General features: G+C 45.9%; 46 protein-coding genes and 2 tRNA genes (1 of these 48 cut by a window edge). 24 read left to right on the top strand and 24 right to left on the bottom strand.

Going from position 1 to position 57,671, the window contains the following annotated elements; all coding sequences use genetic code 11:
- On the top strand, nt 1-183 hold the 3' portion of the coding sequence (locus tag QUA07_RS13180) for an alpha/beta hydrolase (RefSeq protein WP_333325777.1). It extends 639 nt beyond the left edge of the window; the window shows 183 of its 822 coding nt (coding positions 640-822); the start codon falls outside the window, past its left edge; it ends in the stop codon at nt 181-183.
- A gap of 173 nt (nt 184-356) precedes the next feature.
- Here QUA07_RS13180 and QUA07_RS13175 read toward each other — a convergent pair whose 3' ends face one another.
- The 9 genes from QUA07_RS13175 to nadA all read right to left on the bottom strand — a co-directional run bounded on the left by QUA07_RS13175 (nt 357) and on the right by nadA (nt 8,172).
- Nucleotides 357-1,064: a DUF2996 domain-containing protein gene (locus QUA07_RS13175; protein ID WP_333325774.1), complete on the bottom strand. Its 708-nt coding sequence runs from the start codon at nt 1,062-1,064 to the stop codon at nt 357-359.
- Nucleotides 1,065-1,247: 183 nt separating this feature from the next.
- Nucleotides 1,248-2,135, bottom strand: coding sequence for a hypothetical protein (locus QUA07_RS13170; protein WP_333325772.1), 888 nt, complete (start codon nt 2,133-2,135; stop codon nt 1,248-1,250).
- A 138-nt stretch (nt 2,136-2,273) separates the two neighbouring features.
- Entirely contained in the window at nt 2,274-2,828 is a 555-nt protein-coding gene (locus QUA07_RS13165; protein WP_333325769.1) for a hypothetical protein, read from the bottom strand.
- Nucleotides 2,829-3,165: 337 nt separating this feature from the next.
- A complete protein-coding gene (locus tag QUA07_RS13160) occupies nt 3,166-3,282 on the bottom strand; it encodes a photosystem I reaction center subunit VIII (protein ID WP_333042098.1) in 117 nt (38 codons plus the stop codon).
- A gap of 57 nt (nt 3,283-3,339) precedes the next feature.
- The gene (locus QUA07_RS13155; protein WP_333081456.1) at nt 3,340-3,849 is read right to left on the bottom strand and encodes a photosystem I reaction center protein subunit XI; all 510 of its coding nucleotides are present in this window, start codon (nt 3,847-3,849) and stop codon (nt 3,340-3,342) included.
- Nucleotides 3,850-3,962: 113 nt separating this feature from the next.
- Nucleotides 3,963-4,679 carry a TIGR04283 family arsenosugar biosynthesis glycosyltransferase gene (locus QUA07_RS13150; protein WP_333325767.1) on the bottom strand — a complete coding sequence of 239 codons (717 nt, stop codon included), beginning with the start codon at nt 4,677-4,679 and terminating at the stop codon, nt 3,963-3,965.
- Nucleotides 4,680-4,828: 149 nt separating this feature from the next.
- Nucleotides 4,829-6,034: a transposase gene (locus tag QUA07_RS13145; protein ID WP_333325764.1), complete on the bottom strand. Its 1,206-nt coding sequence runs from the start codon at nt 6,032-6,034 to the stop codon at nt 4,829-4,831.
- A gap of 392 nt (nt 6,035-6,426) precedes the next feature.
- A complete protein-coding gene (locus QUA07_RS13140; protein ID WP_333325761.1) occupies nt 6,427-7,047 on the bottom strand; it encodes a TIGR04282 family arsenosugar biosynthesis glycosyltransferase in 621 nt (206 codons plus the stop codon).
- Between the two features lie 156 nt (nt 7,048-7,203).
- Nucleotides 7,204-8,172: a quinolinate synthase NadA gene (gene nadA / locus QUA07_RS13135; RefSeq protein ID WP_333325758.1), complete on the bottom strand. Its 969-nt coding sequence runs from the start codon at nt 8,170-8,172 to the stop codon at nt 7,204-7,206.
- 204 nt (nt 8,173-8,376) lie between these two features.
- On the opposite strand from nadA, the gene QUA07_RS13130 reads away from it, so the two are divergent.
- Together QUA07_RS13130 and QUA07_RS13125 are read left to right on the top strand one after the other, a co-directional pair.
- On the top strand, nt 8,377-9,294 hold the full coding sequence (locus QUA07_RS13130) for a TIGR04168 family protein (RefSeq protein ID WP_333325756.1): 918 nt from the start codon (nt 8,377-8,379) through the stop codon (nt 9,292-9,294).
- 34 nt (nt 9,295-9,328) lie between these two features.
- Nucleotides 9,329-9,415 (top strand) — tRNA-Ser (locus tag QUA07_RS13125).
- A 108-nt stretch (nt 9,416-9,523) separates the two neighbouring features.
- Here the strand turns inward: QUA07_RS13125 and QUA07_RS13120 are convergent.
- The 6 genes from QUA07_RS13120 to QUA07_RS13095 form a co-directional block, all read right to left on the bottom strand.
- The gene (locus QUA07_RS13120; RefSeq protein WP_333325753.1) at nt 9,524-10,927 is read right to left on the bottom strand and encodes a transposase; all 1,404 of its coding nucleotides are present in this window, start codon (nt 10,925-10,927) and stop codon (nt 9,524-9,526) included.
- Nucleotides 10,928-10,947: 20 nt separating this feature from the next.
- Entirely contained in the window at nt 10,948-11,778 is an 831-nt protein-coding gene (locus QUA07_RS13115) for a KilA-N domain-containing protein (protein ID WP_333325750.1), read from the bottom strand.
- Nucleotides 11,779-11,982: 204 nt separating this feature from the next.
- A tRNA-Arg gene (locus QUA07_RS13110) sits at nt 11,983-12,068 on the bottom strand.
- A gap of 118 nt (nt 12,069-12,186) precedes the next feature.
- Entirely contained in the window at nt 12,187-12,783 is a 597-nt protein-coding gene (locus QUA07_RS13105; RefSeq protein WP_333325748.1) for a hypothetical protein, read from the bottom strand.
- Nucleotides 12,784-12,970: 187 nt separating this feature from the next.
- The gene (locus tag QUA07_RS13100) at nt 12,971-13,411 is read right to left on the bottom strand and encodes a translation initiation factor (protein WP_333325745.1); all 441 of its coding nucleotides are present in this window, start codon (nt 13,409-13,411) and stop codon (nt 12,971-12,973) included.
- A 108-nt stretch (nt 13,412-13,519) separates the two neighbouring features.
- Nucleotides 13,520-14,023: a hypothetical protein gene (locus QUA07_RS13095; RefSeq protein WP_333325742.1), complete on the bottom strand. Its 504-nt coding sequence runs from the start codon at nt 14,021-14,023 to the stop codon at nt 13,520-13,522.
- A gap of 286 nt (nt 14,024-14,309) precedes the next feature.
- On the opposite strand from QUA07_RS13095, the gene QUA07_RS13090 reads away from it, so the two are divergent.
- Entirely contained in the window at nt 14,310-14,543 is a 234-nt protein-coding gene (locus tag QUA07_RS13090) for a hypothetical protein (protein WP_333325740.1), read from the top strand.
- 146 nt (nt 14,544-14,689) lie between these two features.
- Nucleotides 14,690-15,058, top strand: coding sequence for a pentapeptide repeat-containing protein (locus QUA07_RS13085; protein WP_445305888.1), 369 nt, complete (start codon nt 14,690-14,692; stop codon nt 15,056-15,058).
- Between the two features lie 171 nt (nt 15,059-15,229).
- Here QUA07_RS13085 and QUA07_RS13080 read toward each other — a convergent pair whose 3' ends face one another.
- Nucleotides 15,230-15,352 (bottom strand): hypothetical protein, encoded by a 123-nt coding sequence (locus QUA07_RS13080; RefSeq protein WP_006633228.1) that lies wholly within the window; start codon nt 15,350-15,352, stop codon nt 15,230-15,232.
- Between the two features lie 20 nt (nt 15,353-15,372).
- On the opposite strand from QUA07_RS13080, the gene QUA07_RS13075 reads away from it, so the two are divergent.
- Nucleotides 15,373-15,984 carry a DNA-3-methyladenine glycosylase gene (locus tag QUA07_RS13075; protein WP_333325737.1) on the top strand — a complete coding sequence of 204 codons (612 nt, stop codon included), beginning with the start codon at nt 15,373-15,375 and terminating at the stop codon, nt 15,982-15,984.
- A 49-nt stretch (nt 15,985-16,033) separates the two neighbouring features.
- Nucleotides 16,034-16,333 (top strand): hypothetical protein, encoded by a 300-nt coding sequence (locus QUA07_RS13070; protein ID WP_333081447.1) that lies wholly within the window; start codon nt 16,034-16,036, stop codon nt 16,331-16,333.
- 143 nt (nt 16,334-16,476) lie between these two features.
- Here QUA07_RS13070 and QUA07_RS13065 read toward each other — a convergent pair whose 3' ends face one another.
- Complete coding sequence (locus QUA07_RS13065; RefSeq protein ID WP_333325735.1) at nt 16,477-17,973, bottom strand: glycosyl hydrolase family 57; 1,497 nt, start codon at nt 17,971-17,973, stop codon at nt 16,477-16,479.
- Nucleotides 17,974-18,153: 180 nt separating this feature from the next.
- Between QUA07_RS13065 and QUA07_RS13060 the strand changes: the two genes are divergently transcribed.
- Nucleotides 18,154-18,882, top strand: a complete 729-nt coding sequence (locus QUA07_RS13060) for an AIM24 family protein (RefSeq protein ID WP_333081445.1) — start codon at nt 18,154-18,156, stop codon at nt 18,880-18,882.
- 274 nt (nt 18,883-19,156) lie between these two features.
- Nucleotides 19,157-19,456, top strand: a complete 300-nt coding sequence (locus tag QUA07_RS13055; protein ID WP_333325732.1) for a hypothetical protein — start codon at nt 19,157-19,159, stop codon at nt 19,454-19,456.
- A 1-nt stretch (nt 19,457) separates the two neighbouring features.
- Here QUA07_RS13055 and QUA07_RS13050 read toward each other — a convergent pair whose 3' ends face one another.
- Entirely contained in the window at nt 19,458-19,607 is a 150-nt protein-coding gene (locus tag QUA07_RS13050) for a hypothetical protein (RefSeq protein ID WP_333325730.1), read from the bottom strand.
- Nucleotides 19,608-19,788: 181 nt separating this feature from the next.
- Here QUA07_RS13050 and QUA07_RS13045 point away from each other — a divergent pair, with 181 nt between their 5' ends.
- The 3 genes from QUA07_RS13045 to QUA07_RS13035 all read left to right on the top strand — a co-directional run bounded on the left by QUA07_RS13045 (nt 19,789) and on the right by QUA07_RS13035 (nt 24,429).
- Nucleotides 19,789-21,033, top strand: a complete 1,245-nt coding sequence (locus QUA07_RS13045; protein WP_333325728.1) for a transposase — start codon at nt 19,789-19,791, stop codon at nt 21,031-21,033.
- Between the two features lie 103 nt (nt 21,034-21,136).
- Nucleotides 21,137-22,612, top strand: coding sequence for a glycogen synthase GlgA (gene glgA / locus QUA07_RS13040; RefSeq protein ID WP_333325723.1), 1,476 nt, complete (start codon nt 21,137-21,139; stop codon nt 22,610-22,612).
- Nucleotides 22,613-23,379: 767 nt separating this feature from the next.
- On the top strand, nt 23,380-24,429 hold the full coding sequence (locus tag QUA07_RS13035) for a Fe(3+) ABC transporter substrate-binding protein (protein ID WP_333325721.1): 1,050 nt from the start codon (nt 23,380-23,382) through the stop codon (nt 24,427-24,429).
- Nucleotides 24,430-24,494: 65 nt separating this feature from the next.
- Here the strand turns inward: QUA07_RS13035 and QUA07_RS13030 are convergent, their stop codons facing one another.
- Both QUA07_RS13030 and QUA07_RS13025 read right to left on the bottom strand, forming a co-directional pair.
- On the bottom strand, nt 24,495-25,016 hold the full coding sequence (locus QUA07_RS13030) for a pentapeptide repeat-containing protein (protein WP_333325719.1): 522 nt from the start codon (nt 25,014-25,016) through the stop codon (nt 24,495-24,497).
- 231 nt (nt 25,017-25,247) lie between these two features.
- Nucleotides 25,248-26,954 carry an iron ABC transporter permease gene (locus QUA07_RS13025; protein WP_333325716.1) on the bottom strand — a complete coding sequence of 569 codons (1,707 nt, stop codon included), beginning with the start codon at nt 26,952-26,954 and terminating at the stop codon, nt 25,248-25,250.
- A 126-nt stretch (nt 26,955-27,080) separates the two neighbouring features.
- On the opposite strand from QUA07_RS13025, the gene QUA07_RS13020 reads away from it, so the two are divergent.
- The gene (locus QUA07_RS13020) at nt 27,081-28,169 is read left to right on the top strand and encodes an ABC transporter ATP-binding protein (protein WP_333325713.1); all 1,089 of its coding nucleotides are present in this window, start codon (nt 27,081-27,083) and stop codon (nt 28,167-28,169) included.
- A gap of 82 nt (nt 28,170-28,251) precedes the next feature.
- On the opposite strand, the gene QUA07_RS13015 is transcribed toward QUA07_RS13020, so the two are convergent.
- The gene (locus tag QUA07_RS13015) at nt 28,252-28,587 is read right to left on the bottom strand and encodes an element excision factor XisI family protein (RefSeq protein WP_333325711.1); all 336 of its coding nucleotides are present in this window, start codon (nt 28,585-28,587) and stop codon (nt 28,252-28,254) included.
- 412 nt (nt 28,588-28,999) lie between these two features.
- Here QUA07_RS13015 and QUA07_RS13010 point away from each other — a divergent pair, with 412 nt between their 5' ends.
- Nucleotides 29,000-30,115, top strand: a complete 1,116-nt coding sequence (locus QUA07_RS13010; protein WP_333325709.1) for a DUF4238 domain-containing protein — start codon at nt 29,000-29,002, stop codon at nt 30,113-30,115.
- Nucleotides 30,116-30,161: 46 nt separating this feature from the next.
- On the opposite strand, the gene QUA07_RS30035 is transcribed toward QUA07_RS13010, so the two are convergent.
- Nucleotides 30,162-30,344 carry a hypothetical protein gene (locus tag QUA07_RS30035; protein WP_445305887.1) on the bottom strand — a complete coding sequence of 61 codons (183 nt, stop codon included), beginning with the start codon at nt 30,342-30,344 and terminating at the stop codon, nt 30,162-30,164.
- 156 nt (nt 30,345-30,500) lie between these two features.
- Nucleotides 30,501-31,271, bottom strand: a complete 771-nt coding sequence (locus QUA07_RS13000; RefSeq protein ID WP_333325706.1) for a TerC family protein — start codon at nt 31,269-31,271, stop codon at nt 30,501-30,503.
- 338 nt (nt 31,272-31,609) lie between these two features.
- Between QUA07_RS13000 and psaM the strand changes: the two genes are divergently transcribed.
- A complete protein-coding gene (gene psaM, locus QUA07_RS12995; RefSeq protein ID WP_015174804.1) occupies nt 31,610-31,705 on the top strand; it encodes a photosystem I reaction center subunit XII in 96 nt (31 codons plus the stop codon).
- Between the two features lie 285 nt (nt 31,706-31,990).
- Complete coding sequence (locus QUA07_RS12990; RefSeq protein ID WP_333081435.1) at nt 31,991-32,407, top strand: slr1601 family putative cell division protein; 417 nt, start codon at nt 31,991-31,993, stop codon at nt 32,405-32,407.
- Nucleotides 32,408-32,630: 223 nt separating this feature from the next.
- On the opposite strand, the gene ctpA is transcribed toward QUA07_RS12990, so the two are convergent.
- Nucleotides 32,631-33,869 carry a carboxyl-terminal processing protease CtpA gene (gene ctpA / locus QUA07_RS12985; RefSeq protein ID WP_333325704.1) on the bottom strand — a complete coding sequence of 413 codons (1,239 nt, stop codon included), beginning with the start codon at nt 33,867-33,869 and terminating at the stop codon, nt 32,631-32,633.
- A gap of 605 nt (nt 33,870-34,474) precedes the next feature.
- On the opposite strand from ctpA, the gene QUA07_RS12980 reads away from it, so the two are divergent.
- The 8 genes from QUA07_RS12980 to QUA07_RS12945 form a co-directional block, all read left to right on the top strand.
- On the top strand, nt 34,475-41,686 hold the full coding sequence (locus QUA07_RS12980) for a S8 family serine peptidase (RefSeq protein ID WP_333325701.1): 7,212 nt from the start codon (nt 34,475-34,477) through the stop codon (nt 41,684-41,686).
- A gap of 234 nt (nt 41,687-41,920) precedes the next feature.
- The gene (locus QUA07_RS12975; RefSeq protein WP_333325699.1) at nt 41,921-42,982 is read left to right on the top strand and encodes a calcium-binding protein; all 1,062 of its coding nucleotides are present in this window, start codon (nt 41,921-41,923) and stop codon (nt 42,980-42,982) included.
- 599 nt (nt 42,983-43,581) lie between these two features.
- A complete protein-coding gene (petB, locus tag QUA07_RS12970; protein WP_333136441.1) occupies nt 43,582-44,250 on the top strand; it encodes a cytochrome b6 in 669 nt (222 codons plus the stop codon).
- Nucleotides 44,251-44,434: 184 nt separating this feature from the next.
- Nucleotides 44,435-44,917, top strand: coding sequence for a cytochrome b6-f complex subunit IV (gene petD / locus QUA07_RS12965; RefSeq protein ID WP_333082815.1), 483 nt, complete (start codon nt 44,435-44,437; stop codon nt 44,915-44,917).
- Between the two features lie 448 nt (nt 44,918-45,365).
- The gene (locus QUA07_RS12960) at nt 45,366-46,262 is read left to right on the top strand and encodes an AraC family transcriptional regulator (protein WP_333325696.1); all 897 of its coding nucleotides are present in this window, start codon (nt 45,366-45,368) and stop codon (nt 46,260-46,262) included.
- 364 nt (nt 46,263-46,626) lie between these two features.
- Nucleotides 46,627-54,354, top strand: a complete 7,728-nt coding sequence (locus tag QUA07_RS12955; RefSeq protein ID WP_333325694.1) for a DUF7948 domain-containing protein — start codon at nt 46,627-46,629, stop codon at nt 54,352-54,354.
- Between the two features lie 154 nt (nt 54,355-54,508).
- The gene (locus QUA07_RS12950; RefSeq protein ID WP_333325690.1) at nt 54,509-55,003 is read left to right on the top strand and encodes a hypothetical protein; all 495 of its coding nucleotides are present in this window, start codon (nt 54,509-54,511) and stop codon (nt 55,001-55,003) included.
- Between the two features lie 71 nt (nt 55,004-55,074).
- Nucleotides 55,075-57,671 (top strand): FG-GAP-like repeat-containing protein (locus QUA07_RS12945; RefSeq protein ID WP_333325687.1); only part of this gene is annotated, 2,597 nt, incomplete at its 3' end.

Raw genomic sequence — 57,671 nt, 5'->3', positions numbered from 1 at the left:
CTGCCTTCCCTAGTAGAAGCGAAGCTTTTAGTCAAGGTAATTCCCAAAGCTGAAATGGTGGTGCTGGCTAACAGCGGTCACGCTTGTTTGTTAGAAACAGATGTTAACCTTTACGGGATTATGCAAGCTCGCAATTTTTTGACCAAATCCGAAGAAAATCTGTCATTAGTCATTAGTCATTAGTCAATAGTCAATAGTCATTAGCTATGAGTTCTCACTTCTGAGTCAGTCGGGGCAAAATTAGAGATAGGGCGAGGGGTAAAGTTTATATTCAAATTTACCCGCCCTGACACTCATTAGTAAGTGCCGGAAGACCATCGACTAAGGACTAATAACTAATGACTAATGACTACTGACTAATTAAGATTTAGCCATTTTTGAGCGTTAAGCCGCTGGACGACGCCAAACACCATGAGGTCTAGTGTTACCTTGCGCTCATCTATCAAAAAAGGCTCTAAAGTGCTGGTTTTGGTCTTATTTTCCGCGCAGGAAAATGCTCTTTGACTTTGAATATTTTCTTGAGGAAAATACAGGTTAAATTGGCGCTCTCCTTCTTGGAATTTACCAATTACCTGCCAGCAATCCCCGGCAGAACTCATGCCAAAAACGGGGAATTTTTGCTTGGTAAAACTCACCTCTAAATCCTTAACGCCCTGCTTAGTCAAAGCAGTTTGCAAAGCGGGCAAATAATCTTGTTGAATAAATTCCGCAAAGGGCTTGTCTTCAACAGCAGGTGCTTTTTCCTTTTTAGCTTTAGCTGGGGGCTTGTCGCCTTCGGCCTTGGCTGCGGGCTTTTTAGCAGCCGCTGGAGGCTTGTCAGTGCTGGGGAAGTCGCTTGTCTCGGCAGTGTCGGAACTCGGGGCGTTCTCGATCGACGCACTGGGAGTTTCCGATTCGCCAGCGGTAGGATTTTTCGGTTCTTTGGGCTTTTTAGCAGCCGGCTGAGGCTGGTCAGTGCTGGGAAAGTCGGTTGTCTCGGCAGTGTCGGAACTCGGGGCGTTCTCGATCGACGCATTGGGAGTTTCCGATTCGCCAGCGGTAGGATTTTTCGGTTCTTCTGACATTAACGCTTCCTGTTAAAAGTGATTCGGTAAGGAGTTGGGAGTTGAGCAAGCGGGCGATCGACTTTCTTGAGGGCACACATTTTATCGCAAACCAACCTGAGAGAATGGCTAGTCAAAAAAATTTGAACTGAAAACACTCTCACAGGGCGATCGACCGCCAATATCACAACTCCTTTGGTTATTCTAAATCTCAGCGACAGCTCGTTCAATCAAACGGCGGGCTAGAGTTTGAACACCGGTGTGTTCGTAGTAGTTGGTAGTCATGTCGAGGAATGCGCCCACGTAGTCCACCTTGTCAGCAGAAATTTCCACAAAACTCTGCAAGTGGCCAAGTACGTTTTGGGGAGTCAAACCTCGATCGCTCACAAAAGAGCTCATCCAGCCAGAAACCGAGTTAAAGCTTTCGCCGATAAAGCCGAGTTGGCCTGCGGGAGAGCCCCCTGGAATCATGCTGCCGATCGACTTAAAGGCCGAATTATCTTGCAAATCGCTGGGGGAGAGTCTCTGAATCCAAGACTGAGTTGCCATGATAAAGTCTGGGCCCAGGGGAATCAAACCATCGAAACAAACCAAAGCAGCCATCCGCATCAGGGATTCGCCGCCGTAGTCGCCCAAGGAAGCAGCAAAATCGCCAATGCTGTCGCCGGGAAGGCCGTTAATTTGGCAAAAAGCTAGCAACTCTGTGACTAACTTCAAAGAAAGGTCGATCGTTTGAGCTTTTTCCGGCTTGGGAGTGAGATTGCCCAGCAGGGACAAAAACGGCACATTTTGGGAGACTTTGTTAGCGAGGGCTGCGGTACCGAGGGCGCTAGAGGCACTGTCAATAGTTTGGTAGAGCCAGAGAGCACGCTGGTAGCCCTCAGATTTATCGTTGTAGAGGTAGATGGCGCGCTCGCCAATTTGCTGAATCAGTTCTTCGTCTGTTTCGCCAGTAACGGTGCGAATGGTATTTTCAAAGCCAACTAAATTGTTCCACTCACCGGGAACCACAAAGTCAAGCGCTCGCAGGGCTTTGACAGTCATGTTGTCTTGAGGCAGTTGATCGACTAATTCAAAGACTGTTTTGCTCACAAAAAACTCCTTTTGCTGGAACTGGAATCAAAGGTATTACTTTTGGCAGATGCCAAGAACTTCACAGTCTCATTCTGGCAGACTTAGTGGTGATAGCGCCAGACTTGAGTCGGGCGCGGAGTTTGACAAAAGACGTTGCTACTTGAGGCGCGCGAGGCCGCCCAGGTTAAATTTTGACAGCCAAGCTTCCCTATCGCTAGCGGTAAAAGAGGGATTGCGGGATTGAACTTTCACCTGATAGCGATTTGCCACTAAAACAGCAGTGATATTAGCACCCTGATTAACGGCGGGATAGCCGCTGATTTGCTTGGTACTTTGCTTAAATTTTGCACCTGCGCTGGGGTTGCCGGCGATGTCATTAATCGACAGCACCGCGACATTTTTACCGCCTTTGTTCAACTTAGCTTCCGCAAAACCGGATTTTTCTTGAGCGAAGACGCGATCGAATCCACCGCCAGAAGCCGGGAAGTATTTATTTAACTTACCGCCTGCCACTGCCTTCTTGGGCAGGTTTTGATTACTCGCACTTGATTTATCAGCAGTTGTCTGCTGTGCTTTACCAGGTTTTTGGGTGCTTTCCTGCTGGGCTTTGTCCCAGCGGGAGGGGGCTTGGGTTTGACCGCAGGCGGTCACTAACAGCAGTACCGAGATCAGGAATGGAGCTAAGATGCGGCGTGCGGGGGAAAATTGCATCGCTGTCTCCTCATTAGTAGGTTTCCATAACAATTGTGGCTCAGAATTTAGCAATTTGTGTGCTCTGAGCGGATGATTTGTCTTCTTTGCAAAAAAATCCTCTGCCTGCAGGCAGAGGATTTTTTTGCAATTACGAGTTCTGAAGGAAGAAAACTCAAAGATTGCTCTACAGATAAATTCTGGAGATGGGGGTAAAGAAACTAAGTTTTATGATCGCCAGCAATCTCAAAACAATTTTTGCTGATTTTCCCTAGATTTATCTAGAAATGTCAGAGCAATTGTTCCTCAATGGTCTTACTTCGGCTTTCCAACTTAGGTCTTACTTTAGGGGTAAGGCTCAGGCGTCGCTTTCAATGTAGATAAACAACAAACCCATTACCACAACCGGCATCACCCAGGTAATTAGGGGAATCAAAATCCAAGGCAAGAAAGAGGCAGCGTAGGAACCTGTCATATCAAATTCTCCAAACTAAAGTTAGTGTGTTCCAACAGGGATATTTGGGAGTCGAGTCTAATTGTTGACTAAGCCCCGGAAAATGGCATCAACGCCGTTAAAGTTTTCGAGTAAGAAGTAGGCAACAAAGACACCACCCATTCCACCAATGAAGAAACCACCGGTAAACTGGCTCCAGCCTTCAGCATTTCTGAGGGCATCAGGGGTCATGGGATTAGCGCTAGGGTAGCTGGTGTTGTCTTGTTTGAAAGAGACTAAACCATAAGCAGACATACCTAGTGTGCCAAGCAGAACTAAGACGAGGGCTGTATATAATCCTCCGAGATTAGCTGCTTCTGGATAATCCCGCAGGGGGCCGAAGACGATTTCGGGGCCGACGAGGAAATAACCGTGTGCCAAACCAATTTCTAGGCCTCGAATTAGGGGCGAGAGTCCTTTGCGGTAGACGGGCAAATTCCCAATGAATGCTTTTGTGAAATCAGAAGCACTGATGGGAGTTGCTAGATGACCCGTGAAGGGGTCGCCGTTAAAGGGTTTAATAAGCTCTGCATCTCTGGGATCGGCCATATTCTGTTTGTCCTCGCAGTTTAAAAAGTTGAGGCGTTCAAGTCATATTTTACGCAGGGACGTGTTTCCTATTTACATAATTAACGGCGAGCTTTAGAAAAGTTCACTATTCTTTAGTTTTTGGAAGAATTTTTCTTTTGCCTCTTATACCAGAAAGCGAGTCGATCGGGCGACACTCCCAGGAAATAAGCGATGATTACTATTTGATTAATGGCGGTGGTTTTGATGACCCCAAGCTGCTGCCAGCGACGGGCGGATGTCAGGACTGGCTGGGGTACTATTTCAATGCGGCCTTGTTTTTTCAATCGGCGCACGAATTCAAAGTCTTCCATCAGTGGCAAGTCGGGAAAACCGCCAATTTTGTCAAAGGTAACTGCGTGGAGGAAAATAGCTTGGTCGCCGTAGGGCATTTGCAGAAAGTTCGATCGCCAGTTTACCCCTGTTTCTACCAACCGGAGGCTGAGACTGCGGGCGTCAATCTTGAGTTCAAAGGCCCCCGCTACCGTACAGGGATTAGCTAGTACCCGACGCGCGCTATCGTCGTACCCGCTAGGCAAAAGAGTGTCGGCGTGGAGAAACAGCAATATCTCTCCAGTAGCGGCGGCGGCACCTACATTCATTTGGGCTGCACGGCCTGGGGCGGTGGAGATAACTCGGACGCCCAAAGATTTTGCTATATCTGTAGTACCGTCACTGCTGCCGCCGTCAGCGACAATTATTTCGACATTTTGGGCCTCAAGCGCGGTGGAGATGACTGGGGCAATTGTAGATGCTTCGTTTAAGACTGGAATGATAATGGAAATTTTGAGATTGGGATTTTCTGGCGACATACAGAATTAAGCAGCCCGTGAGAGAGAGCGGGTTTTGTACAAAGCTGATTTTGCCCATTTTTGACACCGGGCTCGCCCCTACATTTGGCCTTAACGTGGGAGAGTTTGTTGACATCCTCACCGGGCTAAAGCCACGGTGATTCTAAACATCACTGTTTAGACTTCCTCTTTCTACGACCCGACTTATTTGAAGGAGTTTCCTCACTCAAACAGAGGTCGATGTCTCCAGAGACGTTTGAGGTTCCCGTGTGCCCCACGGTACGCAATCCTAGTTCTAATATATTGCGAGCGGCGTTCCAATCTCGCTCTAAGACAAATCCACAATGTGGACCAATATGTGTTCTTTGACTTAACGATTTCTTCGCGACTTTCCCGCAACTAGAACAATTTTGACTTGTATAGTGTGGCGGCACTGCAACAGTCGCCACCCCAAATACTTTGCCAAAATATTCAACCCAATTTCTAAAAGCTGTCCAAGCTGCATCGGATATAGACTTAGACAACTTTCTGTTTTTAACCATGTTACGCACCGACAAGTCTTCGTAGGCTACCAAGTCGTTGGACTGGATTACGCACCTTGCTAATTTCACGGCAAAGTCTTTACGTCGCCTACTTACCTTGAGGTGTTTTCTGCTTAAACGATTCCGAGCCTTAACTCTATTTTTAGAGCCTTTCTGAGTTTTAGAGAGTCTCCGATTAAGCTTTTTAAGTGATTTTTCAGACTTTCTCAGATGGCGTGGATTCTCTACGGTATTTCCGTCAGAGTCTGTAGAGAAATGCGTTAGCCCTACGTCTAAACCAATGGTTCGTCCAGTAGGTTCGCGCTTCTCATTTCGTTCAGCATCAATACAGAATTGCACGTAGTATCCATCACCTCGGCGAACTACGCGCACCCGCTTGATTTGATTTAACTGATAGAAGTGTAGGTCACGAGTTCCCCATAATTTAAAACTTCCTGCTTTAAATCCATCGGTGAAGGTTATATTTCGCCTGTCTTCAGAAAGTTTCCATCCACAAGTTTTGTATTCAACAGAACCATGTGTTTCATGCTTTTTAAATCGCGGGAAACCTTTTTTACCGGGTCTTGCTTTCTTGCAGTTGTCGAAAAACCGCGCCATCGCTGACCAAGCTCTTTCCGCAGAAGCTTGCCTTGCCATTGAGTTGAGCTTGGCTGCCCAAGGAAACTCCTTCGCTAAGACTACGCAATAAGTGCTTAAGTCGTAGCGACCTACATCTTTTGTGTCCATCCAGTACCTGATGCAGCTATTCCGAATAAAACGAGCAGTACGAATGGCTTCGTCTAGCCGTTCGTACTGCTCGTTTTTTCCTTCTAGCTTGGCTCCAAATACTAACATTTACGTCGCTGTGATGGATATAAAGACTAATTCACAGTTTTGGCTAAATTAAAGCCGTCCTATAAGGACGGGGCTTTAGACCCAGTTTTGCGGTAAAAAACCCAGCTATTAGTTGCTCATTTTTTACGCCGGGCCCGCGCCTACATTGGGCTTTCCTGTGGCATGGCGGGTTTTGTACAAAGCTGATCTGTTAGTTGCTAATTTAATTGCTAATTTTTGGCTTGTTCTCGCGCCTGGGACTATTGTCCCAAGCGCTGTCTAACTGCTACTGAAATTCAGCATTTGGTTAGACAAATACAATTACTATATTATGACGTTCCGGTTTTACAAGCAAGCATTTTTATTAAAAAGCATATGATTCTTTCTAATAGTTGAGAAGCCTTAAATAGAGTTTAGTTATTCAACATATTAATATCTAAACCAAGGAGGTCTTCTGGTCGATCAATATCTGTAAGAGTGGGAAGATAAGCAATATTGAGCTCGAGCTTTTGGGCTATCGCCCGCGTACAAGTAAATACTTCACTGGTTCCCCAGGGAATGCCACCGAACAATTCCGGTATCGATCGCCGCAACCCGATCAGATAATAACCTCCGTCTATTGCGGGGCCCAAAACTACATCGTGCTGGCTCAGTTCCTCAAAAGCTTGTGCCATGATTTCGGCTTTCAAATCAGGACAATCAGTGCCGATAATTGCTGTTTTCTCAACTCCTGAATTAAAAGACTTTTGAAACGCTGCTGTCATTCTTGCGCCCAAATCACCGTCTATTTGATTTTGACAAGAAATATCACTTCCCAACCACTCTTGCATCAGTTGTTGGCTGCCGCCGGCTCGGTGAATTTCTACGGATAATCGGCGGGATGTTTGGAGAGAGAGCGCGCAGGCGATCGTTCGTTGGGCCATCAAGCGGTGAAGGTTGGCAGCGCCTGTTTTTCCCAGCACCGGAATTAGTCGAGTTTTGGTTGTTCCCGGTTCGGGATAGCGGGTGAAAACAATCAGTTTTTCTGGTATCATTTATTGTTGATGAGTTTTAAAGGAATGAACCGTAGAGTAAGAGAAAGAGTTAACCACTGCTTCACGAAGTGCCGAGTGGGTGGGTTAGGCAATGACTTAATTTAATCGCCGTGCCCAACCCAGCATACAATGTATTTACTGAAAAATAGCCACCAGTTAGCTCATTTCTAGCATTCGTTGGATGGGCTGCAAAGCTGCTAGTTGAATATCTAGGGGCATGGTAATTTCAGGCGTTTGATTTTTCATAGCTAGATACAATTTTTCCAAGGTATTTAATCTCATGTGCGGGCATTCGTTGCAAACACAACTATTATTGTTGGGAGGCGCGGGAATAAAGCGTTTGTGCGGAGCTTGCTTTTGCATTTGGTGAATGATTCCCGGTTCAGTCGCGACAATAAAAGCTTGGCTGGAACTAGCTTGAGAATATTTGAGCAAAGCAGTGGTGGAGCCTATGTAATTAGCGTGGCGCAGCACGGGAGGTTCGCATTCTGGGTGGGCAATTATTTCGGCTTCGGGATTTTCGATTTTGAGTTGAACTATCTTTTTTTCTGAGAAGTTTTCGTGGACGATGCAGGCTCCTTGCCAAATCTCCATGTTTCTACCGGTTTGTTCCATGACGTAGCGGCCTAGATTGCGATCTGGTCCAAAAATTATCGGCTGATTTTCGGGAATTTGGTTGACAATTTTAACCGCGTTAGAACTGGTGCAAATTATATCGCTCATTGCCTTAATTGCGGCGGTACAATTAATGTATGAAATTACCAAATGTCCTGGCCGAGCCGCTTTGAAAGCTGCAAAGGCTTCGGGGGGGCAACTGTCGGCGAGGGAACATCCAGCATTTAAGTCTGGCAACAATACTAATTTGTCGGGATTGAGAATTTTTGCGGTTTCAGCCATGAAATGAACTCCGGCAAAAACTATGACATCGGCGCTGGTGTTGGCGGCTTTGCGGGCAAGTTCTAGGGAGTCGCCAATGAAGTCTGCGATGTCTTGAATCTCGGAGTCTTGGTAATAGTGGGCGAGAATGACGGCGTTTAACTCTTGTTTGAGGGCGTTAATGGCTGCAAACAAGTCGTGGGGCAGTCGGGTTTGAGTAAAGTTCGGAGCAGGTGCGGTGGTAAACACAGTTAGAATATTCCGGGGAAGGTGGCGAAGACAGCTAAAGTGTATTTTGAATTATAGTTGAATTCACCAAAAAGTGCTGGCTGTTCAGTGGAGCCAATCTAAAATCTAAAATCTAAAATAGCCTGGGGGAGAGTGCAAAAATTGGTCGCTGTTTCTTATGCTGAGTAAGAAGGGGCTAGGGATCGATCGCACATGACAAATCACATGAATAAAGCTAAATCTATAAAAATTGCGGTGGTGGGGGATGTTCACGATCGCTGGGAACCTGAAGACGGCGAGGCCCTGAAGCATCTGGGCGTTAATTTGGTGCTGTTTGTGGGGGATTTTGGTAATGAGTCGGTGGAGGTGGTGCGGGCGATCGCCCAATTGGACATTCCGAAAGCAGCGGTGTTTGGGAACCACGATGCTTGGTACACGGCGACGGAGTGGGGCCGCAGTCAGTGCCCTTACGATCGCACTCAAGAAAATTGGGTGAAACAGCAGTTAGATTTAATGGGAGAAGCTCACGTCGGTTACGGGAAAAGGGATTTTCCAGAATTCGGCGTAACTGTGGTGGGAAGCCGCCCGTTTACTTGGGGGGGATCGGAGTGGAAGTACGGGGATTTTTACTCGGAGTGGTTTGGGGTGGAGAGTTTTGACGAGTCAGCGCGACGCATTGCAGAAGCTGCGGCGGAGGCGGACTGCGAAAATGTGATTTTTTTGGGTCACACGGGCCCGACGGGGTTGGGAGAGGCTCCTGAAGACCCCTGCGGGCGAGATTGGAAGCCGCTGGGAGGGGATTGGGGCGACCCGGATTTTGCGGAGGCGATCGATCGAACTCGGAGTTCTGGGAAGCACATACCTCTGGTCACTTTTGGTCATATGCACCACAAACTGCGGCACAAAAAGCATGAGTTGCGGAAGTCGCTGGAGGTGAGTGCGGAGGGTACAGTTTATTTGAATGCGGCCAGCGTACCGCGAATTGTGGAGAGAGAGTGCTCGAAACTGCGGAATTTCTCGCTCGTCCTGCTGGAAAATGGAGCAGTGTCGGAAGTGTCTCTGGTATGGCTGGGGGCAGATTTCGCGGTAGAAAGAGAACAAATTCTTTATCGACGCACAGAATCTGCGGCTATTTGTAGTTAGAGACAATTGCTGGTATGATAAAATTTATGCACCCGGAGAGGTGGCAGAGTGGTCGAATGCGCTCGGCTTGAAACCGAGTGTGGCAGTGATGTCACCGTGGGTTCAAATCCCACCCTCTCCGTTTTTGAGAAAATGCCTAATTTGTGGGCGATCGCAACTTGGTCAGACACACCCGATTTCAATTGACAGCCGTAAAGGCTGAGAGTCGATCGCTCAAACTCCCCTCCACTCAAATAACTCCCATTGCTGGAACTCTCTTAGGGTTCCCAGGCTCACCCACCAACGCGGATGATTTTCCCTGTCTTCCAACAGGCTCCTCGGGCGTACTTTTATCCTGTTTCCGAGGGACTCTCGGTACAGCATCCACATAGATTCCCAGTCCATCCAGACCGCGCTGCAAAATAACTTTTGCAGCATCCACATCGGCATCCTCATGATGACCGCATTCTTCACAGATAAATTTTTCCTGATCTCGATTTGTGGGACTGACATACCCGCACTCGCTGCATTCCTGAGAGCTAAAGTGAGGCACCGCTTCATAAACCAGAACGCCCGCCCTTTCGGACAAAATCTTGACTTTCTGTTTTAATGAACCCCAAGCAGCATCAGCAATGGCTTTGTTCAGTCCTGATTTAGCAGATTGACCGTTAGGCAGATACTTTCCGTTTTCATCCTGCTTTGGTTTGCAGCGTGCCATCATGCCTTGAATATTAAGATTCTCAAACACAATCAGGTCAAACTGCTTGACCAAGCTATTAGCTATCTTCCATTGGTAATCCTCTCGTCGATTAGCAACTTTTTGTTCCAGTCTTGCTAAGCGCTGGCAGGCTTTTCTTCTGCGGCGGGAACCTAAAACCTTGCGGCTGACAGCACGGTTTAGTCGCGATCGCTTCCGCTCCATCTGTTGATAAAATCTGGGATTGGCAATGGTGTGTCCCGTACTCAGAGACATTAGCTTCTTGATACCCAGATCTACTCCTACTGCTGTTTTAACTTTATTCGCTGCGGGAACATCTGGAACTGACTCATCTTGCAACCGAACAGAAATATAAAAGCCATCTGCTTTTTTCCGCACAGTCACGGAACGAATGCTGAAACCGTGGGGAAACAGTCGGGACTGAAAAAACGACATCCACCCAATACCGGGAAGTCGGACTTTATTGCCTTTAAAGGCGACATCTCCAGGCGGGTAAGTGAAAGAGCGAAATTTACCATGCCGCGTTGTTTTCGGATATTTGCCCAATCCTCGGAAAAAGCGCCCAAAAGCAGCATCAACCTGTTTCAGCATTTGTTGCAAAACATGGTGATAGATTTCTCTATACCAAGGACGCTCTTGCTTAAGGTCAACCAGATTGGCATCTTGTTGAGCCAGCGGAGTCCTTTTCTTGCCTTTTGCTGTCCAAGGATTGCCGTACAAAGCACCTTTGCTTAACGAGCAAGCCAAGGGGCAACACTCGGCTTGAGTTTCGAGCAAGCAGTAGTTCCCCATAACAGGGAATCTTGCTTGCTCGTAGGCTTCTGTCCGCTCTCGGACTCTGAAGTTGTATTGCAAACGAAGCAAATGAATCCACCGCTCGATGGTTTGAGCTTGTTTGAGCGATGGATTCAGCTTGTAAACGTAAGCAAGCAGCATTGTGTATTAAGTTAACCAGGCTACTGATTGAGCAGATGAGCAACTTGCTGCCCTGTGGAGTGGGAGATGCTAGCGCATGAGTTCACCCCATTAGGATTGAGCGTGTTGATCCGCTTGGCACTGAGAACTTTGGCAAAATCTGTAGCAGCCAGTTCCTCCATTGTCATGCCATCTTTGCAATTTTGTCCTTTTTTCAATCCTCTTGCTGTTCGGAAATCTTCGGTACGGCCAATGATCGGCTGATACACCCTCGCCTTGCACTGAGCAAAGTGCAGTGGAACCTGAACCCCATGTTCATACAAAGCTGCCTCGTAGAAGTCTTCTTTGGGAATAGAGTCAAGACGGGCTCCAATATATTCACGGCTTTTGCCTTGCTTTTCCCAATTTTTAACTGCCCTTTGCCGACTACGGCGAACGCCGAGTTCTGGATCTACTTCTTCTTCAATCCTTTCTTTGACAGCATTTCGCGCCCAATCACGAAACTCTGTAGACAAGGATTCGGCATATTCGATGGCTATCTTGTCTATGGCATAAGTTCCACCGCCTATACCTCCCCGAGTTGATATCAGACCAACATCTTTAGCTAATTTTCTGACTTGGCTTGCCCAAGCTCTGTATTTTTTACATGCAGAGTTAGCGACTGGTTGTTCTACAAAAGTTCTCTCGACAACGGGTTTTAACTCAAGCTTAGCTTCAAGCACTAATTCCAACAGCCGTTCACAGATACGCTTCTGTATCAACCACTTATCTAGCTCTTGGGATTTAACAGACCCGGCAGCTTTCCACATATCGGTCAGGCAGATTAGCCCACCGTTTTGCTGACAATGAATCACTAAACCTTTGTAATTCATGCTCTTATTTCGTAATTTGCCCATAAGGAAAAACTCTCCACTAAAATCCAAAACAGTGTTGACATATTTGTGACCGTGTGGTAGTAGCTAAGGGTTGACAAATGTGCTATGATAAAAGCAAAAGAAAGTCCAGACCGCAAGAAATTAAATTCTTGCAGCTTAGGTGTATAGCCCAAAGCCACTACCGAGCAAGGTTGTTATCTGTGGGGATGGTGGGACTCGAACCCACAAAACCCTGGCAGGTTATCCGGTTAGGAGCCGGATGCGTTTTCCTGTTCCGCCACATCCCCAAGTAAAATGCAGCGGCGATACTTTGAATTAGGAACTCAAAGCATCGTCGCTGTTTGTTAACGGAGAAAATATCATTTGCGGTGTCATCATCGTGTTGCTCGCATTATTTGACTCTGATTATTCGTTGCACAAATTTGAAGCATAAAGATTTCGACCAAGCTTTTTCCACCTTTTATGTGTCTCGGCGCCCCGACGCAATTCTACGCTCAAGGAGTTTTTGGCTCGCCAAAATTCCTCTTCAGATTCCGCGTCAAATATAGCTTCGACAATCCCATCGGCTAGCATTGGCTCTTGATGAGCATTCAAAACCTTTTCTATGGATTCTGCAAAGGTCAGCCCCAGGTACTGAGGACGCTTTATCTCCACAGGGTTACGCTGATGTCTGTTTTGAGAGATTGCTTTTTCAAGACCTGCATCTTCAAAAGCAAAACTAACATTGGCTAGGCCTCCTTTTAGATGTTCCTCTGCACCAAGAGAACTTGTCGAAGCTACTTGACTCTCATTCAAAGTCAGTGTTTCTGTTTCGGAAACCACATCTGTAGGTTTTGATGCCACTTCATCAGGAGCTACCTGCGCCAGCGTACTCTCGTAATAAAGAATACTTTCTTTTAGTTGTACAGCTTTCGCTTGTACTTCAGCAAGTTCTGACTTCTGCTGGTCAATTTGCTCTGTGAGCCATTTGACGAGCTGTTCGCGGGCAAGATCCTGTGCCATAGCTCCTAAAATTTTCTGTGCTTCTCAGACGAGAACACAACAAAACAAATTTAGTAACAAAAACAAGAAAAGAATGTAAATATTTCTCAATCTTTAAATAACATAAGATACCGCTGCTAGCCCCCAACAAAAAAACACCCCCGCAGGGGTGCTGTTGCTTACCAGGTAATTTTTCTAGCTAACTGACTTAACTAAAGCCTTCCTCATCCGCTGGGTCGCCGTAGGGGTCTTCGCTGGCCGGGATCACATTGCCGAACATTCCAGCATCCGCTACGTAGTCTGCGGGGTCGCCGTAGGGGTCTTCGCTGGCCGGAGTCAGGTTGCCGAACTGTCCGTAGTCGGTACCGGCGTAGTCTGCGGGGTCGCCGTAGGGGTCTTGGCTGGCCGGGGTCAGGTTGCCGTACTCTCCGTACTCAGCCGGGTCGCCGTAGGGGTCTTCGCTGGCTGGAGTCACGTTGCCGAGCTCTCCGTAGCCACCGGGGTCGCCGTAGGGGTCTTCGCTGGCTGGAGTCACGTTGCCGAACTGTCCGGGATTTGAGGCATCTTCGTAATAGCCGTCAGGATCGACTTGCTCGCTGTCTGGCCCGACGATCGCATCTTTTAACTTCCGCAAAAATCCGTCTACCATGATAGAGTTCCTCTTTTTTATGTGTTGAAAAACGACTGTTTTAGATTGGGAATCCCAGATTTAATTGAACGTCACGGAACCTGCAATCTAAAATCTCAAATGCTTACACTACTGTGCCGGAACAGGACTTGTAGCTTCCGGCAAGCTAGTAAGGTCTCGACCGGTATTTTGGTTGTTGTACCCCTGGAATTCGCGGTAACGCGATGCCTCGGACTCCGGAACTTTAATTCCTTCAGGCGGGGGCGTTACCCAGACCGCGCGATTCTGGGCATCGCGGTAGTACACCCGACCGTTTTTGGAAAGGTAATGTTTTCCCTGCGGCCCCTTTTCTTGTTTATTTTTGTGCTGATTGTAGATGTAGTAAAGGGCGGCTGCTCCTGCTAAAGTAATCCCTACTTTTTGAGCAGTGTTCAGTCCTTTTTTTGCTTGTGGGGGAGGAGCGGAGCCGCGATTAGTTTGCACTCCTCCAGCGCGAGTGTTGTCAACAGGAGGCCGAGGAGCGGAACTTTCCTGGCTAGAACCGCAAGCACTCACAAAGGGAAAGGTCAGCAGCGTTGTCAGCAACAGAGCCATGAAGCGCGATCTTTTGGGTTCGGATTTGATTGTGTTCATTGCCGCTCCGAATTGTCGGGATTATAGGTGGGGTGTGTTCGGGTGAGGTTGAGGAGCCTGACCTGCTGCCAACAATTTTTAGAGTAAATTAATTTCTCAAAGCAATTTTGACAAAAAAAGTAGTTGCTGAGAACTTAACAGGGCAGGTACAGTATTGCGTTTCTAAATTAATTATCCTCAAGTCTCTCGAAATTTTCCTCTTTCCAGGGATATAAATAAAGTTTCTTTTATTTCAGTCTGCAGGTATATGCCAATGCGCGCCTTTGCGTAGCAATAAATTGCCGTTGTGGACTGCTCAAAGCGAAGTGAAGCAGACGGACGGGATGAGTCCGAAACTCAAAGCAGCACTGGCGAGGGAAAGGAGGCGGGATTTATAAGTCCGGCGGTGTTTAATTGGGCCGGACTGCTTGACTCAGATGCCGACAATTTTGTTGGGGAAATTCTGGAGAGGTCGATCGCACTCTTGGAGAAATCTATTAACCGCGACAGAAAGCCCCCCAAGCTTTTCGGATATTTATGAAATTAAAGAATTTAGTTACTGCTGGATTGTCCATCGCAGTTATATTTACTGGGGCCAAATATATACAGACTTCAACTCAATAAAACCAAGTCAAGTAATTACTGGAAACCAAGCAATGTCCCGAATGCAATTTCAGCAATGCCAACTTGAAGGGACTTGACTTACAAGGATTTAACTTGCAGCGAGCGAACCTCGAAGGTGCTAATTTGTCAGGAGCCAAATTAGCCAATGCCAACCTCAAAAATGCCAACTTAAATAGAGCCAACCTGACGGGAGCTGATTTGGGCTGTGCCGGCATCACTTTCAACCTTGAGGGTAATGAAAAAGAAGCTAATGTGGATTTTAATGTCACCGCTGTTCCACAAAAGAATAACCCAGAAAATGCAGTAGTTGGTTTCAATATGAAAGCAACGGATCGAGGAGCGACAATGCGTTTCAACCTCATGGGATGCGCTGACTTCTCAAATGCTAGCTTGCAAGAAGCTAAAATGCCAGATGGCACAATTCATCCTTAATTGCAGGAAATACAGCAATCTGCTGTCTCATCATTTGTCAACTTCTTTTCATTCTTTCTGCTCTCTCTTTTCTCTTTCTCTGTGTCCTCTGTGGCCTCTGTGGTTCCTTAAAAAAACCGCCGTCTGAATAACAGACAGCGGTTTTTTTAAGCAACTAACAGCCACCTAAAATTAGTGAGCAGAACCGTTACCGTGATACTTGTCAGTATCGTAGAATCCGTTTTTTGTACCAAAGAACAGACAGCAAACGGTGAAAACTGCTGTCAAGACTGCTAAAACTAACTTAACGTCCATAATTTACCTGCTGTTGTTGAGTGAGTGCAAATACTCAGATTGTAGAATCTTTTTGGCTGGCGCGGCCATCTACCAGCGTAGCGCCAGATTTGCTCGGCTGTACTCTGGTGCGGCAGTTTCCTGACGGCGAGACAATTCGGGGAATGATTGTCGAAACCGAAGCTTACGGCCCGGGAGATCCCGCTTGTCACGCTTACCGACAGCGCACTCCTCGCAGTGAGGTGATGTTCGGGCCTCCGGGTATGAGCTACGTTTACTTAATCTACGGGATGTATCACTGTTTTAATGTGGTGACGGATGCAGAGGGAGTTGCTAGTGGTGTGCTGATTCGAGCTTTGCAGCTAGATGCGCTTCCCCAAGAATTCGCTGGAATTCCCGAGAAGAAGCGATCGCGCCTCGCCGCCGGGCCTGGGAAACTGTGTAAGGTGCTGCAGATCGATCGAACTTTAAGCGGTTTTCCCTTGGGTGCAGGCCAACCGCTGCGATTGGAACACCGGAGCGATAACTTTCAGCAAGCTGTGGAGGAGGGTACAATAAATTTTGTGCAAACTACGCGGATCGGGATTTCTCAAGGAATGGATTTGCCTTGGCGGTGGTATGTAGGGAACTCTACCGCTGTGTCACAACTCTAGTAATCTCAAAGGTATCAGTGTAAATTTTGTCGCTTATCTCAGTGAAATTATGGCTTACTCTTCTGAAAATCCGATCGTACAACTCAAAAAATGCCTAACCCTGGTTCAGGATGTTAGCACTCACAACGAAGCCAACCGGGCCTTCGAGCAATTGTGCGGGATTATCGATGCTGAAAACCCAATGGCCGCGCAACTTTTGGAGATGCTTTGGGAAGAAGCAATTATGGCGAGGCGATCGGCTTTATTTTGGCAGCAAATGAGCGATGTTGAGAAAGATATGGCTAATAGAATGATGGAAAATATGACGCAAATGCGGCAAAACTATTTGCGGTTGATGCAGGAAATGTAGACAGTAATTGATAAGTTCGTGTTTGTAGTGAGGACTCTAGTCCTCTCTTTATCAATAAACTTTTCTAGATGTAGGGTGCGTCAACGCTGATATTTGAGGAAGCTCAAACAGTTGGTTTCCGGGGCACCCTACAATAAATTCTGCTACTTCATTAAAGCAGCGCCGCGGTTGTAAAGTTCGCGCGCGTAATCAGTCCAAGTTCCCTGTCCCCAATAGCGGAAACAGCTTGTTTGCACCAACAAATTGTAAAGCAAAGCTTGTTGGTATTCAAACTGCTTAGTAACGGCGGCATCTTGCTGCACCAGCGGGTCGTATTTTTTGTGGAATGCAGCGCTGAGTAGATTCATCGGTTCCAAGACATTTTCGTAGCCTTTCACCCAACTCAAATCGTTAGTCCAAGAAGCACCATCCATGTGAAAATTGTGGTCTGTTTGCTTGAGTTGGGCGATCGCACTTTCCACCTTTTCCGGTGTAGCACTATCAGGATCGACTAACTGCCAGATTTTGTGCTGGTTAATCCCCTGACAAACAGGATAATCATCAGGATTAACGCCCGCCGCTTCAATTATCTCCAAATATTCAGTGCCGTTTAAACCAACAACACCGGATTTTCCCCCGCCTTGTTCGCGGTTTTCGTGCCAAGCTTTGACAAAAGCGCTGGGAAATTCATTCATCATCACGCCGCCATTTTCGCCGTCGGCAATCTGAGTGACTAAAGAAGGAATTGTAATATTGCCAATTTGCTGTTTCTTCCGTCCTTTGGCTTCGTAATGCGGCTGCATTTGACCCACCAATTTCGTATCCGAACCTTGGGTTTTAATCAAAGCCGTGATGCTGATTGTTTCGCCGTGAGAATTGCGGGCAACCAAACGGTTGGGAATATATTTTTGGTCTTGCGACAATCCCGAACCGTCGGAATTTTCTACTGAATGTTCTTGCACCATCAACCAGCGATAGCCGCATTCTTTCAAAGCTTTGATGTATTCGTAAAGTGTATCTGGGTGATTGGGAAAGTGCATTTCAGGGGGCGAAAAACCTTTAACCCGCTTCAGGGCATCAATGCCAAAAATGGCGGCAAAATGATGTTGCCATGCTTGAATTTGAAGTTTAATATCGGGAATGGGAGTTGAGGGAATGACGGCGTGACTCCACATTGTGCCCAGCCATTCTACGTGGGGTTGATATTGAGGATCGCAGGTGATGCGCTTGAGATTATCAAAGATATCGTCGCGTCCCATTTGGCGCAATCCCCACAATAAATTGCCCGAATAGTCGAGCATAATTCGCGGGTTGCAGCCTTCAGCAATCAGTTGGGGAATGAATTCTCCCATGCGAGAATAGCACCAAGCGAAGACTCCGGCATTGTGGTTATCTCCTTGGTTGGGATGTTCAAACATATGCTGGAGATTGCAGATCAGTTCGCCGTTTGCACCGGCAGGAATTGTGGGTTGGTGCATATGGAGGGCGCAGGCGAATCCGGCTTGAATGTTTTCGAGGCGCAGATTTGTGGTAGGTAGAAAGATTGGTTCGTTGCTATTGGCTGCGGCACTGATTTCTGCTTCGGAGCCGCAAATGTTGGGCAATCCTGAGTTGATTTCTTGTAAAATCGGTAAATTGGGAGATTGTGCGATCGCAGGCATAAATTTTTCTCAACACTTGTGGAGGGGCGCTGTCTGCTATTGCTAATATAGCTAGATAATTTAACAGTAGCAGAGGATGTCTGCCAAAGAGAAATTTCACCGGATAAGTCCGGGATCGCGACAGCCCCAAATCACGGGTCAAATGTTTAACACATTTCACGTAAATAGGCGAGGTAAATTATGAAATACGAAATAAAAGTTTTGGAACCAACCGCTTTGTGGTACATCCAAAATAACATCAATCCTGAAACCAATAAGTTTTACCATCCCACTAAGAATATTCCCCTCGTTCAGCAAGCGGAAATTAACTTAAACAATTCGGGAGTGATAATTCAAAAAGGTGCGCTGCATTGGTGTATGGGAAAATTGACTTCCGGTGTTTATAAAACGGATAACCGTTTAAAAGATATGTGGGTATCTTTGACAACGGAAATGGATTACAACGCTCCCGTATATCAAGGAACTGGTACGGTGAAACTGGAACCGAGACAAAAAGGCCATTTCCTGCATTATACGCCGATCGAGCTTTCGGATGCCCAGCAGTGGGAGTTTGATGACGGTATATTTCAGTTTTGTTCGGACAATGTAGTTATCGGTGCTAAAAAACTGAAATTCCGACAAGTGGCTGCTTCTAATGACGGTAGGTGGAGAATTGCTGTTACAGCTTTGCGCGAACAAAAAGCTACTGTTGTAGCAGCTACAAGTTCACCAGCTAAGATTGTCGAACTCAAACAAGGTGAAACTTTGATAGCTGATTGCGATTTGGTGAAAGGATTTACCAAGGGGATTGAAGAAGATTATCGAAAATTAGGTCATTTTGGCAAAGGCGGCGGGGAGGGTTATGTTTGGTTTTATCAGGGAAAAGGTCAATTATTAGTATGTGAAAATGATGCTATGGGTTTGGGTTGAGTTGTTGCATTTTTTCGATCGGTATGAGAATGATGAGTGGGATTTATGTAAGATAAGGAGGAAGAAAGATCGCACACAAATTTGCAGGCATGAAAGTGTCTGAGATTCTCAAAGGTAAAAAAGGTAGTATAAAATAAGCACAGCTTCCGGCAAATTCGCCAAGTTGGGAAGAATTTAGCGAAATGATATGGGAGCAAATAGAAAGAGGTGTTCAAGAAAAGATCTCAAGCTTTAAGATGGTTCGCAAATTGTTGAGCGATTTGAGATTTGATAGATGAAAAATAATGGATTTGACAAAGTAATATTATTTTTGCAAAAATTGCAAAAACAGGCTATCGATTACAGTTTAGCGCATCATCGCGATGAAGCTCTGATGGTAATTGTAGCTGTACCTGGGGAACGGTGGGAAATTGAATTTTTGAGTGATGGTTCAGTGGAGGTAGAGAAGTTTGTCAGTAATGGAGAAATTGCTGGAGAAGAAGCTTTGAGTGAGTTATTCGATCGATATTCGGAACTAGACGAGACAAATGGCGATTTGGCTCAAAAGATTGAGTTGACAAATGCGATAAAATGAGTTAAATTTTGCGGAATTTGCGATCGAGTTGCAGCACTTTCGACTTGCTCAACCGATGATTTTTCCTTTGAAGGAGAGCTTGCAGCTTCGCCTCGATGATATCCTTCCCCGTTGGGCTATTGCCAGTTATCGCCCAAATCCGTCTCAACATCCGCTACCAGCGCCTATTTTCCCTGTATTCCCAATGGCCGACTTGCTTATCTGCCTAGAAATCATCATAAAATATGGGTGGAAACCCCGTCCTTCTAGGACGGCTTTGCATTTTTGCCACAATTTAAGCAGAAAGCTGAGAGGTTTCGCTGTAGAATAGAATATGCAGCGAGACCAATAGGATGTACCTGACTCAAAAGAACCAAATCCGCAATCTAAACAAGTCTGAGTTTTTGGCACTGCGAGAGTTGTGTCGTCTTAGCAAAAATCTCTACAATGTAGGGCTTTACACTGTTCGACAATACTACTTTCAGGAGCGCAAACACTTGCGTTACGAATCTGCCTACCATCTGTGCAAAGAGAACGAGAACTATCGTTTGCTAAACACGGATATTGCTCAACAGACTTTGAAAGTAGTAGACAGAACGTTTCACAGTTTCTATGCCTTGACTAGCGCTGTTAAATCTGGCAGCTATCAACCGAAGGTGAGATTGCCTCACTACTTACCCAAAGATGGCTACTTTGTATTGATAATTCCTCGGATAGTGGTTAAGGATGGACGGTTTAATGTACCGATGTCGAATGCTTTCAAGAAGCTGTTTGGAGCGGTATCTATTCCATTCCCTGAGAGACTCAATCCTGAAGCTATCAAAGAAGTTCGGATACATTCTAAGTACAATGCTCGATTCTTTGAAGTCGAGTTTGTTTCCCAGGTTGAACCAGAACCTGTTGAAACAGTCGTTGATAGCGCTATTTCGATTGATTTTGGATTGGACAATTTGGCTACTTGCGTTGACACCAATGGGGCATCCTTTATTGTGGATGGTCGTAAACTTAAATCTATTAACCAGTGGTTCAATAAAGAAAATGCCAGATTGCAATCTATCAAAGATAGACAAAAGATTGAGCGGATCACTGAGCGTCAAGCTAGATTGCTTGTCAATCGAAACAATCAAGTTAGGGACTATCTCAACAAAACGGCAAGGCTGATTATTGACCATTGCATTGCCCAGAAAATTGAGCGCGTGATTGTCGGGTTCAATTTGGGCCAGAAGCAGGAAATCAATATTGGCAGTCGCAACAATCAGAACTTTGTCCAAATTCCTTTTCACACTTTGAGAGGTAAGCTGAAATCGCTTTGTGAGCGTTACGGCTTGCTCTACCTTGAACAGGAAGAATCGTATACAAGCAAGGCTAGCGCTTTGGATGGTGACGATTTGCCCGTCTACAATGCCGGCAAACCAGCAACTGACCAATTTTCTGGCAAGCGTGTTAAGCGCGGATTGTATCAGACTTGGGAAGGACATTTGATTAACGCTGATTGTAATGGTGCTGCAAATATTGGCAGAAAAAGTAAGCAGAATGGTTTTACCGGACTGTCTAGAGGCTGTTTGGCACAGCCATTACGAATCAAGATCCACGCTTGATTGCGGTTCTTAAGAATCCCCTCGGCTTCAGGCAGGGGAGTGTCAAATACTTTGTCAAGTTAAGAAAATATTTTTTTGATTCATCCAGGAGCGAGAAAAAAAAATGTACATAGTACAAATTGCCTCGGAGTGCGCCCCCGTCATCAAAGCAGGGGGTTTGGGCGACGTAGTTTACGGTTTGAGTCGGGAGTTAGAGAATTCCGGCCACTGCGTCGAGGTTATTCTACCCAAGTACGACTGCATGAGGTATGACCACATTTGGGGACTTCACGAAGCCTACCGGGATTTGGCTGTGCCCTGGTACGGCGGCGAAATCCTCTGTGATGTCTTGTGCGGCTGGGTGCATGGGCAGTTGTGTTTTTTCATCGAACCTCGCTCTCAAGATAACTTTTTTAATCGCGGCTGTTATTACGGCTGCAATGACGACAATATGCGGTTTGCATTTTTCAGCAAAGCCGCTTTGGAATTTTTGCTCAGAAGCAACAAGCGTCCCGATGTGATTCACTGTCACGATTGGCAAACTGGTTTGGTTCCAGTCTTGCTGTTTGAAATATACAAATACAATTGGATGGAATATCAGCGAGTCTGCTATACCATTCACAATTTCAAACATCAAGGCATGGGAGGTAGCGATATTTTGCAAGCAACGGGTTTGCACAGACCGGATTATTATTTTGATTACGATCGCCTCCGAGATAACTTTAACCCTTTTGCCCTCAACTTTATGAAAGGCGGCATTGTTTACTCGAACTTTGTCACCACAGTTTCGCCGCACCACGCTTGGGAAGCTCACCTGGGCGAGTTTGGCTACGGTTTGGGCCACACATTGCATTTATATCAAGATAAGTTTCGCGGGGTGCTCAACGGCATCGATTATGATGTGTGGAATCCCGATAGCGATCGCTATATTCCGCAGCACTACAATCAGGATGATTTGGCAGGAAAAGCCAAAACTAAAAAAGCTTTGCGCGATCGGCTGTTCCTGCGCGATGCTGACAAACCTATTATTACCTTTATCGGTCGTTTGGACGACCAAAAAGGCGTTCATCTCGTTCACCATGCAATTTATTACTCTCTGAGTAAGGGAGCGCAATTCGTACTTTTGGGTTCCGCGACGGAAGCGGGAATTAACTCTCATTTCCAGCACGAAAAATACTTTTTAAATGACAATCCAGACTGCCATTTAGAACTAGGTTTTAATGAGGAACTGTCGCACTTAATTTATGCGGGTGGGGATATGATTGTGGTTCCCAGTAATTACGAACCCTGCGGGCTGACTCAGATGATTGGGTTGAGGTACGGTACTGTTCCTGTGGTGCGGGGAGTTGGCGGTTTGGTGAATACTGTGTTCGATCGAGATTACGACACCCGCCACCTCCCGGAAGAACGCAATGGTTACGTGTTTTATCAAACCGACTACTCTGCTTTAGAGTCGGCGCTCGATCGGGCGATCGGATTGTGGTATGACTATCATGATGAATTTGAAAAACTCATGCTTCAAGGCATGAATTGTGACAATTCATGGAAATATCCAGCTAAAGACTATGTGGAAATTTACGAGCTAATTCGACACAAATAATCCGCAGGGTGTCCAGTGTGCAAATTACTAACTGTAGGGTGTGCACTGCTAGCCCGCGTCTTGGTGGCTGTTGAGCCTGGTCGAGAATTCCGGCAGTTGATACATGGCGGTGACGCGAATCGCTTGGGAGATGGCTGTTGCTTTTTTTTTTGGGAGTGCGAGGTTGTTTAAGGAATCTTTTTAAATTTACCTATGGGCTAAATCTAATAAAACCTCTAAAAGTTGTTGTCGCTCACAATTAGTAAAAGCACTGTCTGCCCTTTGATGGCAGACAGTCAGAAACCTATGGGGGATACGGCTGGGGAGTTTTTGGAGATGTCTATTGCAAACAACTGTTGTGATACCTAATCAGCAAAAATCTGTGTCATAAATACACTCCTGGACGCATCAAAACCTTCATAAGCAAATTTTTTGACGTTGCATAATAGCGGCATGATTTTGATTTTTTTTGCGGATGGGCCCATGAGTCCGAAGGCGTGTATTTTCAGAGCAGGCGGGACACCCTACAATAATCATCCTCAAATTGTGCAAGGTCAATTTTTTACCTAATCTGCGGGCTACCACAAAGTCTTGTCGTAAAAAAGACCGCCGGTTGAGCGAAGTCGAGACCGGATTTCTGACCACGAGTGCGTCAGCCCTAAAATAGTTACGCTTTTGATCATCAAATAAGAATTACTTGCATTAATATAGTAAAGCACTGACTATAGATGGCTGTAGAGAGACCATCGTGTCAATTACCAGATGAAAAAATCTATCATTATAGAACAATGAGCATTTCTCGGCGTATTTTTCTTGCCAGTGGTACAGCAATGGCTGTCGTGGCCGTGGGGGAACTAAGCAAAAAAGCCCCTGTCGCAGCCCAAACCGGCACTCTCAACCTTTATTCAGCACGTCACTACGATACTGATAATGAGTTGTACCAAAGATTCACCAAAAAAACTGGGCTCAAGGTTAACCTCGTTGAGGCGGATGCTGACCAACTAATTGAACGGATCAGAAGTGAAGGTGCAAATAGCCCTGCTGATGTTTTCATCACGGTGGATGGTGGGCGTTTGTGGCGGGCAAAACAAGCAGGTATTCTGCAACCTGTTTCTTCAACAGTCCTGACATCGGCAATTCCAGCAAGTTTGCGAGATCCTCAAGGTTTCTGGTTTGGTCTATCGCGCCGGGCACGGGTGATTGTTTATAACAAAAGCAAGGTGAACCCTGCTCAATTGTCAACCTATGAGGCGCTGACAGAACCTCGGTGGAAAGGCAAAATTTTAGTGCGATCGTCCACTAATATCTATAATCAATCTCTGGTTGGGGCTATGTTAGCAGCTCATGGAGCTCAAAAAACAGAAGCTTGGGCGCGAGGATTGGTCGCTAATTTTGCGCGTCCTCCAGAGGGAAATGATACGGCGCAAATCAAAGCTGTTGCTGCTGGGGTAGGCGATATTGCCCTGGTTAATACCTATTATGTAGCTCGCTTAATGAAATCGAAAGATCCAGCAGAACAGGCGATCGCAGCGAAAGTAGGTGTATTTTTCCCCAACCAGCGCGATCGCGGTACTCACGTCAATATTTGTGGTGCTGGTGTAGTCAAAACCTCTCGTAACAAAGCAGGCGCGATCAAATTCTTGGAACACCTAGCCAGTCGCGAAGCGCAACAAATTTTTGCTAGGAGTAATTACGAATACCCTGTGATTGCAGGTGTGGCGATCGATCCTGCCGTTGCCAGTTTTGGTACATTCAAATCTGACCCTCTCAACCCTGATGTGTTTGGGAAAAATAACCCTGAAGCTTTAAAGATTTCCGATCGCGCAGGATGGAAATAGAGGCTTTTTGAACAAGAAGCTACTCTTTGTGATTCGGCGGTTGAAACCGCCGAATCCCATTAACTTTAATTTTTAATTTTACCATCCGGCATGATAGCGCCTTTCAGGTTTGCCCCTGTCAGGTTTGCCCCTGTCAAATCAGCACTATTTAAGTCAGTTTCACTTAAATCGGCATTACTAAGATTGGCATTATTCAGTTTTGCCCCTCGCAAAAAAGCCCCCTTGAGATTTGCATTACTCAAATCAGCATTTGTGAGATCAGCGGCAGATAAACCTGCTTTTTCCAGAGAAGCACCTTTTAAATTTGCACCTTTGAGATTGACGCTATCGAGTAAGGCTTCATTAAGTTTGACCTTTTCTAGCATTGCGCCTTCCAACTTAGCACCATTGAGATTAGCGCTGGTTAAATCCATGTCACTTAACTTGGTATCAGTCAGGTCACATCCTGGACATTGCTTAGTTTTTTGTAATGTTTCGAGGGGACCAGCCGCCTGTTTTTGGCATCCAAAGGTGACAAGAACAGTAAGTAGTAAGAAAGAGATTGTGCCAGTAGTGCGGGTAAACATTGCTAATTTTTTATTAATCATCTTGATTTATGCAGGAAAAAGGAAGAGGGAAGAAGGGTTGATACATTCTCCTGAAACCCGCCAGGGAATAAATTCCCCCTCTTATAGCTAAAGTCGGTTGAAACCGACTGAAATCCTAGCTGTATAGTCGTCTGAAGACGACTTTCGCTATTAGACAGGTGTTGAAACCCCTGTCGGACTATAGCTTTAAAAGAATCAATCAGCTCTGCAACCAGGAAATAGATTTGGGGGTTATACTGTTGAAGACTTGCGCGATCGCGCAATTTTCCAACTTAATAAAATAACCGGTAACATCCCCACTAAAACAATTGCCAATGCTGGGCCAGAAGCTTCAGCCAATCGCTCATCTGAGGCAAGTTGATAAGTTCGCACAGCCAAGGTATCAAAGTTAAACGGTCTAATAATTATAGTAGCAGGTAACTCTTTCATTACATCAACGAATACTAACATCATGGCAGTTAGTAGACCTCCCGTCATCATTGGTGTATGAACTGTAACTAAAGTTTGCATCGGGCTATAACCCAAACTTCTCGCCGCATCATCTAAATTAGGCTTAATTTTGCTCAAACTTGACTCTACCGCATTTAAAGAAACAGCTAGGAAGCGAACTATATAGGCAAATACCAAAGCTGCGATCGTACCACTTAACAACAAGCCTGTAGAAATTCCCCAGTTTTCACGCATCCAACTATCAAATAGATTGTCAAATTTTCCAATGGGAACCATAATCCCCACTGCAATGACAGAACCAGGTACAGCATAGCCCATTGCCGCAACTCTAGTTCCTAACTGCACTCCTAAATTAGGGTATAAGCGTAAGCCATAAGCCATAATCAAGGCAATAACTACTGCTAAAATTGCTGTCAGTGTTGCCAAAATTAAACTGTGACGGGCAAATATCCAAAAGCGTTCATCTAAGGTTAGTTGCCAATTAGCTAAGGTCAACTTGACTAAAATACCCGCTGGCAATAAAAAACCAAAAAACAGCGGCATCAAACAAGCAATTACCGCTAAAGTTTCCCTAATTCCTTTAAGTTGATAAGTTTGTAGTTGGCGATAGCGGCTGCTAGCTTGATAATATTTAGTCCTACTTCGCGACCAGCGTTCTAGTAATATTAGACCGAGAACAAATAATAATAGCATCGCCGCTAATTGATTGGCTGCAATTCGTTCTCCCATGCCAAACCAAGTCCGATAAATACCTGTGGTAAATGTATCAACTCCAAAATACTGAACAGTGCCATAATCGTTGAGAGTTTCCATCAAAGCCAGTGCTAAACCTGCAACAATTGCAGGTCTAGCCATTGGTAAGGCAACTGTAATAAAACTCCGCCAAGGGCTACAGCCCAGTATTCTACTAGCTTCTAGGGTACAAGTTGATTGCTCCAAAAAGGCAACTCTTGTTAATAGGTAGACGTAGGGATATAAAACCAAGATTAGCATTAAGATTGCTCCAGGGAGCGATCGCACGTTAGGAAACCAATAGTCTCCATAACTCCAGCCAAAAATATAACGCAAAGCAGTTTGAACTGGGCCTGAAAATTCTAAAAAGTCTGTATAAGTATAAGCTAGGACATAAGCTGGGGCCGCTAAGGGTAACAGTAATGCCCATTCAAATACGCGACTGGCCCGAAAGCGACACATTGTTACTAGCCACGCACATCCTACGCCAATCATTACAACACCCAAGCCTACACCGATCATTAACCATAAAGAGTTGACGATATAACGGGTTAAAACTGTATCGGTTAAATGTTGCCATGTATCTTTAGCTTCAAAAAAGATACTGGATAAGACACTGATCACTGGTATGGCGATCGGCAATGCTAAAGCGATAACCGCAAGTGTCCACCCACTAGCCGATAAACCGCGTAAGGTTGATAGCCATTGGATTGTCCTGATTCCTGTTTGCTGTAGTGATTTTTGGGAATTTTTCATTGCTAGTAAAAAGTCTAGCTTGCTATTTTATCAGTAGGTGTAAACATTTGTCAAGTCTTTATGATAATTAATCTCACTAAACTGGTATATTGTAGAATAGTAAGTTGTTGATTATTTATAGCAATAATGGCTCGACCGATAATTCTGCATTTGGATGGTGTAACAAAACAGTATTCCCAAGCTGCATCACCTGCGGTGGCATCTGTCACCCTGACCTTACATCAAGGAGATATACTGGGGTTGTTGGGGCCATCGGGTTGTGGGAAAACAACGTTGCTGCGGTTAATTGCTGGTTTTGAACAGCTACAAGCAGGGACGATCGCCCTAGCAGGGAAAACTGTAGCCAGTGTTAATATGTCAGTCGCGCCGGAACAGCGAGACATTGGTATGGTGTTTCAAGACTATGCACTCTTCCCCCATTTGACAGTCGCGAAAAATGTAGCTTTTGGCTTGACACATCAAGGAAAAGAGTCAAAGCATAATATTCAGAAAGGTGTCACCGAAGCATTAGCATTGGTGGGACTACAAGGATTGGAAAATCGTTATCCCCATGAATTATCGGGGGGTCAGCAACAGCGAGTGGCCCTGGCCCGTGCTTTAGCCCCTAGACCTGCGATTATTTTACTAGATGAACCGTTGAGTAATTTAGATGTACAAGTACGGTTAAGATTGCGTCAAGAAGTCCGCGAGATTCTTAAAGCAACGGGAACCTCTGGTGTATTTGTCACCCACGATCGCGAAGAAGCACTTTCGATTTCAGATTGGGTAGCGGTGATGCGTCAAGGCAAATTAGAACAGTTTGGCACTCCAGAGGAAGTTTATCAAGAACCAGCATCTCGATTTGTGGCTGAGTTTGTGACTCAGGCTAATTTTATTTCTGCATCGTTGAAGCAGGATTTTTGGGAAACAGAAGTAGGTTGTTTTGCTGTTAAAGGAGATTCATTTGTAAAAGTTCCTTGTAATCTTTCTACTGAAGGAGAATTGATGATCCGGCAGGAAGACTTGAGTTTATACTTAGATGAAGATTCGGCTGTTGTGATTTGCGATCGCCAATTTTTAGGTAGAGAAAATCGTTATTGTTTAAAAACTCCGTCTGGCGAAAAGTTATATGCACTCACAACCACAGGAAATGTTTTTCCTATTGGTTCTAAAGTTCGGTTATCTTGTGGTGAGAATTCTCCCTTAGCTTTCTTTGTGGGTAAGCCTCAGTCATAGCTAATGAGTAATTGCTAATTGCTAATTGGGAAAAAATCCTCCCCCTCTTCCCATCTCCCAGTCTCCCCCTCTTCCTTCTTCCTTATACTGCCTGATAGGTTTTCTGTCTCTCGCTGTTGTCAGGGAAGGGGCTAGTCACGATATCCTCTGCTTTTATACCCCCTGCAATCAGCGCTTGGCTTAGACCTTCCTCGAAGTTATCTTCTTCAATTACAACTTGATTATCGACTAAACGAGCATGAAACAGAATCGTGTCAATCCACCGCTGTTTATCCCAGCCTGTAGCCAGAATCAGAAAGTGACCCGAATCGACATCACAGACGGGGTAAAGCTGGATCGCCTGTAAACGCGGTTGGGCGATCGTTGCTTCTTGCAGGGTTTTTTTGAGGATGTTTGCATAGCTTAGTGAGTTATCCATTGGAGAATCACCTCTTGACTTGGTTCGTAAACTAAATAATTGGATAATTTAGGTTGAAAAATATAAGTATGAATCTCTTGAACTCCCATTTGTTGTGAATGTCGCTGATTATAAAAGTAAATGTTCTAGTATGTAATAAAGATAGCTTTTTTCAGGGCGACGAGTAAGAGGTTTGAGTCGGATTGTGCGTCGAACTCTATTGAGAAAAAGAGCTTCGGATGGGAGTAATAAGGAGTTAAAATACATGAGCAACTTGCGGTATTTTGTGGTTATATGATGTATTTTACCGCATCTGCGATACAATTATAATTTAGGCGGCTGACTTGCTGGTTAGGATATATACCCAGGCTATTTGGTTGGAGTTTAGCCTCGTATGTAGTAGGTGAGAGTTGTTAATGAGTGAGAGTTGTTAATGAGTACGAAGAAGCAGCATTATGTCCCACAGTTTCTGCTTAACCATTTTGCTTGTGATGGGAGCCAGGGTAACAGAATCAATATATTTGATATGGATAGGTCGGACGTGAGATATAATCAACCAGTTAGAGGAGTCTTCTCACAGAACTATTTTTATGACAAAGACAACCAAGTCGAGAATTTTCTAGCTGAAATGATAGAGGGACCAGCTTCAAGCGTAGTAAATAAAATCGTCAGTGGAGATTTTAATATAATCAGCGAAGATCTATTAACTTTGCACAGATTTATTTTATCTCTATACTTCAGAACGCCTGAAGCTAGTGAAAGAGTGAGTGGATTCTTCAATTCGCACATAGAGTCAATAGTGCGAGAGGGTCTAAGTTTGAATGGATTTGATCCAGAAGAAGCAAGTGCTGGAGGATTCCAGTTTTACCAGGATAAGTTAGCCTCTGCAATTACTCTTAATGGGGTGTTTGATGCTGTGCTTTTAGGAGATTTGGAATATCATATTATCAAAAATGAAACTTCCTCAGAATTTTATATATCTGATCATCCCGTATTTATGTACAACTGGCTTTACCGCGAGCTAGAAGATCCTGCCGTCACAAGTATTACCGCCATTGGATTGCAAATTTTTCTTCCATTGTCACCAAAAATAACACTTTGTCTGTACGATCCAAAAGTGTATAAATATGGACAGAGAACTTCAGTAACTTGCATTTCTAATGATAGCGATATTGAAATCTTGAATTCGTTCCAAGTCATCAACTCAGATTCGATAATAGGGTTTTCGTCGAGGGAAAGCGAGGCTCATATAAAACAGTTATACGAAACATACAAAAATATTAAACTGCATCAGTATGAGAGTGGTATGTTGTCAACCAAGAAGGAAGGTAAAGGAAAAATAAGATCGACGCATTTTGTTTTTACACGACAAGCCCAATTAAAGAAAAGGCCTTCATTCATAAAAATCAAGAGAAAATCTAAAGGTTATGCCTCTTCTTATCAAGAAAGAAATCCTGAGATATCTGCAAAACACAGGGAGTTCAAAAGGTTTATAAGTGAGCAAAGACAACGTAGTATTCTTGAATTAGATCGAGGCGCCGATCATTAGACATCTCCCAAAAAGAATCTAAAACCCTTGCCCTATGTAGAAAAGGTTACTTGCAGCCGCTCAACCGGAAGGTTACATTTTTTCCCGACAGGTGAAACCCGATCGCCTGCGATCGCCAATATGCCGCCAACCCCCTCAGCAACCAATTCGCCTCCCTATCCCACCAGTCTAACCATTGCTGAGTCTGATTTTGATAACTGCCGAACCATAGGCTTAATTGTACTCCCATGAGTTCGATCGGCTAGTGAAGGAAACAATATTACAAAATAAAAGCCTTTCATCCCCGGACTAAAGTCACCGGGATGAAAGGCTTTTGCAGGTTTTGACCAGCCTTCAATCTTGTTGGTTTGACAGATTTAAGCTAATTTTATTCAATGAAAGTATGTTAATTTTCGGACTTCTGTCCTTGAGCTTCTCGCACAGAAACTTCTGCATCCGGCTGATTCAGAGCCATTTCTAGAGATTTTGCAATCTCGACTGACTCAGGAGTACGCTTAGAAAATCCCCAGACAAACATCAAGACGATACTGGAAACTAGCAGCCATTGCGGAGGAACTAAATCGGGATTAATTACTTTCACCAACAACCGCATTCCCACGAACCCAACTGTGATGTAACCAGCACTTTCTAGGTGAACGAACTCATCCAGCCAGCGGATGAACAACCCGGCCATGAATCGCAGAGCAATAATTCCAATAGTAGCGCCTGTTACGACGATAAAAGTGTTATCAGAAACAGCGATGGCAGTAGTAACGCTATCCAATGAAAACGCTAAATCCGTAAAAGCAATCATGGGAATTGCTTGCCACACAGTCGCAAATCTGGGCCCGTGATGTTCTCCTTCGGAGTCTGTCTCTGAAGTAAAATGTTGGAAAACAAGCCACAGCAGGTAGAGAGCACCAAGCAGCTCAAACTGCCAGTATTGGATCACCCAAGTAGCCGTTAAAATTAGGGCGATCCGCAGTACAAAAGCAATTATCAAACCCAAGTTGAGAGCTTTTTGCTGATCCTTGGCATCTTCCAAACCTTTAGAAATAGACGCCAGGGCGATCGCGTTGTCAGCCGAAAGTACAGCCTCCAAAGCCACCAAAACCAACAATAATAAAAAGCCGTCAACTCCAAAATTGGGTGAAGCGTCGAGAAATTGATCTAGCATTAACTATTTTGTGCACCTAAAAATGGCAAGGGTCGAGCGCAGCGCAAATTACCCGCTCTGTCTAACATTAGTGTCACCTTCACTTAAATCTTAACCTAACGCGGTAATTCTGTGCGAGGCGATCGTCCGAACAACGTCCGAAGGAAGCAGTCCCAGGAAACCAGGAAAAATTATCCCCCTCCGACACTCAAAAACTGCGCCACTACGCCACTGCGCCACTGCGCCACTCCTCCCCGGAGGCACCATTTGTGTTGCAAGTTGTAACAAATGATTCCCAAAAGTACCAATTTGTCTCAAATTGGTGAAAGCTCGTGCCCGCGAAAAGGAGTTTTGCGAATATGTCTTTAACAGATACCCAAGTCTACGTAGCGCTCGTAATTGCTTTGATTCCCGGAATCTTGGCTTTCCGGCTGTCAACTGAACTGTACAAATAGTTTCCAGACACCTGTTGCGAACCGCAAAACGCCTGCCTGAGCAGTTAAATCTCTCGGATTACAGATACAGACAATTGCTGCCCCAGTGCAGTACATTGTTTGTGTTCAGCAAGACGAGACTGCAAGGGCAGGCATTTTTATGGGAAAATTCCGTCTTCAGGCGTCACCTTTGTCTCAACAATTTTGGCTGTCAGCACCCTGACTAACAGCGGCGAGTGTGCGTTAAGCTCAGAATTTGCTCTGTTGAACTCTAAAACGTCAGTCTCAGGTATTTGAAAAAAAATTATGCAAGCGATTCAACCCACCGTTACCCCACTGCGTCCTGTAAAAAACTCCCCTCGGGTTACTCCTCGTCGCAGCAGCAGCCGCCAGCGTTCCTACCCTCACCAAACCCTCGCGGCCGAAACAGGCGTCAAGTTGGCAGTCAACATGGTTCTTTCAGTCTGTGCCACTTCTGCTTTGCTTCAGCTTTGGCCTCACTACCGGGCGGTGCAAGAAAAATTGCACGAAATCCAAGCTGAAGTCAATCTTACCCAAGGGCGAGTAAATCAGTCGCGATCGGACTTTAACCGCTACTTTGACCCTAGTCTTGCTAAAACTGTGATGCAAGAGCAAAGCAACCAAGCTGACCCGCAGCAGCGTCAGGTCATTTTGCAAGAAGCCGATGTACCCGAAGCCGAGGAATCAACCCCGCAACCTTAAGGGAACGGCTGTTTTGGGTTTTGATATCACGTCCGATGTGCATCATTCTTTTATGTCATTGCTTCGCACAGCGAACAATGACAGATGGATCTGTCGGACGTGATATCACTTTTGACTTAAAGAGTTTTTAGGATGATTCTTGTCTGTCCTGGGGAACGAAACGCAGAGACAGACAGACCTGCGTATTGTTACCTGTTGCAATCTCAAAACTTCAAACTCCGGCTTATACTGACTTTGCCAGCACGGTTTTTTCTTTCAGTAGTTGCAGTGCAGCTTGATATTGCAAGTCTGCTGCGGTGCCGATTTCATCGCGCGCGATGGGTTCCAAAGGCACTACGCGATCGGGCGAAATCCCCAGCTTGTTAATATCTTTATGGTTAGGTGTCTCGTACTTAGCAACAGTCACGGCCAACCCAGAACCGTCAGACAAATCAAACAGCGACTGAATCAGTCCTTTGCCAAAAGTCTTTTCTCCTACCAGTTGAGCTCTGCCGTTATCTTGCAGCGCACCCGCCAAAATTTCGCTAGCACTGGCAGTTCCCTTGTTCACCAAAACAATCAGTGGATCGTTAGTTAGGGCTTGTCCAGAGGCTTCAAAACTGCCGAGAATGCCCTGTCTGTTAACCGTGTAGACGATCGTCCCAGAATCGAGCCACAAGCGGGCAATTTCAATCCCTGCTTGCAACAGTCCGCCCGGGTTGTTTCGTAGGTCGAGAATGTAGGCCGCGGCTCCTTGTTTTTCCAAGCGGTCGATCGCGTGAGCGACTTCCTCAGTGGCGTTAGCGCTGAATTGACTCAAGCGAATGTAGCCCAGCGGCAAATTCTCCGAGGCCGATTGCAATTCGGCGTAAACCGGATTCAGAGCAATGCGATCGCGCACTAGCTCAATGTCCTCAGCAACGTCCCTTCCCTCGCGCCCCAAGGTCAAGGTAACGGCAGTGCCGATGCGGCCGCGCATTCGAGTTGCAGCCTCGTCTAGGCTCAATTCTGAGGTAGGAGTGCCGTCTATTTTCAGAATGCGATCGAGGGGTTGGATGCCAGCTTTATCCGCCGGTGAGCCGGCCAAAGGAGCCACCACTGTCAGGGTATTTGTCTGGGGGTCGATCGCAATTTGCAGCCCCACTCCCGTCAATTCTCCCGAAGTGTTGACCTGCAAACTGCGGTACTGTTCGGGTTTCAGTAGTCGAGTGAAGGGGTCGTCGAGTTTCGCCAGCATCCCCTGAATAGCCGTGTAAGTCTGCTGTCTGTCGTTAAGCGGTTCCTTGACAGCTTTTTGGCGAATCGACCACCAGTTTTGAGAGTTGAAGCTGTCGTCCACATAAGAGCGATTGACAATTCGCCAAGCTTCGCTCAATAGCTGCTGTTCAGGAGTCAGCGCCGCGGCAGGCTGCGCCCACCCACCTAGAACCAGGACGACTTGGAGGAAAAGTAAAATCGCAATCTGGAAAACTCGTCTGTGCATGATTGTTCCGTAAAATACCAGTAAGTATTACATTTTATGTATTTTACGTTTGTACGTTGGGAACCCTGTTGCAGATTTAACTCGCCTTGTGAACGATCGCGAGCTTCCCGCTGGCACTTGTAAATAAATATAAGCGATCGGTCGTCGATGATATTACGCGATCGTCTCAGCAATAGGGCGCGATTCGCTTGCGCCCTGGGCTGGCGTCACCAGCGAGGTATTGCTTGTAAACCGTGTTCGACTCTCCCCAGAGATACTAAAGCACCGCCTAACTATCTCCATGAGTCGTGGACGCATCGGAGTCGAGAAACGGGGTTTGATGTACGAAATTACTTAGTTATCACGCGCAGATTCGGTAAAAAATTCGGTTTCTGAGTGTCGGAGTGCGTTCACGACTATCTGTCTGGATGCAACAAGATTTACTGGCATCCGTACATCATCGATACGTTAAAAATTAATGATTATATAATTGGTTAAGTTATCAAAACTTCTATGAATTTTTGATAACGAAAGTGGGAAAAACAAAAATTTTTTGGAGCGCTGCTAAACAAAAACATAAGTCATAGGATATTCTGATATCCTATTTAAATTTTACCAGGTGTGTCATGTTAAACTCACTAACTCCACTTTCCTCAAAAGCGATCGCATTTATCGATGCTGCCGTCCCCGACCCTCAAATTTTAATCGACGGCGTTATCCCTGAAACCGAGGTAATTAAATTAGAGTCAAACCGCAACGGTCTGGAACAAATTGCCGAAGCTTTGCAGGGAGAGCAATTTTCAGTAATTCACATTATTGCCCACGGGCAACCCGGTTGCGTGCAACTGGGGAACGTTGAATTGAGTTGGGAAAATTTGAGATATCGCGCGGGTAATTGCGTAGCAGCAGTCCAAGCATGGGCGCAATCCCTGACACCAAATGCCGAAATTCTCCTCTACGGCTGTAATGTTGGCCGAGGAAATATAGGCAAAGCATTGGTACAGCGTTTGAGTCAACTAACAGGGGCAAGTGTTGCTGCTTCTGAGAATCTGACAGGTTGTGCAGAAAAAGGCGGCGACTGGGAATTGGCAGTGACAGCGGGGACAATTAAAGCTGGCATTGCATTTGGGCCAGAAGCGATCGCAGCTTACGGCCACGTTCTCAATACGTTTAAACAAACAGCTACGGGCTTGACAACAGGAAATCTCCCTACAGCTATTGTTAGCCAGGACTTTAATGGAGATGGCCGTCTCGATTTAGCCGTAGCTAACAGAAGTTCTGACAGTGTTTCGATCTTGTTGGGAACAGGTCAAGGTAATTTTGGAACTGCTACTAACTTGACCTTGGGCAGTGGAGGATCTCCCAGCGGTATTGTTGCCGGCAATTTTAATGGGGATTCGCTTCCCGATTTAGCTGTATCGGTAGCAATTGGCGGCGATATAGGAGGAGGAGTTTATGTCTTTTTAGGGACAGGCCAAGGCAACTTTAGCAATCCTAACAACTTTGGCCCGGGCATCACTAAAGAGGCGATCGCTGCGGGAGATTTTAATCAAGACACCTTCGCTGACTTAGTTGTGGCAGAAGAGAACCAAGTTTCTATTGCTTTAGGCAATAATCAAGGAACTTTTGGTGAGTTTAACAATGTGGGGACTGCAATCAGCCCCTTAGCGATCGCGATCGGAGATTTTAACGGCGACAACAATCTCGATGTTGTTGCCACTAACAGGAATCCGGCTAACAGCGTTTCTATTTTTTTCGGTACGGGCCAAGGCACTTTTGGCAATCCCACCAACTTGAATGTCGGCACAAGTCCCAGCGCGATCGCAGTTGGAGATTTTAATGCTGATGGCAGATCCGATCTGGCTGTAGCCAATGCAGGCAATCAGAACGTATCAATTTTATCAGGGACAGGCCAAGGCACTTTTAGCAATCCTGCTAACTTTAATGTTGGGTTAAGTCCTGAGGATATTGCCGTTGGTGATTTCAATGCTGACGGTCAACCCGATTTAGCTGTAGCGAACGTCAGTTCTAATGATGTTTCAATTTTAACTGGCACCGGTCAAGGAACGTTTAACGGGCCGTTTAATTATAATACTGGGGGAACCAGTCCTAGCGCGATCGTGGTTGGAGATTTTAACTCTGATACCAGACCAGATATTGCTGTCGCAAATACCAACAGTAACAGAGTTTCCATTCTGTTGAATGTGCTATTGAAAGCAAGTTTTGCTAATTCTGCGTACAGCAGCCTTGAAGGAGACGCAGATGCGACTGTTAATATTCCTGTGAATGTCGAAGACGGTTTACGATTTACAGACTTGATTGTACCGATCGCAACTGTTTTAGATGTTCCTGCTGGTACCGTAAAAGCTTTTCAAGGTTCTGACTATACTCTTTCTACTAATACCCTTACTTTCCCCGCAGGTAGCGGCAGTTCCACTCAAAATCTAGCTGTCACTATCAAACCCGACAACCTTGCAGAATGGGATGAAGCAGTTGTCTTGAGTTTTGGTACGAGTCCGGGAGGGGGAGGGTTTGCAGGTACAATCTCTGAAACTACCTTAACAATTCCTGCTAACGATCCGATTATTTACACAGTTGCTGCTAGCGCAGGTACTATTTCTGAAGGAAATTCGGGAACTACACCTTTGATATTTACTGTCAGTCGCACTGGCGGTACTGATTCAGGAGGTACTGTCAATTATGCAATTGGTGGCACTGCAACCAACGGCAGCGATTACAATAATATCGGCACTTCTGGCGCAACAAGTACGACTGGCCTGATTAATTTTGCCTCTGGCGAAACATCGAAAACTGTCACCCTAGATGTGTTGGGTGATGGTAGCGTTGAACCAGACGAAACTATTACCGTCACTCTATCAAATCCCGTCACCTTGCCTGATGGCGGTCTTCCCGGCGGCAGTTCGACACTTGGTACTGCTACTGCTACAACTACGATTATTAATGACGACACTGCTGGAATTGCAGTCAATCCCGTTAGCGGATTAATTACAACAGAAGCAGGAGGAACAGCAACATTTACTGTCCAACTCAACTCTCAACCAACTGCTAACGTGACTGTTGGCTTAAGCAGTTCCAATATTGCCGAGGGAACAGTTTCTACACCCTCGCTGACATTCACTCCCGCCAATTGGAGTGTGCCGCAAACTGTAACTATTACTGGCGTTGACGACAATATTGCTGACGGCAATCAAACTTACAATATTGTCACCGCTGCGGCTGTTAGTACAGACAGCAATTACAGCAATTTCAGTGCTGCCGATGTCAGCGTTACGAATAGCGACAACGAAACTCCCGGCATTACCGTTAATCCCACAGCAGGATTAACTACAACAGAAGCGGGAGGCACGGCTAACTTCAGTGTTGTCCTCAATACTCAACCTACGGCACCTGTTACGGTAGCTTTAAGCAGTTCCAATCCTGCTGAGGGAACAGTTTCTACTAATACTTTAAGTTTCACTCCTAATAACTGGAATCAGGCGCAGACGGTAACGGTGACAGGTGTTGGCGACAATATCGCTGACGGCGATATTGCTTACACTATTGTTACTGAGGCTGCTGTTAGTACAGACAGCAATTACAACAATTTCAATCCCTCGGATGTCAGCGTTACTAACAGCGACAGCGATACAGTCGGCGTTACCGTTAATCCCGCCAGTACCACAGCAGTAGAAGGCGGTGCAACGGGAAGTTATACACTTCAGCTAAATTCGCAGCCAACAGCGCAGGTAACAGTCAGCTTTGACGGGGGAAATCAAATAAGTGCGATCGCCCCCATTAGCTTCGACAGCACTAATTGGAATATTGCCCAAACTGTAACTGTGAGTACGACGGATGACACAGTTGTAGAAGGTACTCACACTGGCACAATCAATCACGCGGTAACAAGTACCGACGCGAAATATAGCGGAATTGCGATCGTCCCTGTCACTGTCGCCATTACTGATAACGATATAACGCCGACGCCAACACCAACTCCGCCAACTCCGCCAACGCCAACTCCACCGACACCAACTCCGCCAACTCCACCAACTCCGCCAACTCCGCCAACTCCACCAACTCCGCCAACTCCGCCAACTCCACCAACTCCGCCAACTCCGCCAACTCCACCGACACCGCCAACTCCACCAACTCCGCCAACTCCGCCAACTCCACCGACACCAACTCCGCCAACTCCACCAACTCCGCCAACTCCACCGACGCCAACACCAACACCAACTCCAACACCGTCGGTGCTACCGGTAATCATGCCTCCGACGATACCTGCTGGCATTACTGTCGATCCGACATCAGGATTAGTCACCACAGAAGCGGGAGGTAAAGCAACATTTACAGTCAAACTAAATACTCCGCCAACTGCTGATGTCAGAATTGATTTAGAAAGTTCCAATCCAGTAGAAGGCATAATTTCTCCACCATCGCTGAACTTCAACTTTGCTAATTGGAATCAAACGCAAACGGTGACGGTAACTGGTGTTGATGACAAGGTTGTTGACGGTGATAAAACTTACAGGATTGTTACCAAACCTGCTGTCAGCAACGATCGCAATTATTCCGGTTTAAATGCAGCAGATGCGATCGCGGTCTCTATTGATAACGATCGATCGAATGATAACGGCGGTCAATTGCCACCAATCGATCCTGTCACTGGTTCACAATACAAACCAGGCGAACTTTTAGTGAAACTGAGACCCGGTGCAAGCAATGATTTTCTAGGCAATTTTCAAGCTAATGGAGAGATAGCGCTAGAAAACCTAGTACCATCAAACTCCCAATTTGACTTCACACCCAGTCCATTAGATCGGTGGCGAATTGTCAAATTTTCTTCAGAATTAGATTTGCTGCAAATTCAAGAAAACTTAGCTCGAGATCCCAACGTAGAGGCAGTAGAACTGAATTACCAAGGTTCCTATGATTTCATACCAAACGATACCAGATTTAGCGAACTGTGGGGTTTAAATAATACTGGATTAGAGGGAGGCACATCAGATGCTGATATCGATGCCTCGGAAGCTTGGGATAGTCAAACAGGTGACAGAAGGATAATTGTTGCAGTTACGGACAGCGGCGTAGACTACAACCATGAAGATTTAATAGCCAATATTTGGACTAACTCGGGAGAAATTCCTGGCGATGGTATTGACAACGACGGTAACGGCTACACAGACGATGTTCGCGGCTATGACCTTTATAACAACGACAACGATCCAAGTGACGATCTCGGTCACGGAACCCACATTGCTGGAACCATTGGTGCAATTGGTAATAACCGCATTGGCGTTACTGGAATTAACCATAATGTTAGTTTGATACCTTTGAAGATTGGCAGTCGCATAAGACCAGATTTAGTCTCTATCACCAGAGGGATTAATTACGCTACCACTAAGGGTGCAGATGTCATTAATGCTAGTTGGAATGTTCCTGACTCTAGAGCTTTATTTGACGCTATCAGTGAAGCTAACAGTGCAGGAGTTCTCTTTGTTGCAGCAGCAGGTAATAACAGCTCTAATAATGACATCAGACCTTCTTACCCAGCTAACTATGACCTTCCCAATGTTATTTCAGTTGCAGCAACAGATCGCAATGACCAACTAGCATTTTTCTCCAATTTTGGAGCCAGTACCGTAGACTTAGGTGCGCCTGGAAGAAACATTTTGAGCACAGTTCCCGGTAATAACTACGGTTTCTATGACGGAACTTCAATGGCAGCACCCCACGTAGCAGGTGCGGCGGCGTTGCTGTTAGCCCAAGATCCAACCTTGACTGTCGCCCAACTAAGAAACTCTATTCTCTCAACAGTTGACCCGTTGCCTTCTCTCGCAGGAAGAACTGTTAGCGGAGGACGTTTAAATCTTCGCAATGTTCTCAATCCTGTCAACCGTCCGCCAGTCTTAAATATTCCGTTCCGGGAACAAGGTTTGAGTTTGCAACCGGGTTCGAGTCCTCAATTGCAGTTTACTTTTCAAAACGACACTTTCATCGATCCCGATCCGGGCAATACCTTAACTTATACAGCAGATTGGTATGAAAATGTCACCAACTTTGAGTGGCGAAATGTCAGCGGAGGACGATCGCCAATTCCGACAAGTTGGAGTCGCATTAGCCCCTTACCAACTGGCATGAGTTTCGATCCGGCTAGCCGTACTTTCAGGGTTGATGATAGCTTGCAGCGCAATCGCAACTACTGGATTCGAGTAACAGCAAGGGATGCTGCTGGTGCATCGGATATAGCATTTTTCGATCTTTATAATCGAGGTCGAGGTTCTGTTATTGACGGCTACATCGCTGGGGCTACAGTTTTCTTAGACGCTAACAAAAATGGCGAACTTGATGCTAGCGAACCTTCTGCAACAACTGGCCCAAAAGGTGAATACGAACTCGATATTTCCTTGGAAATTTTTGACAAAAATCGCAACGGCGAACTCGATCCGGAAGAAGGCAATATTGTGGCTTTTGGTGGCATTGATACTGCTACGGGTTTGCCTTTGGAAACGCCTGTCACTGCCCCGCCTTACGCTACTGTTGTCACCTTGTTAACCAGTTTAGTAGCAGATTTAATTGACAAGGGAATTGAGAGCGATCGCGCCGAATCTCTCGTCAAATCTGCTCTTTCAATTCCCGCTAATGTTGACATCACTGACTTAGATCCGATCGCTGCTACCGAAAACGCGATCGCGGGTGGAGTAGAAACTTTGACTGCAATGGTCAAGGTACAAAACGTCATTACCCAAACTGCTGCTTTAATAGACGGTGGGTCAATTCTGGACAATACCAACAGCGTAAAAGCAGTTGTAAGTGCGATCGTTCAACAAATTCAATCGGGGACTACTCTCAATCTCAGTGATCCAAACCAGTTAGCAACAATTGTCGATCGCGCCGTCACAGCAGCGCAACAATTTGACTCGGATTTAAACACTCAGCAATTGTTGCAAATTGCCCCGGATGCAGCTAAGGTAATGGCCGAAGCAAATCAGCGCATTGACCAAGTTGTATCCAACACAGCAACAGCTTCAATTAACCGAGAAGTTGCCCGCGTGCAAAAAGTAGCCCTAGGCGCAACCTCTGAAGACTTAAAAGCAGCCGGTACAGGTACGAAATCGATCGCCCAAGTTATTGCCGAAAATACTGGTACTGCCTTAGATACCAAAATTCAACAAACGACATTGCCCGATACACCTGCTGTTGCGGTGATTGAAGGAGAAATAGATGCGATCGCAGCTAACTCCAATCTCCTCGGCACTGACGGCGACGACAGCCTCTCCGGGGACAGCGGCAGCGATACAATGGCCGGCAAACGCGGCAATGATACTCTCAGCGGTTTGGGTGGCAACGACTGGATACACGGCAATCAAGGCAATGATTCCCTCGACGGTGGCGACGGCGACGACACTGTTTACGGCGGCAAACAAATCGATAATTTGTTCGGCAATAATGGGGAAGATATCCTATTTGGAAATCGCGGTCAAGATAGCTTGAGTGGAGGTGAAGGCAATGACAGTCTTTACGGCGGTCAAGCTAGCGATATTCTGCTGGGCGGTAACGGATCTGATGTTCTCAGCGGTGAAAACGGCGATGATAGTTTGATAGGAGGAAATGGGAGTGATCGCTTCTTAATTTCCGCCAATTCTGGCAGCGATATCATTTTCGATTTTGAACCAGGCATCGACTTCCTCGCACTTGCCGACAATTTAACCTTCTCGCAGCTTTCTATTATCCCTAGTAACACTGCAACGTTAATCACCTTGACAGAAACTGGCGAAATTTTAGCGGCTATCACTGGCGTGACAGCTAACCAAATTAGCATCGCTGATTTCAGTTAAAACATTAGGGACACAGGCAAATCCTGTGTCCCGGAAATTCGTTTTCTAGTAAGACTTCAGTTTTTTCTTACAAATTTTGGTCAATCAAGATTTGCATTCCTTACTACAAAACGTCAATCAGAACTAAAGTCCTTACAAAATCCAAAATTCAAAATTTGAAATTGCGGGGAGGGTAAAAATCTAAAATCTAAAATTGAGTGACTGTTGTGAAATAGTTTTCAGGAGGACAAATTTATGGTAGTTATATGCGGTGACAATCTCAATAATTTACTAGCAGGTGAAATTGGCGATGATTCCCTGTGCGGGCTGGGAGGGAATGATACTCTATTTGGTTTGGATGGTAATGACACTTTAGATGGCGGAGTAGGAAATGATAGTCTCGCAGGTGGAGTCGGTAGCGATCGCCTTTTGGGCTACTCTGGTAACGACAGTCTCAGCGGTGGCGAAGGCGATGACAAAATTGAAGGAGGTGCCGGGAATGATATTCTTGAGGGTGGCGAAGGCGCGGATTTAATCAGAGGAGAAGACAATAATGATAGTATCTTGGGAGGGTCTGGCAATGACTCTCTTATCGGCGGTCTAGACAATGATACGGTGATCGGAGGAGATGGAGACGATCTCTTGTTTGGTGGCTTCCACAACGACTTGCTAATGGGCGGCAAAGGTAACGATCGCCTGTTTGGAGAAGGTGGGAACGACACTTTAAGAGGTGACTTAGATAATGACTACATTAACGGCAATGCAGGAGACGATTTGCTTGAGGGAAATCAAGGCAGCGACACTCTGATTGGTGGGCCGGGTAATGACATCATATCGGGTTACAGCTTTTTATCAACAGGAGAACAAATCGATCATTTAATCGGGCAAAGTGAAGCTGACATATTTGTTCTCGGTTCATTAAATGCCAGCCCTTACCTCTTCTATGGCGGTGAAGGTCGCCATGCCATTATTCGGGATTTTAACCGGGGCGAAGGCGACAAAATTCAAGTCGTTGGTTTCGTACAAGATCGTAACGGTTCTCGCTTCTTCTCTTACCGATTTGAATCTTATGATGACGGTACGAGACGGGGAACTCGGATATTGGTCGGATCGGATTTAATCGCCGATGTTCAAAATATTACTGATGTGAATCTATCAGATTGCGCGATCGTTTCGACAGGTTTTACACCGCCATCGCGAGACTTTCCATCCTTCCCGTCTCTTCCTGAAATTCCCTTCCCGATACCGCCGCTTCCCTCTCCTTTCTCGCCACTGCTGCCAGTTTTTGTGGAAAGTTTGCCTTCTTTTCAATTGTGATAAAACTTTTACGGATGGGGGCAATCACCGGCTTTTTTTACGGAAATACGCAGGTTGCAGCCAGCAGATGCTGTTAGAAACGGCTGAAGTCCTTACTACAAAACAAGATTCGGTTGTACGATCGAACCGGTTCGGGTTACTCGACTGACATTGAGGGCGTTTGGGACCGAAAGTGAAGTTTTACGATCGAGATGAAATTTGGCCTCTCCCGGCAAACTGGTTTCCGGCTCGGACTGCTTTCTGTAGCTCAGCCCTCCCCGCATAATGACTTGGGCAGATGTTGAGATTCCTAAAAAAGCCTTTTAAGTGTCCAAAAAGCGAGTGCGCGCGTGAAAATTGCACGGCAATTATGTTACATTTTTTATCACAGTCTGGAATTCGATCGGGCAACGCCAGCGAGTAGGGACAAGCGACCGCTTAGTTTCCCAGGGCTTGCAGGCGATCGCACAATAGAGTTCCTTTCGTCAGCTCCAAATTTAAAAAATAGCCTCAGGCATTTGCTAGTAAAAGCAAGCTGCTCGGCGCGGGGCGACAAAAAACCTTGTGGCTGCTGCCCTGAACCTCAACCACAGCAATACTCTTTTAGGAATTCTGGCTCCATGTTTTCTAAACAAATCACCGACTCAAAAACCTACCAGTGGTTTGAGGAACGCCTGGAAATTCAGGCGCTCGCCGATGACATCACTACGAAGTACGTACCCCCGCACGTCAATATTTTCTACTGCTTGGGCGGAATCACTTTAGTTTGCTTTCTGATCCAGTTTGCCACCGGCTTCGCCATGACTTTCTATTACCGTCCGACGGTAGCAGAAGCTTTTTCTTCAGTGCAATACCTGATGAATGAAGTCAACTTCGGCTGGCTGATCCGCTCCATTCACCGCTGGTCTGCCAGCATGATGGTGCTGATGATGATTTTGCACATCTTCCGGGTTTATCTGACAGGCGGCTTCAAAAAGCCCCGCGAATTAACCTGGGTGACAGGAGTAATCTTGGCAGTCATCACTGTTTCTTTCGGCGTGACAGGCTATTCCCTGCCTTGGGATCAAATCGGTTACTGGGCAGTTAAAATCGTTTCCGGCGTCCCCGAAGCTATCCCGTTTGTCGGTTCTTTGATGGTTGAACTGCTGCGTGGCGGTGTCAGCGTCGGTCAAGGTACTTTGACTCGCTACTACAGCTTGCACACTTTTGTGTTGCCTTGGCTGATTGTAGTCTTCATGCTGGCTCACTTCTTGATGATTCGCAAGCAAGGTATCTCTGGCCCGTTGTAAGTTTTGAGTTGTGGGGGCGGTATTTTTTTTGCCCCCCCGCCCAATTGTGAGTTGAAAATTCAGAATTCATCACTCATGATATTTATTTACGGCTAATACTTCCTGCGATCGCGCCGCTGATTCAAACTAACGAATACAGCGGAATCCCAGGCCCGGGTAAAACTAAAAGGAGAACACTCTCACTATGTCTATTATCAAAAAACCAGATTTGAGCGATCCCGCGCTCCGCGCTAAGCTCGCTAAGGGCATGGGTCACAACTATTACGGCGAACCAGCTTGGCCTAATGACTTGCTCTACGTTTTCCCTATAGTCATCATGGGAACGATTTCTCTGTGCGTGGGTTTGGCTGTACTAGACCCGGCTTTGGTTGGCGAACCTGCTAATCCTTTTGCTACTCCGCTGGAAATTCTGCCGGAATGGTATTTGTGGCCTGTGTTCCAACTCCTGCGCGTTTTGCCTAACAAATTGTTGGGTATTGCTTGCATGGCGGGCGTTCCCGTTGGCTTGATTTTGATTCCGTTCATCGAGAATGTTAACAAGTTCCAAAATCCGTTCCGCCGCCCTGTTGCTACTACTGTTTTCCTGTTGGGAACTGCGGTAACTCTGTGGTTGGGTATTGGTGCTATTTTCCCGATCGACAAATCTTTCACACTGGGTCTTTTCTAAGATTTAAGTTTGCTTGATTTTGACGCCTGCGGGTTTCCTGTAAAGTGCTTTTGTACTGGTGGGAAACTTTAGTGGGCGTCATTTGATTTTAGATTTTAGATTTTAGATTTTAGATTTATCGTTCTAAAAGTTAATAATTATCCGTAATTAATTGTAAGCTGAGGCGCATCTAAATTTGACAATCAAATCACATCAAGTTTCTTGTGGGGTGGGCGTCCCGCCCGCCCAAAAATACAATGCAAGATGCGTAGCAGCTTAGGCGCAACGGCTTCTGAAAGTGCCGATTACCGACTCGACCCTACACCGCCCTAGGGTCAAATTCCATTAAATTTTATTGCGAATGCTGGACAAAGAGACCGAGAATATGTCGCGTAAGCCCTGGATATCTTTTGATAACTGCGGGAATTTCAGACCTATAGAATAATAGCAACTGTCGAAGGTGCAAGCTATGTCCTCAGAGAAACAGTTAATTCTTGATTTTGCCCAGGCAGACGCGATGAAATCGATTCTCCCGAGTCCCTCAATCCTATCGAGTCACGGCACAAAATGGGAGGGAATTCACGTCGAATATCACCGTCAGCCAGCAGACGAAACTCCCGAACACTGTTTCCAACAACACAACATTGGGCTGATACTCAATTCAGTTACAGTAAACGGAATACTCAACGGGAAACACTACGGTAGCGAACCGTGGCAAAGAGGAGAAATTTTCATCGGTGGTGCTGGTACTGATTTCCAGTCAGGTGCAGTCGAAGATCCTGAATTTATAGCGATCGCGATCGACCCTACCGACTTCGACAAAACAGTTTACGAATCGACCAATTCAAACCTCATTGAAATTATACCGCACTGGAAAATCAGCGATCCGTTGATTCTCGGCATTGGCTGGGCCCTCAAAACCGAACTCGAATCAGGTGGATTAAACGGTACTCTTTATGTCGATGCACTGAAAAACGCGCTTTCAATGCACATACTTCACCGCTATTGTGCACAAAAACCGCATAGGCGAGATTTTGAAGGCGGTCTCGATCCTGTCAAATTGCAGATTGTTATTAACTACATAACTGACTACCTAAACCGAGATTTGCACATAGCTGAACTGGCTAACTTAGTGCAGATTAGTCCTTATTATTTCAGTCGTTTGTTCAAACAATCAATTGGAGTCACTCCCCATCAATACGTCACCCAGTGCCGGATTGAGAAAGCAAAACAGTTGTTAAAAAGGCAAGATTTATCAATAACATATATCTCGGAGCAAGTCGGGTTTCACGACCAAAGTCACTTTAGCAAGACTTTCTGCAAAATCGTCGGTTTGACTCCTAATAAATATCGCGCTCAACTTTAACAGCGATTTGTCGTTGGGTGGGGGCAGGTTTATGAGATTGTCGGTTTTAGGCAATTATTGTCGGTGAACCTGCCCCTACAGGAATTATATCTATTTGACCGGACATGATATTAATCCTGTAGGGGCGGGTTTACCAATATCTCTAATAGAAACGAGAAAGCCTGTAAACCCGTCCCGGCCTTTAATCGCGGTCGATTGACTACAAAAACCGAGTCCGTAGCCCGTGTTACAATTTTTAATCAACAATCCGAGAAATTTCGCAAGAAAATGGTATTTTTCGTAAATTTTTCGCAAGAATTTACTATACAGCAGAGCTCGTACTTGTATATACTTAGTCGCATAACATAAACCAGGGGTACCAGCTATGAACTCTCAAAATCAACAGGCATCTTACGGTCAAATTCCCTTAAGTTTTATTGCAAATACTGGACAAACAGACCCGAATGTGAAATTCCAGGTGAAAGGTGCCGGTCACAGCATCTTTTTTAGTCCAAACGAAATTTCTTTCGTCGCTTTCCAGCAACCCAATGAACCGGGGAACCAAGCCACAAATTCTTCAATTGTCCGCAGCAGCTTAGCCAACAGCAACCCGAATCCCACAATTTCCGGGCTGGAACAATTACCGGGAGTTGCTAACTTTCTGTTAGGCGAAGATTCTAGTCAATGGCAGACTAATGTGCCTACTTTTAACGGCGTTGTTTATCAAAACGTCTATCAAGGAATTGACCGCGTTTTCAAAGGCACAGAAGGACAACTTAAGAGCGAGTTTTTAGTTGCACCTTTTGCCGATCCGAGTCAAATTAAGATGAACTATACTGGTGTTAACGACATCCGGTTGCGTGACGATGGAGCACTAATATTAGAGACACCGCTAGGCGAATTAATTGATAACGCACCGATAGTTTATCAGGATCTCAACGGACAGCGGGTGAATGTTCCTGCCGCTTACAATTTATTAGGAAACGGTCAAGTTAATTTTAGTTTGGGATATTTTGACCCCACTCAACCCCTAGTTATCGATCCGGTTTTAGCTTACTCGACTTACTTAGGTGGCAGCGGCTTGGACTCTGCCAACCGCATGACTGTAGATAGCACAGGTGCGGCTTATATTATCGGGACTACTGTTAATAATTTTACTACTACTCCTGGTGCTTTTCAAACTACGCCAGGGGCTCAAGCTGATTTCTTAGTTACCAAAATTAACCCCGAAGGAACGGCCTTAGTTTACTCTACTTATATGGGCGGTGCTGGCAATGAATACGGTTTTGGGATTGCGGTAGACAGTCAAGGAAATTCTTATTTAACCGGACAAGTCGATCCAGGTTATCCAACTACACCGGGTTCTTTTCAACCTACAGCACCTAATTACACTGCTGCGGTAACTAAACTCAATGCAGCCGGCAATGCGTTAGTTTATTCTACCTTTTTAGGCAATAGCAGCAGCGGCGCCCTAGGCAACGGCATTGCGGTAGACAGTAACGGTAATGCTTATGTTACCGGGCTCACAGGTGGCAACAACAGTTCCCCCCCTGTAGTAAATGGCGGTTTCCCCACTGCCAATGCCTCCCAACCTGTATACGGAGGCGGAATTGATGCGTTTGTTACTAAAGTCAATCCAACTGGCAGTGGTTTAGTTTACTCTACTTATTTCGGCGGTTCTGGTCGCGAAGACGCTCAAGCCATTGCCATAGATAATAATGGTAATTCCTACATTACTGGCATTACTTATTCGACTGACTTGCCGGGGAAAGATTTAGGCTTTCAAAATTCCCTTGCAGGTAGTTATGATGGTTTTGTCGCTAAATTTGACGGGAATGGTGCGCGCGCTTATTCCACTTATTTAGGTGGCTTTGGCGAAGATAAAGGTGCTGATATCGCTGTAGATAGTGCTGGAAATGCCTATGTTGTCGGAATTACCACTTCAACTGAGTTTCCGACTAAAAATGCAGTTCAAGCGACTTATGCAGGTGGTGCAAATGATGCTTTTGTCATCAAGTTAGGCCCTCTAGGTAACAATGCGATTTATTCAACTTATTTGGGCGGCAGCGGAGATGACAACGGCCATCGCATTACTCTAGACAGTGCAAATAATGTTTACGTGACAGGAGATACGACTTCGACTAATTTTCCGACTAAGAATGCTATTCAAAGTGTCAGCGGCGGCGGGAAAGATGCTTTTGTCACGAAAATCAATTCATCGGGTTCTGCTTTAGTTGATTCTACTTATTTTGGCGGCAGCGGGGACGACTACGGTAATGGTATTGCGGTAAATAGTTCTGATGCAGTTTATGTGGCTGGTTCTACTGCTTCTACTAATTTACCAACAGCAAATCCTTTTCAAGCGGCGAATGGGGGAGGTGACTTTGATGTTTTTGTTACTAAAATAATTGCTGGGGGGCCGCAGGTAAAGATTGTTGAGTCGGGCGGCAGCACTAATGTAGCAGAAAGCGGCACGACTGATACTTATACAGTTGTGTTGAGTAATCAGCCTACTGCAAATGTGGCGATCGCACTTAATACCGACACTCAAATTCAACCGATTGCTGGCATTACTTTCACTCCAACTAACTGGTTTTTACCGCAAACGGTGACAGTCAGTGCAGTTAATGATAGCCTAGCAGAAACTTCGCCGCACAGCGGCCCGATCGCTCACAGTGCTATCAGTACCGATACTAATTATAACGGGACTACTGCCAGTTTTACTGTTAATGGCACTCCTGGCAATACCGTCAATGCTAATATTACCGATAATGACACCGCAGGCGTTAGCATTACTCCCACTAACACGACTGCGACGGAAGGCGGTGCAACTGGAACTTATACCGTTAAATTAAATACCCAACCGATCGCACCTGTTACGATTAACTTGGCTACAGGCAGTGAAATTCAACCAATTACCGCACTTACTTTTACCACTACTAATTGGAATGTCGATCAAACTGTTGCGGTGAAAGCAGTTGACGACAATTTAGTTGAAGGAAATCATGCAGGTGCGATCGCCCATACTGCTACCAGTACCGATACTAACTACAACAGCATCACAATTCCGGCTGTTAGCGTCGCCATTACCGATAACGACACGGCAGGTTTCAGCATTGCACCTACGAACATAACTGCTACAGAAGGCGGTGCAAATGGCAGTTACAAAATCCAGCTAACTTCGCAACCAACTGCACCGGTTACTATCAGTTTCAATACTGGCGACCAACTTAATCCGATCGCCACACCTATTACTTTTGATAGCACTAACTGGAATGTTGCGAAAACTGTCACGGTTAGTGCGCTCGACGACAATCTAGCACAAGGAACCCACAGCGGCACGATCGCTCACACAGTTACGAGTACCGATGCCAATTATAACGCGAAAGTCATTCCCAATGTGACAGCATCGATTACTGATAACGATAGTCCCGGTATTTCTATTGTGCAATCAGAAGGCGAGACAGCTATTGCTGAAGGCGGTGCAACGGATAGCTACGGCGTACTTCTGACTACCGCACCTACTGCAAACGTCACGATTAATTTTGACGCGGGCACTCAAATTAGTGCGATCGCACCTATCACTTTCACGCCGAATAATTGGAATGTGGCGCAAAATGTCACTGTTACGGCGATCGATGACAGCATAGCGCAAGGAAGCCGCAGCGGCACGATCGCTCATACGTCTGTCAGTACAGATACTAATTATAACAACCTGACGATTTCTCCTGTGGCAGCCACGATTGCTGACAACGACACGACTGGTGTGACTGTTTCACAGGAGAACATAACAGCTACAGAAGGCGGTGCCACAGGCAGTTTTACACTCAAGTTAAATTCGCAGCCAACTGCACCAGTTACTATCAGTTTTGATGCGGGAAATCAAATAAGTGCGATCGGTGCAATTACCTTCGACGCTACTAACTGGAATGTTGCCAAATCCGTGACAGTAACGGCTACAGACGATGTGGCTGTGGAAGGAAATCATGCGGGGGCGATCGGGCATACTGCTAGCAGTAGCGATGTTAAATATAACAGCATCACCATTTCCCCTGTTAATGTCGCCATTACTGACAACGACACTGCCCCAACGCCAACCCCAACACCGATCACCCCAACACCTCCAACACCTCCAACACCTCCAACACCGATCACCCCAACACCTCCAACACCTCCAACACCGATCACCCCAACACCTCCAACACCAACCCCAACACCAACCCCAACACCAACCCCAACACCTGCTGGAATTACCGTTAATCCTGTAAGTGGATTAATCACGACAGAATCAGGCCAAACCGCAACATTTAACCTTCAACTAAACAGCTTAAACATCCCACCTACTGGCGATGTGAAAATAGATTTAGCAAGTTCCAATACAGCAGAAGGAACAGTTTCCCCGCAATCGCTTACCTTCAACTCTACTAATTGGAATCAGCCGCAAACAGTAACGGTAACAGGCGTTGACGACTTTGCTATTGACGGTGATCAAGCTTACACCATTGTTACTAGCCCTGCTGTCAGTACGGATAACAGATTTAACGGATTAAATGCGTCCGATGTTGCTGTCACCAATAACGATAATGACAGCAATATTCCAGCACAAGACTTAGCTGGAAACACATCAGCTACAGCCCGTACAATCAATGCAAGTTCCGATCTCAAAAACTACCCGGATTCAGTAAGTAGGAACGATCCAGATTACTACAAATTCACGATCGGTGCTGACAATGACTTCAACTTGTCAGTCAGCGGCTTCACGGGAGATATTAATCTTGAATTGCTTGACAGCGATCGAAATGTCATCTCAACTGCAATAAGTTCTGGCGCTGGCTCAAAATTAATTAACCGCCTTTTGGAACACGGCACTTACAGCATTCGAGTTTCTTCAGTTAATAGCGCGGAGAGTCAATACAATTTGAATTTGTCCGCTGTACCTCGTCTTGCAGGTGTCACAACTACAGGATATGAAGGCCCTGCCGTCACAAATCCGCAGTCAAATTCACCTAGCAGCAGCATTTTGAGCGGCATCAACAACAATCTAGTCACTAACAATCTATCCACTTCCCTGATTGATAGCAATTTCCTCGACTCAGTGCTGTTTAGTGGTGTTGGTGGCAATAGTAATGCTTCAAGTTTCGTTAATAACTTCCTCCCAGCAGACTTTTTTGGTAGTTTTGACGGCAGCGGCAACGACCCCTATCATGAGAAACCTGCTAGTGTATCCAGCGCGCAAATAAATTTGGATAAATTCCGCGCCACACCACGTTTTTCCGGTATTGACGGCAGTGGTTTCTCTGTAGCGGTATTAGAGACTGGCATCAACTTAAACCACCCATTCTTTGGCCCTGACAGCGACTCAAACGGCATCAGCGATCGCATCGTTTATAACTACGATTTTGCCGACGGCGACGCGGATGCTAGCGACAAAGACGGACACGGATCGAACATTGCCAGCATTATTGCTTCCCAAGACCCAACCTATACAGGGATGGCACCTGGGGCTAATATTATCGGTCTCAAAGTGAGAAAGGATAATAAGGATAATATGCCTAGTGACGAAATTAATAAGTTTCCGTATGTTGAACAAGCTTTGCAGTGGGTATTGCAAAATGCAGATACTTACAACATTGCCAGCGTTTGTATGGCATTCGGCAGCGGTGAAAATTTTCCCACCAGTCAAACTTCACTCTACGGTATAGGAGATGAACTGGCAGCATTAGCGGCGAAAAATATAATTGTTGTCTCTTCATCAGGCAACCGTTACTACCCGTACCGGAATGAGCCTCCAGGTGTAAACTACCCTTCAGCAGATCCGAATTCGCTGTCGATTGGCGCGGTATACAATTCCAACATTGGTTCTTTCTCTTTGGGAAATTATTTTGCGAATAAGCCTGGTGAGACTGGGAAATTGGTAACAGCAAATACCACTGCTGCTGATCGCATTGCTCCTTTTTCTCAGCGTAACGGGACATTAACCACAGTTTTTGCTCCAGGAGCACCCATCACCGGGGCTGGCAAAGATGGCGATATAAACGAGAGAAGTACCTATCACGGTACCAGTCAAGCTACAGCCCACATTGCCGGAATTGCAGCATTAGCCCAACAGTTAGCACAGAAAGAATTAGGTCGCAAACTGACACCAAAGGAGTTTGCCAATCTTTTAAAACAAACCGGTGTCACTATCAACGATGGCGACGATGAAGACGACAACGTTAAACATACAGGTCTTAATTTCAAGCGCGTCGATGTGCTGGCTTTGGGTGAAGCTATTGCTGGAGGAGGTGTTGTTCAGAACCGTCCGCCACAAGAAAAGATTCATTTAGACTATTTCATTAAGGAGTTTAATCAAGACATTCAAAATGTCTACACCGATCCGGATGGCGACTTAATCTCTTACAAATTAACTCGAGAGGATGGCAGTCCTTTAACCAGCAGTTTCAACAGTAGCTGGCTGAGATTCTCTTTCGACTCTAACCAGAACACCATCAAATTTACTGGCACTCCACCCGTGTTTAATATTAATGGAAAACCATTGAGTTTTGTAAGACCGTTTAAGGTTAAGTTAACCGCCACCGACCCTGCAGGTGCAAGCAATTCTCAAACCTTCAAGATAACAAAATATAACGGTCGCTGGGTGATTGATAATTACATTGCAGGTGCCAAAGTATTTTTGGATGCCAATAAAAATGGTGTTCTTGATGCTAATGAACCCTCAACCAATACTGACAATAGCGGTTTATTTAATCTCGATATCCCCTTCGAGACTTTCGACAAAAACGCCAATGGGGAAATTGATTCAGATGAAGGAAATTTAGTAGCTTTTGGCGGAATTGATACTGCTACGGGTTTGCCTTTAGAAACGCCTGTTACTGCACCTGCTGACGCTACTGTGGTCACGCTGTTAACTACTCTGATGGTGGACTTAGTAGATAAGGGGATTGAGAGCGATCGGGCCGAATCTCTGGTCAAATCTGCTCTTGCCATTCCCGCCGACGTTCCGATCGCAGATTTCGATCCGATCGCGGCCACCAACGACACCGAACCGGGCGGCGTCGCAACTTTAGCAGCAATGGTAAAAGTTCAAAACGTCATCACTCAAACTGCTGCTTTGATTGACGGTGCTTCCAGTGCAGCTACTAACGAAATTGTCAAAGCTGTTGTCAGTTCAATTACGAGTCAAATTCAATCCGGCACTGTTTTAAACCTCAGCAACGCACTCGCTTTAGAACCAATCATTCAGCAAAGTGCCGCGAAAATTCAGCAGATTGACCCCGGTTTCAACAGTCAAAAAGTCACCTCAATTACCTCGCAAGCTGCGACTGTAATGGCAACAGCAAATCAGCGCATTGATTCTGCTGTCTCCAACCCAATAGGAACATCAATTCCTGAATCAGTAGCCCGCGTCCAACAAGTAAGTTTGGGCGCAACAACTCAAGACTTCAAAGCAGTCGGTGCGGGAACTAAGACAATTGCCGAGGTAGTTACTGAGAATACTGGTGCTGCTTTAGATACGAAAATTCAAGCTGTGATATTACCTGCTGGGATTGCGACTCCTGTTGTCAGCGGCGATGCAGATTTGGGCAGCAATTCTCCCGATCAAATTCTCGGTACCAGCGGCGACGATATCCTGACTGGCGACAGCAGCAATAATGTTTTGATGGGTCTGAGGGGCAATGATTCCCTCGACGGTGGCGTGGGGAATGACACTCTTTTCGGCGGCAAGGCTAACGATACAATGCTTGGCGGTAACGGTGATGATGTCTTGTTTGGCAATCGCGGTGCTGACATTTTGAACGGCGGCGATGGCAGCGATATTCTGCTGGGAGGTAACGGTGATGATTTGCTGAATGGCGGTTTGGGAAGTGATAGTTTGACGGGAGGGGAGGGCAACGATCGCTTCTTGCTCTCTAGCAATTCGGGTATCGGTATTATCTTGGATTTTGAAGACGGAAAAGATTTGCTTTCTCTAGGCAACAATCTTAGTTTCTCCCAACTGTCACTTACTCAAGAAAACAGTGCAACTTTCATCCGTTTGTCAGCAACCGGAGAATTTTTAGCTGCTCTCAATGGCGTGACAGCTAACCAAATTAGCATCGCCGATTTCAGTTAAAAATTCCTGGTCGCACGGGTAGCCAGAAACCGGGTTTTTTACGACAATATTTCGCACTCACCCGCAGGTTCAGTAAAAAACCCGGTTTCTTTGATAAGTGCGTTCAGTTCAATGTCGATCGAGTAGTAGTGTATCCACCCATGAGGTTTTTGATATGAACGAAAACTCACAACCAATCTTTTTTCCTGTTTCTCGGTTTAAGTTGATCGTGATGTCCCTAGTAACCTTCGGATTCTATGAATTTTTTTGGTTTTATAAAAACTGGCAGCTATTAAAAACCGCAACAGGAAGAGACATTAGCCCCTTTTGGAGAACAGTTTTCAGCGGTATTTTTGGCTATTTTTTATTCAAAAAAATTAAACTTTGCGCTAAATCCTACTGTGTTTCTCCCAAGTTTAGTCCATTTTTGCTGACTATTGTTTGGATTGGGCTTAATATGTGTTTTCGAGTGCCAAACCCATACGGGTTAGTGAGTAATCTGTCTGTAATAGCTTTGCTTCCCGTTCAAGAGAGGGTGAATAAATTGAACTGTGTAGCAGCACGAAACCACAATCCTAACAGTCGATTTTCGGCAGGGAATATACTAACGATCGCTGTGGGAGGCAGCCTGACTGTACTTGCGATCGTCGGGATACTGATGCCAGCTTAGGTGCGATTTGCATCAGTTTCACAACTCGAAACATCAAAGATTACTGTTGTTAACTAATAGGTAAATTAATCATGTCTACCTTCAAGAACGCTGCCAACTTTCCTGCCGGCACAAATCCCCAATCCCTGACTGCCGAAAACTTTAATAACGACAATATCCCAGACTTAGCCATCAGCAGCGGAACCGCTGTTTCCCTATTAATAGGGAACAGCCAAGGAGGATTTGGCACTCCCACCAACGTGAATCAATCCAGTCGTACTCCCATCGTATCAGGTAATTTTAACACCGATAATTTCCTAGACCTAGCCGTAACTAACTGGTCTGGTGGAGAATTTCCTAGTGGTTCCGTTTACATCTTACCGGGTACTGGTCAAGGTACTTTTGGCAACTCCACTAGCTTTAGCGCCGGGACAAACCCGCCCAGTGCGATCGGCGTAGGAAATTTTAACGCAGACAATTTATCAGACATAGTTGTAGCAGACATTAATGGTGGCGTTTCCATCGGATTACAAAACGCTCAAGGCAACGGTTTTGCTAGGGAGGAAAATATATCTCAGGTAGGGACAACTCCCACCGCGATCGCAGCGAGAGACTTTAACAGCGATGGCCGCCTCGATCTTGCCATCACTAGCAGCGGTTCTAACAACGTTTCCATCCTACTGAACACGGGAGGCGCTGGTGCAGACCGATTTTCAATCCCGGTAAATTATGCAGTTGGGACTAATCCAACATCCATTGCCGCAGAAGACTTTAACGGTGACAACATCCTCGATCTTGCCATCACCAACAGCGTTTCTAACAACATTTCCATCCTACTTGGCACCGGTCAAGGTGCCTTTGCCAATGCCACCAACTACGCAGCGGGAGGCGATAGTCCGACATCGATCGCAGTTGCCGACTTAAACGCCGACAGCAAACTCGATATCGCCGTGGCTAACAATCAATCAAACAACGTTTCTATTCTAACTGGAACCGGTCAAGGCATCTTTGGCAACCCCATTAACTACGCAGTTGGGACAAATCCAAAAGCGATCGCCATCAAAGATTTTAACGCCGACAACAAACCCGATATCGCCACCGCCAACAGCGGTTCTAACGATGTCTCGATCCTGCTGAATACCACCGTTGAGGTGAATTTCGGTGCCGCCACTTACAGCGGTACTGAAGGAACAACAGACACAGTAGTTAATGTTCCAGTCACCATCAGCGGCGGCACTCCCTTGGGCGATGTAGTTGTACCAATAGTCATCGACCCCAGCAGTACGGCTACCCAAAATTCAGACTACACTTTTTCACCAGCCACTCTCACATTCAGTGCAGGTACTAACACCCTGACTCAGAATGTTGCTGTCACTGTCAAAGCTGACAATATCGCAGAGAACGCGGAAACAGCAGTATTCAGCTTTGGTACGATTAATGATGGGATTGCAGGCACAACAAATCAAGCGACACTAACTATTCCGGCTAATGATGCCATAGATTACGCCATTGCTGCCGGTACTGCCAGCATCGCCGAAGGCAACACCGGCACTACTCCCGTTACTTTTACCGTGACTCGCAGTGGCGGGATTGATGCTGCCAGCAGTGTAAATTATGCAATTGGAGGAACTGCTACAAACAGCAGCGATTACAACAATATCGGCGGCACTTCAGGGGGAACTAGCATTACTGGTACGGTTAATTTTGCGGCGGGCGAAACATCGAAAACCATTACTTTAGATGTATTGAGCAATGCCATAATTGAACCGGAGAAAACTATTACTGTTACTCTGTCAAATTCGGTTGCACCCGGCCCGACTCCGACTATTACCGCTGCTGCCGCTACAACTACGATCGGTAATGATGACACTGCCGGAGTCACGGTCAATCCTGCCAGCGGATTAGTAACGACAGAAGCAGGCGACAGTGCTACATTTACCGTTAAACTTAACAGTCAACCCAGTGCTAATGTTAGCCTTGATTTGAGCAGTTCCAATCCTGCTGAAGGAACAGTTTCTAGCAATAGTTTAACTTTCACGCCTGCGAACTGGAATCAACCGCAAACGGTAACGGTGACAGGTGTAGACGACAGCGTTGCTGATGGCAGTAAAACTTACAATATTGTCACTGCTGCGACTGTCAGTACCGATACTAATTACAGCAATCTCAATCCCGATGATGTCAGCGCCAGCAACAGCGATAATGAAACTCCTGGCATTACGATTAATCCTACCAGCACGAATGCAACGGAAGGCGGTGCAAATGGAAGTTACAGCATTCAGTTAAATACTCAACCGATCGCACCTGTTACGATTAACTTGGCTACAGATAGTCAAGTTCAACCAATTACTGCACTTACTTTTACCGCTACTAATTGGAATGTCGCTCAAACTGTGCCGGTGGCTGCGGTTGACGACAGTTTAGTTGAAGGGAATCATGCAGGGGCGATCGACCATACTTCTACCAGTACCGATACTAACTATAACAGCATCACGATTTCCCCTGTTAGCGTCGCGATTACTGATAACGACAATGCGCCAACCCCAACACCTGCGTTACCGACACCAACTCCTGCGCTAACGACACCAACACCTGCGTTACCGACACCAACTCCTGCGTTACCGACACCAACTCCTGCGTTACCGACACCAACTCCTGCGTTACCGACACCAACTCCTGCGTTACCGAC

It is taken from the genome of Microcoleus sp. T3_A4 (assembly GCF_036700465.1).
Taxonomy (GTDB): Bacteria; Cyanobacteriota; Cyanobacteriia; order Cyanobacteriales; family Microcoleaceae; genus Microcoleus.
The sequence above is the reverse complement of the archived record's forward strand: the minus strand, read 5'-3'. Positions and strand labels throughout refer to the sequence as shown.

What these genes read in the sequence shown, in the direction of transcription:
- QUA07_RS13175 (WP_333325774.1), bottom strand. Translation starts at nt 1,064, where the DNA reads ATGTCAGAAGAACCGAAAAATCCTACCGCTGGCGAATCGGAAACTCCC.
- QUA07_RS13165 (WP_333325769.1), bottom strand. Translation starts at nt 2,828, where the DNA reads ATGCAATTTTCCCCCGCACGCCGCATCTTAGCTCCATTCCTGATCTCG.
- QUA07_RS13160 (WP_333042098.1), bottom strand. Translation starts at nt 3,282, where the DNA reads ATGACAGGTTCCTACGCTGCCTCTTTCTTGCCTTGGATTTTGATTCCC.
- QUA07_RS13155 (WP_333081456.1), bottom strand. Translation starts at nt 3,849, where the DNA reads ATGGCCGATCCCAGAGATGCAGAGCTTATTAAACCCTTTAACGGCGAC.
- QUA07_RS13150 (WP_333325767.1), bottom strand. Translation starts at nt 4,679, where the DNA reads ATGTCGCCAGAAAATCCCAATCTCAAAATTTCCATTATCATTCCAGTC.
- QUA07_RS13145 (WP_333325764.1), bottom strand. Translation starts at nt 6,034, where the DNA reads ATGTTAGTATTTGGAGCCAAGCTAGAAGGAAAAAACGAGCAGTACGAA.
- QUA07_RS13140 (WP_333325761.1), bottom strand. Translation starts at nt 7,047, where the DNA reads ATGATACCAGAAAAACTGATTGTTTTCACCCGCTATCCCGAACCGGGA.
- QUA07_RS13130 (WP_333325756.1), top strand. Translation starts at nt 8,377, where the DNA reads ATGAATAAAGCTAAATCTATAAAAATTGCGGTGGTGGGGGATGTTCAC.
- QUA07_RS13120 (WP_333325753.1), bottom strand. Translation starts at nt 10,927, where the DNA reads ATGCTGCTTGCTTACGTTTACAAGCTGAATCCATCGCTCAAACAAGCT.
- QUA07_RS13115 (WP_333325750.1), bottom strand. Translation starts at nt 11,778, where the DNA reads ATGAATTACAAAGGTTTAGTGATTCATTGTCAGCAAAACGGTGGGCTA.
- QUA07_RS13105 (WP_333325748.1), bottom strand. Translation starts at nt 12,783, where the DNA reads ATGGCACAGGATCTTGCCCGCGAACAGCTCGTCAAATGGCTCACAGAG.
- QUA07_RS13100 (WP_333325745.1), bottom strand. Translation starts at nt 13,411, where the DNA reads ATGGTAGACGGATTTTTGCGGAAGTTAAAAGATGCGATCGTCGGGCCA.
- QUA07_RS13095 (WP_333325742.1), bottom strand. Translation starts at nt 14,023, where the DNA reads ATGAACACAATCAAATCCGAACCCAAAAGATCGCGCTTCATGGCTCTG.
- QUA07_RS13080 (WP_006633228.1), bottom strand. Translation starts at nt 15,352, where the DNA reads ATGGACGTTAAGTTAGTTTTAGCAGTCTTGACAGCAGTTTTCACCGTT.
- QUA07_RS13070 (WP_333081447.1), top strand. Translation starts at nt 16,034, where the DNA reads ATGGCTTACTCTTCTGAAAATCCGATCGTACAACTCAAAAAATGCCTA.
- QUA07_RS13065 (WP_333325735.1), bottom strand. Translation starts at nt 17,973, where the DNA reads ATGCCTGCGATCGCACAATCTCCCAATTTACCGATTTTACAAGAAATC.
- QUA07_RS13060 (WP_333081445.1), top strand. Translation starts at nt 18,154, where the DNA reads ATGAAATACGAAATAAAAGTTTTGGAACCAACCGCTTTGTGGTACATC.
- QUA07_RS13055 (WP_333325732.1), top strand. Translation starts at nt 19,157, where the DNA reads ATGAAAAATAATGGATTTGACAAAGTAATATTATTTTTGCAAAAATTG.
- QUA07_RS13050 (WP_333325730.1), bottom strand. Translation starts at nt 19,607, where the DNA reads ATGTTGAGACGGATTTGGGCGATAACTGGCAATAGCCCAACGGGGAAG.
- QUA07_RS13045 (WP_333325728.1), top strand. Translation starts at nt 19,789, where the DNA reads ATGTACCTGACTCAAAAGAACCAAATCCGCAATCTAAACAAGTCTGAG.
- glgA (WP_333325723.1), top strand. Translation starts at nt 21,137, where the DNA reads ATGTACATAGTACAAATTGCCTCGGAGTGCGCCCCCGTCATCAAAGCA.
- QUA07_RS13035 (WP_333325721.1), top strand. Translation starts at nt 23,380, where the DNA reads ATGAGCATTTCTCGGCGTATTTTTCTTGCCAGTGGTACAGCAATGGCT.
- QUA07_RS13030 (WP_333325719.1), bottom strand. Translation starts at nt 25,016, where the DNA reads ATGATTAATAAAAAATTAGCAATGTTTACCCGCACTACTGGCACAATC.
- QUA07_RS13025 (WP_333325716.1), bottom strand. Translation starts at nt 26,954, where the DNA reads ATGAAAAATTCCCAAAAATCACTACAGCAAACAGGAATCAGGACAATC.
- QUA07_RS13020 (WP_333325713.1), top strand. Translation starts at nt 27,081, where the DNA reads ATGGCTCGACCGATAATTCTGCATTTGGATGGTGTAACAAAACAGTAT.
- QUA07_RS13015 (WP_333325711.1), bottom strand. Translation starts at nt 28,587, where the DNA reads ATGGATAACTCACTAAGCTATGCAAACATCCTCAAAAAAACCCTGCAA.
- QUA07_RS13010 (WP_333325709.1), top strand. Translation starts at nt 29,000, where the DNA reads ATGAGTACGAAGAAGCAGCATTATGTCCCACAGTTTCTGCTTAACCAT.
- QUA07_RS30035 (WP_445305887.1), bottom strand. Translation starts at nt 30,344, where the DNA reads ATGGGAGTACAATTAAGCCTATGGTTCGGCAGTTATCAAAATCAGACT.
- QUA07_RS13000 (WP_333325706.1), bottom strand. Translation starts at nt 31,271, where the DNA reads ATGCTAGATCAATTTCTCGACGCTTCACCCAATTTTGGAGTTGACGGC.
- psaM (WP_015174804.1), top strand. Translation starts at nt 31,610, where the DNA reads ATGTCTTTAACAGATACCCAAGTCTACGTAGCGCTCGTAATTGCTTTG.
- QUA07_RS12990 (WP_333081435.1), top strand. Translation starts at nt 31,991, where the DNA reads ATGCAAGCGATTCAACCCACCGTTACCCCACTGCGTCCTGTAAAAAAC.
- ctpA (WP_333325704.1), bottom strand. Translation starts at nt 33,869, where the DNA reads ATGCACAGACGAGTTTTCCAGATTGCGATTTTACTTTTCCTCCAAGTC.
- QUA07_RS12980 (WP_333325701.1), top strand. Translation starts at nt 34,475, where the DNA reads ATGTTAAACTCACTAACTCCACTTTCCTCAAAAGCGATCGCATTTATC.
- QUA07_RS12975 (WP_333325699.1), top strand. Translation starts at nt 41,921, where the DNA reads ATGGTAGTTATATGCGGTGACAATCTCAATAATTTACTAGCAGGTGAA.
- petB (WP_333136441.1), top strand. Translation starts at nt 43,582, where the DNA reads ATGTTTTCTAAACAAATCACCGACTCAAAAACCTACCAGTGGTTTGAG.
- petD (WP_333082815.1), top strand. Translation starts at nt 44,435, where the DNA reads ATGTCTATTATCAAAAAACCAGATTTGAGCGATCCCGCGCTCCGCGCT.
- QUA07_RS12960 (WP_333325696.1), top strand. Translation starts at nt 45,366, where the DNA reads ATGTCCTCAGAGAAACAGTTAATTCTTGATTTTGCCCAGGCAGACGCG.
- QUA07_RS12955 (WP_333325694.1), top strand. Translation starts at nt 46,627, where the DNA reads ATGAACTCTCAAAATCAACAGGCATCTTACGGTCAAATTCCCTTAAGT.
- QUA07_RS12950 (WP_333325690.1), top strand. Translation starts at nt 54,509, where the DNA reads ATGAACGAAAACTCACAACCAATCTTTTTTCCTGTTTCTCGGTTTAAG.